Source organism: Citrobacter sp. U14242, from assembly GCF_046555775.1.
Taxonomy (GTDB): Bacteria; Pseudomonadota; Gammaproteobacteria; order Enterobacterales; family Enterobacteriaceae; genus Citrobacter.
On the sequence record NZ_JBKGLW010000008.1, the window covers coordinates 1 to 57,671 of the forward strand.

At 51.6% G+C, this 57,671-nt stretch carries 51 protein-coding genes and 1 tRNA gene; 24 read left to right on the forward strand and 28 right to left on the reverse strand.

The window, feature by feature from the left end; translation table 11 throughout:
- Window positions 1-161 (reverse strand): transposase (locus ACLJXE_RS14170; protein ID WP_410751341.1); only part of this gene is annotated, 161 nt, incomplete at its 3' end.
- 4 nt (window positions 162-165) lie between these two features.
- Here ACLJXE_RS14170 and ACLJXE_RS14175 point away from each other — a divergent pair.
- Window positions 166-783: a tyrosine-type recombinase/integrase gene (locus tag ACLJXE_RS14175; RefSeq protein WP_410751342.1), complete on the forward strand. Its 618-nt coding sequence runs from the start codon at window positions 166-168 to the stop codon at window positions 781-783.
- 3 nt (window positions 784-786) lie between these two features.
- On the opposite strand, the gene ACLJXE_RS14180 is transcribed toward ACLJXE_RS14175, so the two are convergent.
- Window positions 787-874 (reverse strand) — tRNA-Ser (locus tag ACLJXE_RS14180).
- Between the two features lie 143 nt (window positions 875-1,017).
- A complete protein-coding gene (locus tag ACLJXE_RS14185) occupies window positions 1,018-2,646 on the reverse strand; it encodes an ABC transporter substrate-binding protein (protein WP_410751218.1) in 1,629 nt (542 codons plus the stop codon).
- Window positions 2,647-2,917: 271 nt separating this feature from the next.
- Here ACLJXE_RS14185 and yccA point away from each other — a divergent pair, with 271 nt between their 5' ends.
- Both yccA and tusE read left to right on the forward strand, forming a co-directional pair.
- Window positions 2,918-3,577, forward strand: coding sequence for an FtsH protease modulator YccA (gene yccA / locus ACLJXE_RS14190; protein WP_043015806.1), 660 nt, complete (start codon window positions 2,918-2,920; stop codon window positions 3,575-3,577).
- Window positions 3,578-3,665: 88 nt separating this feature from the next.
- The gene (tusE, locus tag ACLJXE_RS14195) at window positions 3,666-3,995 is read left to right on the forward strand and encodes a sulfurtransferase TusE (RefSeq protein WP_286628181.1); all 330 of its coding nucleotides are present in this window, start codon (window positions 3,666-3,668) and stop codon (window positions 3,993-3,995) included.
- On the opposite strand, the gene yccX is transcribed toward tusE, so the two are convergent.
- Complete coding sequence (yccX, locus tag ACLJXE_RS14200; RefSeq protein WP_410751219.1) at window positions 3,992-4,273, reverse strand: acylphosphatase; 282 nt, start codon at window positions 4,271-4,273, stop codon at window positions 3,992-3,994. The genes tusE and yccX overlap by 4 nt on opposite strands.
- 94 nt (window positions 4,274-4,367) lie before the next feature.
- On the opposite strand from yccX, the gene rlmI reads away from it, so the two are divergent.
- On the forward strand, window positions 4,368-5,558 hold the full coding sequence (gene rlmI / locus ACLJXE_RS14205) for a 23S rRNA (cytosine(1962)-C(5))-methyltransferase RlmI (protein ID WP_286628183.1): 1,191 nt from the start codon (window positions 4,368-4,370) through the stop codon (window positions 5,556-5,558).
- 57 nt (window positions 5,559-5,615) lie between these two features.
- Entirely contained in the window at window positions 5,616-5,933 is a 318-nt protein-coding gene (gene hspQ / locus ACLJXE_RS14210) for a heat shock protein HspQ (protein ID WP_005123508.1), read from the forward strand.
- Window positions 5,934-6,007: 74 nt separating this feature from the next.
- On the opposite strand, the gene ACLJXE_RS14215 is transcribed toward hspQ, so the two are convergent.
- Entirely contained in the window at window positions 6,008-6,421 is a 414-nt protein-coding gene (locus ACLJXE_RS14215) for a CoA-binding protein (protein WP_006685217.1), read from the reverse strand.
- Window positions 6,422-6,593: 172 nt separating this feature from the next.
- Between ACLJXE_RS14215 and csgI the strand changes: the two genes are divergently transcribed.
- A complete protein-coding gene (gene csgI, locus ACLJXE_RS14220; protein WP_271442099.1) occupies window positions 6,594-7,256 on the forward strand; it encodes a curli synthesis inhibitor in 663 nt (220 codons plus the stop codon).
- Window positions 7,257-7,349: 93 nt separating this feature from the next.
- Window positions 7,350-7,808, forward strand: coding sequence for a methylglyoxal synthase (mgsA, locus tag ACLJXE_RS14225; protein WP_137382855.1), 459 nt, complete (start codon window positions 7,350-7,352; stop codon window positions 7,806-7,808).
- Between the two features lie 32 nt (window positions 7,809-7,840).
- Here mgsA and helD read toward each other — a convergent pair whose 3' ends face one another.
- Window positions 7,841-9,895 carry a DNA helicase IV gene (gene helD, locus ACLJXE_RS14230; protein ID WP_410751220.1) on the reverse strand — a complete coding sequence of 685 codons (2,055 nt, stop codon included), beginning with the start codon at window positions 9,893-9,895 and terminating at the stop codon, window positions 7,841-7,843.
- A gap of 125 nt (window positions 9,896-10,020) precedes the next feature.
- On the opposite strand from helD, the gene ACLJXE_RS14235 reads away from it, so the two are divergent.
- Entirely contained in the window at window positions 10,021-10,467 is a 447-nt protein-coding gene (locus tag ACLJXE_RS14235; RefSeq protein WP_005123514.1) for a YccF domain-containing protein, read from the forward strand.
- 18 nt (window positions 10,468-10,485) lie between these two features.
- On the forward strand, window positions 10,486-12,639 hold the full coding sequence (gene yccS, locus ACLJXE_RS14240) for a YccS family putative transporter (RefSeq protein ID WP_410751221.1): 2,154 nt from the start codon (window positions 10,486-10,488) through the stop codon (window positions 12,637-12,639).
- Here yccS and ACLJXE_RS14245 read toward each other — a convergent pair.
- The gene (locus ACLJXE_RS14245; protein WP_410751222.1) at window positions 12,617-13,231 is read right to left on the reverse strand and encodes a TfoX/Sxy family DNA transformation protein; all 615 of its coding nucleotides are present in this window, start codon (window positions 13,229-13,231) and stop codon (window positions 12,617-12,619) included. The genes yccS and ACLJXE_RS14245 overlap by 23 nt on opposite strands.
- 216 nt (window positions 13,232-13,447) lie before the next feature.
- Between ACLJXE_RS14245 and sulA the strand changes: the two genes are divergently transcribed.
- Both sulA and ompA read left to right on the forward strand, forming a co-directional pair.
- Window positions 13,448-13,957: an SOS-induced cell division inhibitor SulA gene (gene sulA / locus ACLJXE_RS14250; protein WP_286628187.1), complete on the forward strand. Its 510-nt coding sequence runs from the start codon at window positions 13,448-13,450 to the stop codon at window positions 13,955-13,957.
- A 355-nt stretch (window positions 13,958-14,312) separates the two neighbouring features.
- Entirely contained in the window at window positions 14,313-15,362 is a 1,050-nt protein-coding gene (gene ompA / locus ACLJXE_RS14255; RefSeq protein ID WP_048212110.1) for a porin OmpA, read from the forward strand.
- Window positions 15,363-15,459: 97 nt separating this feature from the next.
- Here ompA and matP read toward each other — a convergent pair whose 3' ends face one another.
- Entirely contained in the window at window positions 15,460-15,912 is a 453-nt protein-coding gene (matP, locus tag ACLJXE_RS14260; RefSeq protein WP_005123520.1) for a macrodomain Ter protein MatP, read from the reverse strand.
- A gap of 185 nt (window positions 15,913-16,097) precedes the next feature.
- Between matP and ACLJXE_RS14265 the strand changes: the two genes are divergently transcribed.
- Together ACLJXE_RS14265 and fabA are read left to right on the forward strand one after the other, a co-directional pair.
- On the forward strand, window positions 16,098-17,858 hold the full coding sequence (locus tag ACLJXE_RS14265) for an AAA family ATPase (RefSeq protein ID WP_410751223.1): 1,761 nt from the start codon (window positions 16,098-16,100) through the stop codon (window positions 17,856-17,858).
- Between the two features lie 68 nt (window positions 17,859-17,926).
- Window positions 17,927-18,445 (forward strand): bifunctional 3-hydroxydecanoyl-ACP dehydratase/trans-2-decenoyl-ACP isomerase, encoded by a 519-nt coding sequence (gene fabA, locus ACLJXE_RS14270; protein WP_003035875.1) that lies wholly within the window; start codon window positions 17,927-17,929, stop codon window positions 18,443-18,445.
- Between the two features lie 121 nt (window positions 18,446-18,566).
- Here fabA and rmf read toward each other — a convergent pair whose 3' ends face one another.
- The 6 genes from rmf to rlmKL all read right to left on the reverse strand — a co-directional run bounded on the left by rmf (window position 18,567) and on the right by rlmKL (window position 26,492).
- Window positions 18,567-18,734, reverse strand: a complete 168-nt coding sequence (gene rmf, locus ACLJXE_RS14275) for a ribosome modulation factor (RefSeq protein ID WP_003035871.1) — start codon at window positions 18,732-18,734, stop codon at window positions 18,567-18,569.
- 256 nt (window positions 18,735-18,990) lie between these two features.
- Window positions 18,991-19,554: a membrane integrity-associated transporter subunit PqiC gene (gene pqiC / locus ACLJXE_RS14280; RefSeq protein ID WP_040231826.1), complete on the reverse strand. Its 564-nt coding sequence runs from the start codon at window positions 19,552-19,554 to the stop codon at window positions 18,991-18,993.
- Window positions 19,551-21,191 (reverse strand): intermembrane transport protein PqiB, encoded by a 1,641-nt coding sequence (pqiB, locus tag ACLJXE_RS14285; RefSeq protein WP_410751224.1) that lies wholly within the window; start codon window positions 21,189-21,191, stop codon window positions 19,551-19,553. Before pqiB ends, pqiC begins: the two co-directional genes overlap by 4 nt.
- Window positions 21,192-21,195: 4 nt before the next feature.
- A complete protein-coding gene (pqiA, locus tag ACLJXE_RS14290; protein WP_286628190.1) occupies window positions 21,196-22,449 on the reverse strand; it encodes a membrane integrity-associated transporter subunit PqiA in 1,254 nt (417 codons plus the stop codon).
- Window positions 22,450-22,463: 14 nt separating this feature from the next.
- Complete coding sequence (locus ACLJXE_RS14295; protein WP_410751225.1) at window positions 22,464-24,371, reverse strand: ABC transporter ATP-binding protein; 1,908 nt, start codon at window positions 24,369-24,371, stop codon at window positions 22,464-22,466.
- 12 nt (window positions 24,372-24,383) lie between these two features.
- Complete coding sequence (gene rlmKL, locus ACLJXE_RS14300) at window positions 24,384-26,492, reverse strand: bifunctional 23S rRNA (guanine(2069)-N(7))-methyltransferase RlmK/23S rRNA (guanine(2445)-N(2))-methyltransferase RlmL (RefSeq protein ID WP_410751226.1); 2,109 nt, start codon at window positions 26,490-26,492, stop codon at window positions 24,384-24,386.
- 98 nt (window positions 26,493-26,590) lie between these two features.
- Here rlmKL and ACLJXE_RS14305 point away from each other — a divergent pair, with 98 nt between their 5' ends.
- Window positions 26,591-27,697 (forward strand): YcbX family protein, encoded by a 1,107-nt coding sequence (locus ACLJXE_RS14305; RefSeq protein WP_286628193.1) that lies wholly within the window; start codon window positions 26,591-26,593, stop codon window positions 27,695-27,697.
- Here the strand turns inward: ACLJXE_RS14305 and zapC are convergent.
- Window positions 27,694-28,236 (reverse strand): cell division protein ZapC, encoded by a 543-nt coding sequence (gene zapC, locus ACLJXE_RS14310; RefSeq protein ID WP_286628194.1) that lies wholly within the window; start codon window positions 28,234-28,236, stop codon window positions 27,694-27,696. The two genes, ACLJXE_RS14305 and zapC, sit on opposite strands and share 4 nt — an antisense overlap.
- A gap of 166 nt (window positions 28,237-28,402) precedes the next feature.
- On the reverse strand, window positions 28,403-29,413 hold the full coding sequence (gene pyrD, locus ACLJXE_RS14315; protein WP_410751227.1) for a quinone-dependent dihydroorotate dehydrogenase: 1,011 nt from the start codon (window positions 29,411-29,413) through the stop codon (window positions 28,403-28,405).
- 243 nt (window positions 29,414-29,656) lie between these two features.
- On the opposite strand from pyrD, the gene ssuE reads away from it, so the two are divergent.
- The 5 genes from ssuE to ssuB are packed head-to-tail and all read left to right on the forward strand — an operon-like array spanning window position 29,657 to window position 33,908.
- Entirely contained in the window at window positions 29,657-30,232 is a 576-nt protein-coding gene (gene ssuE, locus ACLJXE_RS14320; RefSeq protein ID WP_410751228.1) for an NADPH-dependent FMN reductase, read from the forward strand.
- The gene (locus ACLJXE_RS14325) at window positions 30,225-31,199 is read left to right on the forward strand and encodes a sulfonate ABC transporter substrate-binding protein (RefSeq protein ID WP_410751229.1); all 975 of its coding nucleotides are present in this window, start codon (window positions 30,225-30,227) and stop codon (window positions 31,197-31,199) included. The genes ssuE and ACLJXE_RS14325 overlap by 8 nt, the downstream gene beginning before the upstream one ends.
- Window positions 31,196-32,341 (forward strand): FMNH2-dependent alkanesulfonate monooxygenase, encoded by a 1,146-nt coding sequence (gene ssuD / locus ACLJXE_RS14330; protein WP_410751230.1) that lies wholly within the window; start codon window positions 31,196-31,198, stop codon window positions 32,339-32,341. Before ACLJXE_RS14325 ends, ssuD begins: the two co-directional genes overlap by 4 nt.
- 11 nt (window positions 32,342-32,352) lie before the next feature.
- The gene (ssuC, locus tag ACLJXE_RS14335; protein ID WP_410751343.1) at window positions 32,353-33,144 is read left to right on the forward strand and encodes an aliphatic sulfonate ABC transporter permease SsuC; all 792 of its coding nucleotides are present in this window, start codon (window positions 32,353-32,355) and stop codon (window positions 33,142-33,144) included.
- Window positions 33,141-33,908 (forward strand): aliphatic sulfonates ABC transporter ATP-binding protein, encoded by a 768-nt coding sequence (gene ssuB, locus ACLJXE_RS14340; RefSeq protein ID WP_410751231.1) that lies wholly within the window; start codon window positions 33,141-33,143, stop codon window positions 33,906-33,908. The genes ssuC and ssuB overlap by 4 nt, the downstream gene beginning before the upstream one ends.
- Before the next feature lie 45 nt (window positions 33,909-33,953).
- Here ssuB and pepN read toward each other — a convergent pair whose 3' ends face one another.
- Complete coding sequence (gene pepN / locus ACLJXE_RS14345) at window positions 33,954-36,566, reverse strand: aminopeptidase N (RefSeq protein WP_410751232.1); 2,613 nt, start codon at window positions 36,564-36,566, stop codon at window positions 33,954-33,956.
- Between the two features lie 265 nt (window positions 36,567-36,831).
- Between pepN and pncB the strand changes: the two genes are divergently transcribed.
- From pncB to aspC, 4 genes are all read left to right on the forward strand, one after another.
- A complete protein-coding gene (gene pncB / locus ACLJXE_RS14350) occupies window positions 36,832-38,034 on the forward strand; it encodes a nicotinate phosphoribosyltransferase (RefSeq protein ID WP_286628201.1) in 1,203 nt (400 codons plus the stop codon).
- Window positions 38,035-38,199: 165 nt separating this feature from the next.
- Window positions 38,200-39,600, forward strand: coding sequence for an asparagine--tRNA ligase (asnS, locus tag ACLJXE_RS14355; RefSeq protein ID WP_202039013.1), 1,401 nt, complete (start codon window positions 38,200-38,202; stop codon window positions 39,598-39,600).
- A gap of 612 nt (window positions 39,601-40,212) precedes the next feature.
- Window positions 40,213-41,289 carry a porin OmpF gene (gene ompF, locus ACLJXE_RS14360; protein ID WP_286628202.1) on the forward strand — a complete coding sequence of 359 codons (1,077 nt, stop codon included), beginning with the start codon at window positions 40,213-40,215 and terminating at the stop codon, window positions 41,287-41,289.
- A gap of 183 nt (window positions 41,290-41,472) precedes the next feature.
- Window positions 41,473-42,663, forward strand: coding sequence for an aspartate transaminase (gene aspC / locus ACLJXE_RS14365; protein WP_286628203.1), 1,191 nt, complete (start codon window positions 41,473-41,475; stop codon window positions 42,661-42,663).
- 87 nt (window positions 42,664-42,750) lie between these two features.
- Here the strand turns inward: aspC and ACLJXE_RS14370 are convergent, their stop codons facing one another.
- The 8 genes from ACLJXE_RS14370 to cmoM form a co-directional block, all read right to left on the reverse strand.
- Window positions 42,751-43,398 carry an MBL fold metallo-hydrolase gene (locus ACLJXE_RS14370; protein WP_286628204.1) on the reverse strand — a complete coding sequence of 216 codons (648 nt, stop codon included), beginning with the start codon at window positions 43,396-43,398 and terminating at the stop codon, window positions 42,751-42,753.
- A gap of 28 nt (window positions 43,399-43,426) precedes the next feature.
- On the reverse strand, window positions 43,427-43,975 hold the full coding sequence (locus ACLJXE_RS14375) for a YcbK family protein (RefSeq protein WP_003831948.1): 549 nt from the start codon (window positions 43,973-43,975) through the stop codon (window positions 43,427-43,429).
- Window positions 43,976-44,151: 176 nt separating this feature from the next.
- On the reverse strand, window positions 44,152-45,903 hold the full coding sequence (gene ldtD / locus ACLJXE_RS14380; RefSeq protein ID WP_410751233.1) for a L,D-transpeptidase: 1,752 nt from the start codon (window positions 45,901-45,903) through the stop codon (window positions 44,152-44,154).
- 226 nt (window positions 45,904-46,129) lie between these two features.
- Window positions 46,130-47,385 (reverse strand): IS3 family transposase gene (locus ACLJXE_RS14385; RefSeq protein ID WP_410751234.1). Its coding sequence is split into 2 segments (ribosomal slippage): window positions 46,130-47,034 and window positions 47,034-47,385, totalling 1,257 coding nucleotides; the frame shifts between segments, so codons are not numbered across the junction.
- Between the two features lie 91 nt (window positions 47,386-47,476).
- Complete coding sequence (gene mukB, locus ACLJXE_RS14390) at window positions 47,477-51,937, reverse strand: chromosome partition protein MukB (protein WP_410751235.1); 4,461 nt, start codon at window positions 51,935-51,937, stop codon at window positions 47,477-47,479.
- The gene (mukE, locus tag ACLJXE_RS14395) at window positions 51,937-52,641 is read right to left on the reverse strand and encodes a chromosome partition protein MukE (RefSeq protein WP_286628207.1); all 705 of its coding nucleotides are present in this window, start codon (window positions 52,639-52,641) and stop codon (window positions 51,937-51,939) included. The genes mukB and mukE overlap by 1 nt, the downstream gene beginning before the upstream one ends.
- Window positions 52,622-53,944 (reverse strand): chromosome partition protein MukF, encoded by a 1,323-nt coding sequence (gene mukF / locus ACLJXE_RS14400; RefSeq protein WP_048212134.1) that lies wholly within the window; start codon window positions 53,942-53,944, stop codon window positions 52,622-52,624. Before mukF ends, mukE begins: the two co-directional genes overlap by 20 nt.
- 3 nt (window positions 53,945-53,947) lie before the next feature.
- Window positions 53,948-54,727, reverse strand: coding sequence for a tRNA uridine 5-oxyacetic acid(34) methyltransferase CmoM (gene cmoM / locus ACLJXE_RS14405; protein ID WP_410751236.1), 780 nt, complete (start codon window positions 54,725-54,727; stop codon window positions 53,948-53,950).
- 135 nt (window positions 54,728-54,862) lie between these two features.
- Here cmoM and elyC point away from each other — a divergent pair, with 135 nt between their 5' ends.
- Window positions 54,863-55,642: an envelope biogenesis factor ElyC gene (elyC, locus tag ACLJXE_RS14410; RefSeq protein WP_410751237.1), complete on the forward strand. Its 780-nt coding sequence runs from the start codon at window positions 54,863-54,865 to the stop codon at window positions 55,640-55,642.
- On the opposite strand, the gene ACLJXE_RS14415 is transcribed toward elyC, so the two are convergent.
- From ACLJXE_RS14415 to ycaR, 3 genes are all read right to left on the reverse strand, one after another.
- Complete coding sequence (locus ACLJXE_RS14415; RefSeq protein WP_137382824.1) at window positions 55,619-56,512, reverse strand: YcbJ family phosphotransferase; 894 nt, start codon at window positions 56,510-56,512, stop codon at window positions 55,619-55,621. The two genes, elyC and ACLJXE_RS14415, sit on opposite strands and share 24 nt — an antisense overlap.
- A 217-nt stretch (window positions 56,513-56,729) precedes the next feature.
- The gene (gene kdsB, locus ACLJXE_RS14420; RefSeq protein WP_286628210.1) at window positions 56,730-57,476 is read right to left on the reverse strand and encodes a 3-deoxy-manno-octulosonate cytidylyltransferase; all 747 of its coding nucleotides are present in this window, start codon (window positions 57,474-57,476) and stop codon (window positions 56,730-56,732) included.
- Window positions 57,473-57,655: a protein YcaR gene (gene ycaR, locus ACLJXE_RS14425; RefSeq protein ID WP_003035793.1), complete on the reverse strand. Its 183-nt coding sequence runs from the start codon at window positions 57,653-57,655 to the stop codon at window positions 57,473-57,475. Before ycaR ends, kdsB begins: the two co-directional genes overlap by 4 nt.
- Between the last annotated feature and the right edge of the window lie 16 nt (window positions 57,656-57,671).

Genomic DNA, 57,671 nt, shown 5'->3' on the forward strand with positions numbered 1-57,671 from the left:
CGCAGTTCCGTCACGCCCAGACCGGCAAATTTTTTCTTCCAGTTGTAAAAGGTGGCCTCAGAAATACCCATCTTTCTGCAGACTTCCCCGATGCGGGTGCCGGTTTCGGCCTGTTTCAGCGCAAATGCAATCTGTTCTTCGGTATAACGGGTCTTTTTCATGGCGATGTGCCTCCCGGTGAGATGGAAGAAAGACCGGATACTTCAGTTTAGACTGGCACTGTTTTCAGGGAGGAGATCACGACAAGCTGACGTACTCGAGCTACGTTGGATGCAAATATCTGATAAAGGGATTTTTATCCAACAGGGCAAAACCGGGAAAAAACAGATAAAGGTCTGGACACCTCGCCTGCAGGAAGCACTGGAAACGGCACAGGCAGCATGCCCGAAGCTTTCACCTGACGCATTGGTTCTCTATAACAGCGATCGCGGGCAGTTCATCCGCAAGACATTCAATAATCGCTGGCTAAAGGCTGTGCGGGCTGCACAGAGTGAACTTAACCGGCAACTGGATTACACATTCCACGACATTAAAGCAAAAGCTATCTCAGATTTTGAAGGTAGCAGCATGGATAAGCAGATATTTAGCGGATACAAGACTGAAAGCCAGGTGCTTATTTATGACAGAAAGGTACAAATTAGCCCGACGCTTGATCGCCCGGTAATAGGCAAGAAGTGTTTTTTTATACAATTGGGTGGTGACTATATTCTTTTCGAATATTCTTTCTTAATTCTTCTGCCCAAAAAACAAAGGGGTCAGCATTTAGCTAACCCCTTTGTTTAGATTTGGCGGAAGCGTAGAGATTCGAACTCTAGAACCCTTTCGGGTCGCCGGTTTTCAAGACCGGTGCCTTCAACCGCTCGGCCACGCTTCCAATGAGGCGCACTATAAACATCCCGAACGGACCTGTAAAGCACCAATGTGTTCGTTTGCCTGAAAAACAGCCAAAATGTTGTTAATCGACTTAAATAACAACAAATTGACCGTTTATTCAGCACAAATCCGGGTGGCTGCTGTTTAATGTTTTTTGATGTACATATCTTTGGTGAAGTAATTCCCCCGGTTATCCGGTGCAAATCCGCCTACCCACGGCTTCACCAGGTGTGTGCGGACATAGTGGTAAACCGGAATCGCGGGGACATCCTCGCCTAATACGTCTTCCGCCTGCTGGTAATACTTCCCGCGTTCTGCCAGTGAGTTTGCTTTCGCAGCATGACTCATCGCTTCATCGTAGGGGGGATTGCTGTACCTGGTGGTGTTCTCACTATCACCGGTGCGGAAAATGTTCAGGAAGCTCGACGCGTCATCATAGTCGGCTATCCATGCATAGCGCACGATGTCAAAATTGCCGGTGTGCATGGTGTCCAACAGGGTTTTCCACTCCTGGTTCTGCAGCTTCACCTCAACGCCCAGATTTTTCTTCCACATTGACGAGGCAGCAATCGCGATTCGCTGGTGCGTTTCGAAAGTGTTGTAGAGCAGATTTAAGGTAAGCGGATGCTCAGGACCGTAGCCCGCTTCTGCCAGCAGTTTTTTGGCTTCAGCAATACGTTTGTCGAGTGGCCATGATGCGTAGTCCGGCGCGTGTAATTTTACCCCACCAATTTCAGGCTGACTGATAACCCACGCCGCACGCTGTCCTTGTCCCATCACCTTTTGGGCAATGATGTCTTTATCCAGCGCCATATTCAGCGCCCGACGCACGCGCGGATCGTTAAACGGCGCACGCGTGGTATTAAACTGATAATAATAGGTTGAAAGCTGAGGTGAAACATGGAGTTCATCACCCATCGTCTTTTTCAATTGCGCGAACTGATTGACCGGAACACTAAAAACAATATCGATTTCCCCGGCTTTGTAACGGTTAACGTCTGCAGCCTCTGAACTGATGGGCAAATACGTCACTTTATTAATGACCGTATGCTGATCGTCCCAGTAATACGGGTTACGCACGGCAACAATCCGCTCGTTGACGACCCACTGCGACAGCTTATACGCACCACTGCTGACAAAGTGCTCCGGACGAGTCCACTTATCGCCAAAGCGGCCAATCAGCACTTTATCCAGCGGGACCAGTGATGGGTGCGCCAGCATAGCCAGAAACGCCGCCGTGGGTTGCGTCAGGGTAATTTCCAGCGTGGTATCATTCAGTGCTTTTACCCCCAGCTCGGCAGGCGCTTTTTTCCCCTGCGCAATATCGGCAGCATTCGCAACATGCATATTGCCAAGGTAAGAGGCATACGGTGAAGCTGTTTGCGGTGAAACCAGACGCTGCCAGCTCCAGACAACATCCTGAGCGGTAATCGCAGAGCCATCAGACCAGGTAATGCCCGGACGTAAATGAAAGGTCCAGACGGTGTTGTCTTTATTCTCCCAGGATGCCGCGAGGCGAGGCTCTATAGACCCGTCCTGATTGACGGCAACCAGTCCATCGAACATATCGCTGATTAAATTAAACTCAACGTTGCTTTCAACTTTATGCGGATCCAGTGAGGCTGGCTCACTGCCGTTATTTCTGACCAGTTCCTGTTGAGCGGCCAGTTCTGTGCCCGCGGGAACAGTCGCAGCGCTCGCCACACCGTTGATAGACATCAAACAGGCAGCCAACAGCGTAAATGTAAATACCTTCGATTTATGTTGAGTCATTCCCTTTACCTTATTGCTCTGTTTTATGTTGACACCGCTGTCACTCTTAAAGGCATGTAGGGAATAACGCAATATTTTTCAGTCACCTATCAGATATCGATCTGACATTTTTGTATAAACAGTGGTAACATCTAATCCAGATGCTTTTGCTGAAATAATATGCTTAAGCCTGGCGGGTTAAAATGCGTAAAGATGGGTAAAACCGCTGGGTCGTAACCGGTGATTTTATTATCCTCCATCATTAATTACATCTGTCATAAGAGAGTGACTCATGGATCGTATTATTAGTTCTTCGCGCGATCGTACATCGCTACTCAGCACGCACAAGGTGCTGCGTAATACCTATTTCCTGCTCAGCCTGACGCTGGCATTTTCTGCGATCACCGCAACAGCCAGTACAGTGCTGATGCTGCCGTCTCCGGGTCTGATTCTGACGCTGGTGGGTATGTATGGTCTGATGTTCCTGACCTACAAAACGGCAGATAAACCAGTTGGTATTCTGTCTGCTTTCGCTTTCACCGGTTTCCTGGGTTACATCCTGGGACCGATTCTGAACACTTACCTGTCTGCAGGTATGGGTGATGTTATCGCTATGGCGCTGGGTGGCACGGCGCTGGTCTTCTTCAGCTGCTCTGCCTATGTGCTGACCACGCGTAAAGACATGTCCTTCCTCGGCGGTATGCTGATGGCAGGTATCGTGGTAGTGCTGATTGGTATGGTTGCGAATATTTTCCTGCAACTGCCAGCGCTGCATCTGGCGATTAGCGCGGTGTTTATCCTGATTTCTTCAGGTGCCATCCTGTTTGAAACCAGCAACATCATCCGTGGTGGTGAAACCAACTACATCCGTGCAACGGTCAGCCTTTATGTATCGCTGTACAACATCTTCGTCAGCCTGCTGAGCATTCTGGGCTTCGCCAGCCGCGATTAAAATGACGACGTGCATTACCCAGCCCCGCTTATGCGGGGCTTTCTTTTTTGGTAAACTGCCGTCAGTTTGACTAACGCAGTGAAGAATTATGTTGATCTTTGAAGGTAAAGAAATCAGTACTGATAGCGAAGGCTATTTAAAAGACACAACCGAATGGAGCGAGCCGCTGGCAGTTGCCATTGCTGAAAACGAAGGAATTACGCTGTCAACTGAACACTGGGAAGTGGTGCGCTTTGTACGCGAGTTTTATCTGGAATTTAATACCTCTCCCGCTATTCGTATGCTGGTCAAAGCGATGGCCAATAAGTTTGGTGAAGAAAAAGGCAATAGCCGTTATCTCTATCGCCTGTTTCCAAAAGGTCCAGCTAAGCAGGCAACTAAAATTGCCGGTCTGCCAAAACCGGTCAAATGTATTTAATAGCGGATACTAAATCCCGTTAACTCTTCGCCAGGCCGATGCGGTTCGCTGAGAACTCTGTCTACCCTGGCGCTACGCGGGCCCCCGGCTTTTAACCACTTCATCAGTTGTTTTACCTGCTCGCTGTCACCGCAAGCCACAACCTCTACACTGCCGTCATCCCTATTTTTCGCATAGCCAGTTAACCCCAGACGTTGCGCTTCATGCTGAGTGGTATAGCGAAACCCCACCCCCTGTACCCGCCCATGAACCCAGGCAATTATGCAGATTTTCGACATTATGGTTCTCCTTATCATCGCGGTGCGCGTTGCAAATACACGTAAAACTCAGGACAATGGCGCCCATTTCTTTGAATCGACAGAACAGTAAATTATGAGTGTACGTTTAGTGTTAGCCAAAGGGCGCGAAAAATCATTACTTCGTCGCCATCCGTGGGTATTTTCCGGTGCCGTCGCACGTATGGAAGGTAAAGCCAACCTCGGTGAAACCATCGATATTGTTGACCATCAGGGTAAATGGTTAGCACGCGGAGCCTGGTCTCCTGCCTCGCAGATCCGTGCACGTGTCTGGACGTTCGACAAGTCTGAATCCATCGATATTGATTTCTTTACCCGCCGTCTGCAACAAGCCCAGAAATGGCGAGACTGGCTGGCGAAAAAGGACGGGCTGGACAGCTATCGACTGATTGCCGGGGAGTCTGATGGCCTGCCGGGCGTCACTATTGACCGTTTCGGTAACTTTCTGGTGCTGCAACTACTCAGCGCAGGTGCCGAGTATCAACGTGCCGCATTGATTAGCGCCCTGCAGGTTGTCTTCCCGGAGTGCGCGATTTATGACCGTAGCGATGTCGCCGTGCGTAAAAAAGAAGGCATGGAACTGACTCAGGGACCCGTCACGGGTGAACTGCCGCCAGCTCTGCTGCCGATTGAAGAGCACGGGATGAAACTACTGGTTGATATTCAGCACGGCCATAAAACCGGTTATTACCTCGATCAGCGTGACAGCCGCCTGGCCACGCGTCGTTATGTGGAAAATCAGCGCGTACTGAACTGTTTCTCCTATACCGGTGGATTCGCCGTCTCTGCATTAATGGGTGGCTGCCGCCAGGTCGTCAGCGTTGATACGTCCCAGGAAGCGCTCGATATCGCCCGTCAGAACGTAGAGCTGAACAAGCTGGATCTGAGCAAAGCCGAGTTTGTGCGTGATGATGTGTTCAAGTTGCTGCGCGCCTATCGCGATCGTGGTGAGAAATTTGATGTTATCGTGATGGACCCACCGAAGTTTGTCGAAAACAAAAGCCAGTTGATGGGTGCCTGCCGTGGCTATAAAGACATCAATATGCTGGCAATTCAGTTACTGAATCCGGGGGGCGTACTGCTGACATTCTCCTGCTCCGGATTGATGACCACCGATTTATTTCAGAAAATCATCGCCGATGCCGCAATAGATGCCGGGCGTGATGTACAATTTATAGAGCAGTTCCGTCAGGCCGCCGATCATCCGGTGATCGCTACCTACCCGGAAGGGCTGTATCTGAAAGGGTTTGCCTGTCGCATCATGTAACTTGAAAAGTGGAATATTACCCTTACATAGAGGGTATCTATTTCCCGGGAGGTGACTATGATTGCCAGCAAATTCGGTATCGGCCAGCAGGTCCGCCATTCCCTGTTAGGTTACCTCGGAGTGGTCGTGGATATCGACCCGGAATATTCGCTTGATGACCCGTCACCTGATGAGTTGGCGGTAAACGACGAACTTCGCGCCGCTCCCTGGTATCACGTGGTGATGGAAGACGATAATGGCCTGCCAGTACATACGTATCTGGCTGAAGCACAGTTGAGTAGTGAGCTACAAGAAGAACATCCAGAGCAACCGTCGATGGATGAACTGGCACGGACAATCCGTAAACAGCTCCAGGCTCCACGCCTGCGCAACTGACAACATTTCTCCGGCCTACGGCAAACACCGTTGTAGGCCGGATATACCATGTACCATCCGGCAACAGTACAACCTTACTTCGCCAGTCCCAGTCTGGGGATTTCAATCGCCGGGCAACGATCCATCACTACCGCCAGGCCCGCATCGCGCGCCAGCACGGCAGCCTGCTCATTAATCACGCCAAGCTGCATCCACAAAGTCTTCGCACCAATAGCAATAGCTTCCTGTGCGACTCCCCATGCGGCTTCTGAGTTTCTAAAGACATCCACCATATCCACTTTCTCTGGTACGTCTGCCAGCGTCGCATAACCCTGCTGCCCCAGCAGCGTCTTCCCGGCAACCTTAGGAGACACGGGGATAACGTGATAACCCTGATCGAGTAAATACTTCATTACCCGATAGCTCGGGCGATCGGGTTTATCGCTTGCTCCTACCAGCGCAATCGTACGAGTAGATGTCAAAATGCCAGCAATATCGGTCTCTTTCATCGTCTTCCTCCAGGCTGTTTTGCAAAGTGTACGACAAACCTGACGTCGCAACCATTCATCCCATACTGGCGCATGAGAGCTAAACTGAAAAATATGTCTATATGTTAGTAAACATGATTGTCGAAAAATTTAGATACATCTTATGCAGAAATTTTCTGGACAGGAGAACCCTATGAAAACCGGCATTGTGACAGCCCTGATTGCTCTGCTTTTGCCGGTAACCGTTTGTGCGACCTCTTTGCGCCTGTCTAATGATATTGACCTTCTGGTGCTGGACGGAAAAAAGGTGTCCAGCTCTTTACTGCGCGGTGCCGACAGTATTGAGCTGGAGAATGGTCGGCATCAACTTGTCTTTCGCGTTGAGAAAACGATTCGTCTCTCCAGCCATGAAGAGCGTCTGTATATTTCTCCTCCGCTGGTCATCAGTTTTGATACTCAGTTAGTTAGTCAGGTCAATTTTCATCTCCCCCGTCTGAACAACGAACGTGACGCGACGCATTTCGATGACGCTCCCCGTGTGGAACTATTAGATGGCGATTCCATGCCCATTCCAGTCAAGCTGGATATTTTGTCGATTACCTCATCGGCAAAAATCGTGGATTACGAACTCGAGACTGAACGCTATAACAAATCGTCTAAGCATGCTTCACTCCCACAATTTGCCACTATGATGGCAGATGACAGCGCATTGCTCTCGGGCGTCTCTGAACTGGATCGGGTGCCGCCACAGTCGCAAACACTCACCGAACAGCGTTTGAAATACTGGTTTGGGCAGGCCGATGCGCAAACGCGAAGCAATTTTCTGCAATGGGCAGAGAAACAACCGCCCTCGTGACATTTATGTTCACCTACGCTTTTTTTTTGTCTTTCTCTTGCAGCGTCAAGAGCTTCCAGTACTCTGTAGTAAGGTTAACTTGGGAGCTGTACTATGGAATTGACGACTCGCACATTACCAGCGCGCAAACATATTGCGCTGGTTGCACATGATCACTGTAAACAGATGCTGATGAGCTGGGTGGAACGCCACCAGCCATTGTTAGAAAAGCATGTCCTCTATGCGACAGGCACGACAGGAAATCTCATTCAACGCGCGACCGGCATGGATGTCAACGCCATGCTCAGCGGTCCAATGGGCGGCGATCAGCAGGTCGGTGCGCTGATCTCTGAAGGGAAAATTGATGTGCTGATTTTCTTCTGGGATCCACTCAACGCCGTGCCTCATGATCCGGATGTTAAAGCCCTTCTGCGCCTGGCCACTGTTTGGAATATTCCGGTTGCCACCAACGTATCTACCGCCGATTTTATTATCCAGTCACCAAACTTCAGCGATGCGACGGACATACTGATCCCGGATTACGCCCGTTATCTGGCAGAGCGCCTCAAATAATCGCCAGACAGGCGGCGGCCGCCGCCTGTTCTTCAGGGTTTTCTCGCTACCGGGACATCCAGTTGTTTTAGTTGATCCACAAAACAGGATGGCGCGTCTTTATTAAACAGCAACCACACCCGATGCCGGGCACGTGTAAGTGCCACGTAGAGCAACCTTCTCTCTTCTGCATCCGGAAAATCCTCGACCATTGGCAGTAGTGCTTCTTCCATAATCGACTCACGGGCCGGGGCCGGAAAACCATCGTTGCCGTCATGAAGCCCAACGACAATGACATAATCCGCCTGCTGTCCTTTACTGGCATGAATCGTCATAAAATCCAGCTGTAGTTTGGGCCAGCGGGTCGCTGCTTTCTCAAGACTGGCAGGTTTAAGGTGGTGATATCGCGCCAGCACCAGTATGCGTTCTTCTGCTTTCGCAAAGCCGGATAGCTTATCCAACAGCGCATCCAGCTGACTTTCATCGAGCAGAGTGACGGCTTTCCTGTCGCCAGCGGCCAGGCTATTGAGCGGTTTCTTAAGCTGATGCGGGTTTTGCTGGATAAACCGATTGGCTATCTCGCCAATACGGCTATTAAAACGGTATGTCGTATCCAGATCGCAGCGATCGCCCTCACCAAAGTGTTGCCGGAAGGCGGTAGTCAACGAAAGTTGTGCGCCACTGAAACGGTAAATGGCCTGCCAGTCATCCCCCACGGCAAATAGCGTGGTCTGTGAGTTTTGCTTGCGCAATGCGGCTAACAGGGCGGCGCGCTGTGGGGAGATATCCTGAAATTCATCAACCAGAATATGCTTCCAGGGGCTGATAAAGCGCCCTTTCTCCAGAATGACAATCGCCTGATGGATCAGTCCAGAAAAATCGACGGCATTCTCTTCTTTCAGAGCACTCTTCCAGGCCTTGAGCAACGGCGCCATCAGCTTTATACGTTTGCTGAACAGGTCGCGGATCGCCTCCGGCGCATTGGCGATCATCTCCGCCTGTGCACCACCATGCATACGCATCAGGCTAACCCAGCGATCCAGTCGTGAGGCCAGGCGACGCTGTAATTTTTCATCGTCCCAAAAATTGCCTTCTGGCACGGACCACTGCATCTCTTCTTCCAGCCACTGTCGCCAACCTTTAGCCTGTGCTTTTTTCTCGCTGCACTGCTGACGCCATGCGCCGAGAAACAGCTTATTTCTGGCAGCAGTATCATTTTCGAGTTTGCTGACTGTCGGGACTTTTTTGCTACCCTGTTGAATAATATGCAACGCCAGTGAATGAAACGTCCGCGCGGTGATGTCTTGCGTATGCAGCCGTTCACGAATGCGCTCATCCATCTCCTGTGCGGCTTTGCGGCCAAACGCCAGCAGCAAGATTTGTTCAGCAGCCGCTTCTCCCCGCGCCAGCAACCAGCCCGCACGCGCAACCAGAACGGATGTTTTGCCACTTCCTGCCCCCGCAAGCACCAATAGCGACTGCTCACCATTCACCACCGCACGAGCCTGGGCTGGATTTAGCGGCGAAGATTCGATCTGCTGAAAGAACTCGGCGTGCTCTGCCAGCATTACGTCGGTATAGGCCTGGTTATGTTGCAAACGACACGCTTCAATGTCCTGCAGCCACGCCTGGCACTGATGCAACGCCTCACGACAATGATCAAATTCTTCTAGCCGGTTGACCGGCAGGGGCAACGCGTCAAAAGCACGGCGGATCTGTTGTTGCAATCCGGATGTTTGGCTCCGCGTCAGCCATCTGTTTTCCCCTGTACGAGCGGCAATCGCATCCAGCTGTTCCTGTAGCACCCCTGCTGCAACGTCGCTCATCTCCTGGCTCCACTGCTGCCAGAGCATGCTCAGATGATGGTGGAAACGCTGGGTTTCCGCCCATTCAGTGCCGTGAAGGCGTACAACTTTATCATCAGAAAGCACAAATTCCAGCTCGCCCCATACCAGTCCCCTTTTACAATGGATAGCCAGTAACTGATTGAATGGAATAAGATACTCATGACGGTCGCCGGAAACTTTAATGCCGGCATTGAGAATAACAGCCCGATCGTAAGGGTGTTGCGCCAGACGCTTTCCCAGAGAAGTTGCTTTCAGTTCCATAAGACTTACGCGGATCCACACGAAGAGGTTTGCTTATCAGTGTAACCGCCAGAGAAAACGTGCTCCAGCCCAAAAAAACGTTACAATTGCCAAACTCACAGAAAACCAGAGTCAACCGAGGGTTTATGCGTACTGTTCTGAATATTTTAAATTTTGTGCTTGGGGGATTCGCCACCACCTTAGCCTGGTTGCTGGCGACGTTAGTCAGTATCGTGCTTATCTTCACACTCCCCTTGACCCGCTCCTGCTGGGAAATCACTCGCTTGTCGTTGTTCCCCTACGGTAATGAAGCGATTCACGTTGATGAACTCAACCCGGCGGGTAAAAACGTGCTTCTGAATACCGGCGGTACGCTACTCAACATTTTCTGGCTGATTTTCTTCGGCTGGTGGCTGTGCCTGATGCATATTGTTTCCGGTATTGCCCAGTGCATTACGATTATTGGTATTCCGGTAGGTATTGCGAACTTTAAAATCGCCGCAATTGCACTCTGGCCCGTTGGTCGTCGCGTGGTTTCAGTCGAAGTTGCCCGTGCCGCACGCGAAGCCAACGCGCGTCGTCGCTTTGAATAATCGGAACTGATGGCCTTTATGTTAAGTCCACTGCTTAAACGCTATACCTGGAACAGCACCTGGCTGTACTACGTGCGAATTTTTATCGCACTTTGCGGCACTACGGCGCTACCGTGGTGGCTGGGTGACGTCAAACTGACCATCCCACTAACGCTGGGCATGGTTGCTGCCGCGCTGACCGATCTGGACGATCGGCTCGCGGGTCGTCTGCGCAATTTGATCATTACACTGATCTGCTTTTTTATTGCCTCGGCCTCCGTCGAATTGCTCTTCCCCTGGCCGTGGCTTTTCGCAATTGGATTAACGCTTTCCACCAGCGGCTTTATTTTGCTCGGAGGCTTAGGGCAGCGTTACGCGACCATCGCTTTTGGTGCATTACTGATCGCCATTTACACCATGCTGGGTACATCGCTGTACGATCAATGGTATCAGCAGCCGATCCTGCTGCTTGCAGGCGCCATCTGGTATAACCTTCTGACGCTTATCGGCCATCTTCTGTTCCCGATTCGTCCACTGCAGGACAATCTGGCACGCAGCTACGAACAGCTGGCGCACTACCTGGAGCTGAAATCCCGCCTTTTTGATCCCGACATCGAAGATGAAAGCCAGGCCCCCTTGTATGACTTAGCGCTGGCCAATGGGCAACTGATGGCGACGTTGAACCAAACAAAAATATCATTACTGACCCGTCTGCGCGGTGACCGTGGACAGCGAGGAACCCGCCGTACACTGCATTACTATTTTGTCGCGCAGGATATTCACGAACGCGCAAGTTCCTCACATATTCAGTACCAGACGCTACGCGACCATTTCCGTCACAGCGATGTAATGTTTCGTTTCCAGCGATTAATGTCGATGCAGGGACAAGCCTGTACGCAGCTGTCTCGCTGCATTTTGCTACGCACCCCTTACCAGCACGATCCACACTTTGAGCGAGTCTTTACACATATAGATGCCGCCCTTGAGCGCATGCGTGCAAGCGGTGCCCCTGCAGATCTGCTCAATACGCTGGGATTCTTACTGTCAAACCTGCGGGCTATCGATGCACAACTGGCCACCATTGAGTCTGAACAGGCTCAGGTACTCTCACGCAATGAGTCAGAAAATCAGCTTGCCGATGACAGTCCGCATGGATTCAGTGATATCTGGCTGCGTCTGAGTCGCAATTTTACGCCGGAGTCGGCGCTGTTTCGCCACGCGGTTCGCATGTCGCTGGTGCTCTGCGTCGGGTACGCCATTATCCAGATAACGGGTATGAACCATGGCTACTGGATCCTGCTGACCAGCCTGTTTGTCTGCCAGCCCAACTACAACGCCACACGCCATCGTCTGGCGTTGAGGATTATCGGCACATTAGTCGGGATAGCGATTGGATTGCCCATCCTGTGGTTCGTCCCATCGCTGGAAGGGCAATTAATACTGCTTGTGATCACCGGCGTGCTCTTTTTCGCTTTCCGCAATGTTCAGTACGCGCATGCCACAATGTTTATCACATTGCTGGTATTGCTGTGCTTTAACCTGCTTGGAGAAGGGTTTGAAGTCGCACTACCGCGCGTCATCGATACGCTGATCGGTTGTGCCATCGCATGGGCGGCCGTCAGTTTCATCTGGCCAGACTGGCGCTTTCGCAACCTGCCACGAGTGATTGAACGGGCGACCGATGCAAACTGTCGTTACCTTGACGCCATTCTCGAACAATATCATCAGGGGCGAGACAATCGTCTGGCATACCGTATTGCGCGTCGCGATGCGCATAATCGTGACGCAGAGCTGGCATCCGTGGTGTCGAATATGTCGAGTGAACCGGATGTCACCGCCCAAACGCGCGAAACAGCATTCCGCTTGCTGTGCCTCAACCATACCTTTACCAGTTATATCTCGGCGCTGGGCGCACACCGTGAACAGTTAACCAACCCGGACGTTCTGGCATTACTGGACGATGCCGTTTGCTATGTTGATGATGCACTTCATCATCAACCCGCTGACGAGCAGCGCGTATACCAGGCGCTTGAAGGACTGAAGCAACGGATTCAGCATCTTGAACCACGCCCGGACAGCAAAGAACCGCTGGTCGTACAGCAAGTTGGCCTGTTGATAGCGCTACTACCAGAAATCAGACGATTACAGCAGCAAATTGCCGCATTGCCGTCTAGTATACCGGTTCAGGCGTAAGAGAACTCACCCACTCCACAAGCTCCTGGCGACGAATCGCCGGGAGCGCCGCCTCATGAATGCCCCCAATCGCGCCTTCAAGGGCATAGAGTATTTTCACCGTCAGGGCGGGATTAACCTGTCGCAGTTTCAACCAGCACATTTTTGCCCCCAACATGCGTAATGTGCTTTCATCTTTTATACCTGCTTCATTCAGCAGGGTTTCCAGATGAAATGTCATGTTCGGCAGTCCACGCAGGCAATGCTGTGCAAAACGACTTTGCTTTTCTTTTAACGCCGCATCCAGTGAATACCGTGATAGCGACACCAGTTGTTGCTGGTTTTGCCACAGCGTATCGTTCACCTGATAATAATTGAGCACCACCGGACGTCCACGTTTTATAAATGTCAGCCAGACAGGGGGCTGTTTTACACAGTACTGCGCGCTCTGTTCACAGGCCCGAAGATATAACTCACCATTGGCGACCATAGCGAATACCGTGTCCTCGACTGTCAGGCTATAACCACCAAACAGCGATCGATAACGAATCGTCCCCAATGACGCCAGATATTCTTGTGATTTATAGATCCTTGCATAAGAAAGTTTTTTCATAAAAGTCCTTTTAAATCATAACGTAATAAAATGATTTGCAGTAGCGGATCCGTTAATGACGAAAATAGGCAACTTATTCGCAAGGGGCAAGATGAATTTTGTTTTTACCGTAACAACAACCAAAAACTGCGAACCTGTTTCAGAAAATAAGGTTGATCTTTGGTGACAGCAGGGTTACTGTATATCCATACAGTAACTCACAGGGCTGGATTGATTATGTACACTTCAGGCTACGCAAATCGTTCTTCGTCGTTCTCTTCCACATCAAGCAAAGTTGCGCGCGTGTCGTCAGAACACACTACCGCTGGGCTTATCAGTGAAGTGGTCTATCGCGAGGACCAGCCCATGATGACGCAACTCCTGCTGCTTCCTCTGCTTCAGCAATTAGGTCAGCAGTCGCGCTGGCAGCTCTGGCTGACGCCGCAACAAAAACTGAGCCGCGAGTGGGTGCAGTCGGCCGGACTCCCATTGACGAAAGTCATGCAAATCAGCCAACTCTCTCCCTGCCATACGCTGGAATCAATGGTCCGTGCGCTGCGCACTGGGAATTACAGTGTGGTCATCGGCTGGCTGACGGAAGAATTAACAGAAGATGAACATGCAGAACTGGTGAAAGCGGCAGATGAGGGAAACGCAATGGGATTTATCATGCGTCCTGTACGCGCTCAGACACTTGCGGGGAGACACCATTCCGGGCTAAAAATTCACTCGAATTTGTATCATTGAGTAAAATTAGGAATTATCCTGGAATTTTTTTTCACCCTAAAATTCGGCTTTGAGCTTTAACACATTTTCTTTGAGAACGCCTGTGTGAAGCGGTTTCCGCGACAGTAGCTGTACAATTAATCATCCATAAATGTTAAATATTGTGTATACAAGCCTTTTTTTTTCATATGCCTGACGGAGTTCACACTTGTAAGTTTTCGAGTACGTTGTAGACTTTACATCGCCAGGGGTGCTCGGCTTAAGCCGCAGATATCGGTAGAGTAACTATTGAACTGGTCCCCGGGTGAAGGATTTAACCGTGTTATCTCTCTGGAGATATTCATGGCGAATTTTGGATGATAACGAGGCGCATAAAATGAAAAAGACAGCTATCGCAATTGCAGTGGCACTGGCTGGTTTCGCTACCGTGGCGCAGGCCGCTCCGAAAGATAACACCTGGTATACTGGTGCTAAACTGGGTTGGTCCCAGTTCCATGACATCGGCAACAATCAGATCAACAACAACGGACCGACCCACGAAAGCCAACTGGGTGCTGGTGCGTTCGGTGGTTACCAGGTTAACCCGTACGTTGGTTTTGAAATGGGTTACGACTGGTTAGGTCGTATGCCGTACAAAGGCAACACTGAAAATGGCGCATTCAAAGCTCAGGGCGTTCAGCTGACCGCTAAACTGGGTTACCCAATCACTGACGATCTGGACGTTTATACCCGTCTGGGTGGTATGGTTTGGCGTGCAGATGCTAAAAACAACGACGGCTTCAAAGACCACGACACTGGTGTATCCCCAGTATTCGCTGGTGGCGTAGAGTATGCAATTACTCCTGAAATCGCTACCCGTCTGGAATACCAGTGGACTAACAACATCGGTGACGCGAACACCGTTGGTGGTCGTCCAGACAACGGTCTGTTGAGCGTTGGTGTTTCTTACCGTTTCGGCCAGCAGGAAGAAGCAGCTCCAGTAGTTGCTCCGGCTCCGGCTCCGGCTCCAGAAGTACAGACCAAACACTTCACTCTGAAGTCTGACGTTCTGTTCAACTTCAACAAAGCGACTCTGAAACCAGAAGGCCAGCAGGCTCTGGATCAGATGTACAGCCAGCTGAGCAACCTGGATCCGAAAGACGGTTCCGTCGTTGTTCTGGGCTTCACTGACCGCATCGGTTCTGACGCTTACAACCAGGGTCTGTCTGAGAAACGTGCTCAGTCTGTTGTTGATTACCTGATCTCTAAAGGTATCCCATCTGACAAAATCTCCGCACGTGGCATGGGCGAATCCAACCCTGTTACTGGCAACACCTGTGACAACGTGAAAGCTCGCGCTGCGCTGATCGACTGCTTGGCTCCGGATCGTCGTGTTGAGATCGAAGTTAAAGGTATCAAAGACGTTGTAACTCAGCCTCAGGCTTAAGTTATCGTCTTATAAAAAAACCCCGCCTGGCGGGGTTTTTTTTACCTACATATCATTCAAAAGCACAGGTACACTCTATATTGAAGTTACCCGTACCCTACTCTTTACCCAGTAACGCCTGTAGATCCTGCTTCAATGTCGACATCTTGTTCGCATACTTTTCTTTATGTTCCGCATCTTCAATCAACTGCACAATCGTTTCTGAGAGCGTTTTACCTCGTCGTTGCGCAAGCCCGGCTAAACGCTGCCAGACCATAAACTCCAGATCGATCGATTTCTTACGCGTATGTTGATGTTCTGCATTAAAGTGCCGCTTACGCCTCGCCCGGATCGTTTGCTTCATACGATTGAGCAGTGCTGGGTTCATGTATTCTTCAATCCAGGCATTGACCCGAACCGGTTCATTTTCGAGGGTTAGCAACAAATCAACGGCTTCTTTGGCAGCGCTGGCTTCCACATAGCGGGTAATCAACTCCCCCTCACGATGCTTCTTCACCAGATACTTCCATTTCCATCCGCTTTCAAGATTTTCAAGTTGTTGATATTTCATTGCGATCTCAATGTTACCGTGTAACTCTTATCAGAATATCAGCTTTTTGGGCATCTGAAGAAAAGAATATCCAGCCTGTGAACTGTCGCGCGTCATCACATCCGTTTCGCGGCGCTTTCCACGTGTGCAGTGCTGATGGTTACGGTATAATCTCGTTTTTTACAACAGACTAAAAAACATCAACTTTGACCATTACGAAACTTGCATGGCGTGATCTGGTTCCTGATACCGACAGCTATCAGGAAATATTTGCACAGCCGCACGTCACTGACGACACCGACACCTTACTCAGTGATACTCAGCCACGTTTACAATTCGCGCTAGAGCAGCTTCTTCAGCACTGGGCTACGTCCTCGTTTATGCTGGTAAAAGCGCCCGAAGAGCTGGAGTATCTCAATCTTATTGCAACAGCTGCACGTACCTTGCATACGGATGCCGATAGGTTAACCGGGGGACATTACGATGTATCCGGCCACACTATTCGTTACCGCACAGCGGAGAAAGCAGACGACAACTTTGCGACGTTAACTCAGGTGGTTAATGCTGACTGGGTTGAGGCCGAACAACTGTTTGGCTGTCTGCGCCAGTTCAATGGCGAAATTACTCTGCAACCGGGACTGGTCCATCAGGCCAACGGCGGTGTGCTGGTTATCTCATTGCGCACGCTTCTGGCTCAGCCGTTGTTGTGGATGCGCCTGAAAGCCATTGTCAGCCACGAGCGTTTTGACTGGGTGGCCTTTGACGAGTCTCGCCCCCTGCCCGTCTCCGTCCCTTCTATGCCGCTTAAACTGAAAGTGGTGCTGGTCGGCGAACGTGAATCGCTGGCAGACTTCCAGGAAATGGAACCAGAACTGGCAGAACAGGCTATCTACAGCGAATTTGAAGATAACTTGCAGATAGTGGATGCCGAAACCATGACACAGTGGTGTCAGTGGGTAACGCATACTGCCCGACGCAACAATCTGCCCTATCCTGCTGCTGATGCATGGCAGGTTCTCATCCGCGAAGCCGTTCGCTATACCGGCGAACAGGACACGCTGCCACTTAATCCGCTATGGATCACTCGCCAGCTCAAAGAAGTGTCCCCTCTTTGCGACAGTGATACCTGCACTGCGGAACAATTGAGCCTGATGCTTGCACAGCGTGAATGGCGAGAAGGGTTCCTCTCCGAACGGATGCAGGATGAAATCCTGCAAGAGCAGATCCTCATTGAAACGGAAGGCGAGCGTGTTGGGCAAATAAACGCCCTGTCGGTGATCGAATTTCCAGGCCATCCCCGCGCGTTTGGTGAACCTTCGCGTATCAGTTGCGTCGTGCATATTGGCGACGGCGAATTTACCGATATTGAACGCAAAGCCGAGTTAGGCGGAAATATTCATGCCAAGGGTATGATGATTATGCAGGCGTTCCTGATGTCGGAACTCCAGCTTGAACAGCAAATACCGTTCTCTGCCTCTCTAACTTTCGAGCAATCGTACAGTGAAGTAGACGGTGACAGCGCCTCTATGGCAGAACTGTGTGCGCTGATCAGCGCCCTCGCTGACGTTCCCGTCAATCAAAGCATCGCGATAACCGGTTCTGTCGATCAGTTTGGTCGTGCTCAACCTGTCGGCGGTCTGAATGAGAAAATTGAAGGCTTCTTTGCCATCTGCCAGCAGCGTGAATTAACGGGGACTCAGGGAGTGATTATCCCTACAGCCAACGTCAGACATCTGAGCCTGCCACCCGCACTGCTGCAGGCTGTTGAAGAAGAAAAATTCACTATCTGGGCAGTAGACGACGTGACCGATGCGCTGCCACTGCTATTAAATTTGGTGTGGGATGGCGAAGGTCAGACGACGCTGATGCAAACTATCCAGGAGCGTATTGCTGCGGCAACGCAACAGGAAGGCCGTCACCGTTTTCCATGGCCGCTACGTTGGCTGAATTGGATTATTCCGAACTGATCGGACTTGTTCAGCGTACACGTGTTAGCTATCCTGCGTGCTTCAATAAAATAAGGCTTACAGAGAACATGGTAGATAAACGCGAATCCTATACAAAAGAAGACCTTCTTGCCTCTGGTCGCGGTGAGCTGTTTGGTGCTAAAGGCCCACAACTGCCTGCACCAAGCATGCTGATGATGGACCGTGTCATCAAGATGACCGAAACCGGCGGCAACTTTGACAAAGGTTATGTGGAAGCTGAACTGGACATCAACCCGGACCTGTGGTTCTTCGGATGCCATTTTATCGGTGATCCGGTGATGCCAGGCTGCCTGGGTCTGGATGCCATGTGGCAGCTGGTTGGATTCTATCTCGGCTGGTTGGGCGGCGAAGGTAAAGGCCGTGCTCTGGGCGTGGGCGAAGTGAAATTCACAGGTCAGGTTCTGCCGACCGCGAAGAAAGTCACTTACCGCATTCACTTCAAACGCATCGTTAACCGCCGCCTGATCATGGGCCTGGCTGATGGTGAAGTGCTGGTTGATGGTCGTCTGATCTACACCGCAAATGATCTGAAAGTGGGTCTGTTCCAGGACACCTCAGCGTTCTAATCGCTGGCATCTGTAGGTCTGGTAGTGCGACATGGCCGAATGGCCGGGTACGTTAATTTGCCAGTCTACAAAAGGCGAAACCTCCGCTTTGCGGAGGTTTCTTTTATCTAAAGAGACAGAATCAGGCCATTAAAACCCTATCCCCCATGGCTTCTCGCCAGCCTCCCAGCCAGTATGACCTCTGATTCAGCGTCTGATAGGGACACATTTCTTTTGAGCGTCCGGCAATGCCGGCCTGATATCCACGTTGATGTGCCCGTTCCAGGCGATCTCGTTTTTGTCTCTTCATGCCTCGTTTCCCTCATTTTTAGGTCTGGTGGAAAAGAAAACAGTGATTACTAAGTGTGCAATCACACTAAACGAATACCCCTAAACATCAGACTCGTCAATGCGCAAAATTCACGCCAGTGTCATATTTGTGAGCTAGCTGGTAAATCATTTGTACAAAAATTCTCTGTCAGAACAGCGACCTCAACCGCTAAAAAAATAAAAAAAACCGCCTCTGGCGCTGAGCCTGAGGCGGCATAATTTACAATTATTTAAGCTTATGGAATGCGTTTCAGCTCTTGTGCGATTGCCGTCGCTTCCTGACTCCAGGCGCTGGCCAGAACTTTCACCATTTCATCGTAGCCATCCTGCGTCTGTACAACTTCGATATGGAACGGACGCTTGATTAATTGCCCCTGGTGATTCAGCAACCATTCACCGCTGACAATCACTTTCCCATCGTAGCGTCCGTGAAAGCCTGTCACCGTTACGTTAAGCGTATCCTGAGTGCTTCCCAACGGCTGAGATGCAACCACCCAGCCAGGAAGTTGCATACTGAGATTTGCGACAAGGGTATTACGCAATTGCTGATCCAGTGGGCTGGCCCAGAGATTGTTATTCGCTATCACATACTTCACGTCGCTGGTCTGGTACACCACACCATTCCCTGCCAGATAATCAGGTACTGCAACCTGTTCAACCCACAGCAGGCGGTTGCCCTGATTAGCTGAACTTTGTCCCCCCCCTTGCGCAATGGGGAGCTGATAATAGCTTTTATTCTCTCCGCTGGAGCTGCATGACGTCAGCCAGACCGCCATCATCACCACTAGCCACTTTTTCATTGTTTCGCCCTCTTCGGCTCTGGATCTTTTTTGTCCTTCGCTTCAAACACCAGCGCGTTGCTCTTGTCGTTCAGCGTTTTCAGAACCGGCTGCAGTTCACGCAGTACCTGATCAAGACGCTGCATATCCGCCACCATCTTGTTGTAGGCCGCAGAACCTGGCTGGAAGCCCTGCATGCTACGATTCAGTTCACGCAACGTATTCTGCATATCCGCAGGAAGCTGCTGCATCGACTGGCTACCGGTTATCTTATTCATGTTATCCAGCGTAGTTTGCAGATGCTTCATCGTACGTTGGCTTTCCGACAGCGTATTGGTTGCCTGCTCGATCATCGGGTTCAGCGGTAGACTATTAATCTTATCCAACGCTTCCATCAGACGCTGCTGAATCTGCGCCAGACCGCCGCTCACTGTCGGAATAATTTGATAACCATTAAACTCGCGTACCCCTGTAATTGGCGGCTCCTTCGGGTAAAAGTCGAGATCGACATACAGCGCACCGGTCACCAGGTTCCCCGTCTTCAATGACCCTCTCAGTCCACGTTTGAGCAACTCAGCAAGATGAGCCCCCACATCGGTGTCTTCACCCAACTGCGCTTTCAGCCGTTCAGGTTCGATACGCACCAGAACAGGAATGCGATAATCGTTGTTAAATACCTGGCGCATATTTGGCGCGAAGAAAGGCACTTTACTTACTGTACCCAGGCGTATACCACGGAACTCCAACGGCGCCCCCGGCTGCAGACCACGAATTGAATCCTTGAAGAACATCAGGTAATCAATGTGATCGGTATACAAGGAATCCTGAATACTTTTTTGATCGTCATACAGCTTAAAAGAGGAGTGCTGTTCAACCGGTTGGCCTTGTTCCAGACCTTCCGGTACGTCAAAGCTTACTCCGCCGCCAAACAGCGTGGTGAGCGAGCCCATTTCCACTCGCATACCTGCCGAAGTGAGATCGACGGCAATACCGCTGTCCTTCCAGAAACGGACATTACTGGTTACCAGTCGATCGTTTGGCGCATTGATGAAAAGCTGGTAACTGATCGTGCGCTTTTGTGCATCAAACGTGCTGGTCTCAACCGAGCCCACGCGATATCCACGGAACAGAACCGGGTCACCCGGGCTCAATTGCCCTGCTTTTTTACTGTCCAGGATCACGCGGATCCCTTTCGCATCAGGCGGCGCCAGCGGTGGAGAATCGAGCAATTGGTAATTTTCCAGCTTGCTGCCTTTATTACCGGGTTGCAGCTCAATATATGCCCCGGACAACAGCGTTCCCAAGCCACTGATGCCTTCACGACCTACTTGCGGCTTCACAACCCAAAAAACAGAATCTTTATGCAGCAGCTTTTCCATACCGGAATTGAGGCGTGCTTTAATTTCCACATGGGTCAAATCATCCGTCAGGGTAGCGCTTTCAACCACGCCGACATCCACACTACGGCTTTTAATCGTCGTTTTGCCCCCTTCAATACCTTCGGCATTGGTCGTAATCAACGTGACTTCCGGCCCCTGATGGCTGTAGTGGTAAAACAGAACCCATGCGCCAATGAGTGCAGTGACGATCGGGAATATCCACACAGGCGACCAGTTTTTTACCTTCTGCACTTTGGCTTCCCCACTTTTAGATTCCATGCTGTCAGGACTCCTCATGGCCTGGTTCTGGTTCACGGTCCCACGACAGACGTGGATCAAACGTCATCGCAGAAAACATTGTCATAATGACGACTAAAGCAAACATCAAAGCACCCATTGCAGGATAAATGTTCATCAACCCTCCCATACGCACCAGCGCTGAGAGTACCGCAATAACAAAAACGTCGATCATTGACCAGCGACCAACAAATTCCACCACCTCATAAATCAGGTGCATACGTTCGCTGTCGCGTTTGCCATGTCCTTTGGCATCCCAACATAGCCAGGCGATAGCGATCATTTTCAACGTCGGCACCAGAATACTGGCGATAAAGATAACCGCAGCCACGGGATAAGAGCCTTCACTCCAGATTAAAACTACGCCCTCAAGAATGGTTGACGGCAGTTTTGACCCGAGCAAATCGGTGATCATAATCGGCAGAATATTGGCGGGAAGATAAAGCATGATCGACGTGAACAGTAATGCCAGTGTCCATTGCAAACTGTTTTTACGACGCACATAGCCTTTCGTTTGACAGCGCGGACACACCCGCTCATCAGCCGGAAGAATAGCCGTGCAGCAGGAGCAGGAACGCAATCCTTGCCGGATGCCAGGTACACCTGGCTTTAAGGCCTGCTTGATAGCCGGCATCGGCGCAATATCATCCCAAAGCCAGCGACGATCGACACACTGGAATGCGCGTAACTGGAGAAGGCAAAAGAAGCACCACGGGATGAAACTACTGCCCACACCGATATCGCCATAGGCCATTAGCTTAACAAAACTGACCAGCACGCCGGCGAGGAAGATTTCTGCCATTCCCCAGCTTTTTAACTGGAACAAGACGCGCGCTAACCGCGCTTTGAGACGCCCCGGCATCTCAACCCGATTCACCAGCAGCAAAATAGTCAGCAGGCAAAAAGCGGGAACCAGTTGCACGAAGAGCAAAAAGAAAGTGCCGAGACTGGCATAGTCTTCCGAAAAAAGAACGCTGGGGATTTCCAGCAACGTCACCTCGCTGCTCACCCCGGCGACATTCATATTCACAAAGGGAAACAGGTTGGACAAAAGCAGCATAAAAAGTGCCGCTAAAACATAGGCGGTGGGACGCTGTCTTGGTGCGTCCCATTCAACAGTTAACGTAGTGCCACATCGTGGGCATGCCGCTTTCTGACCATGCTCAAGGCGAGGAAGCGCCACCAGCATGTCACACTGCGAGCACAAAATATGCTTCGCGGCATGGTGATGTTCGCACATATGTGCTCCTTTAATTATGCGCCATTCTTTAAAGACTCAAGATACTCCCAGCGCTCAAAGGCTTGCTCAAGTTCTTGTTCAGCTTCGTTCAGATTAGCTAATACCTGCTGCGTTTGCTCATGCGGTTGACTGAAAAATGAGGCATCAGCCACCTGAGCTTGTAATGTTTCCAGCTTTGCTTCCAACGCTTCCAGCAACGCAGGAAGCTGCTCCAGTTCGCGCTGTAGTTTATAGCTTAGTTTGCTTGTGCCGCGTTTTACAATTTCTGCTTTAGGAGCAACAGTTTCCTCAGTTTTTTTCTCAACAGGTTGTTTAAACGCCACATACTGTGTTTGTTGGCCGCGCGCGTCATGATAACCGCCCACATAACGACCAATCTTACCGCCGCCTTCAAAAATCCAGCACTCAGTCACAGTATTGTCAACAAACTGACGGTCGTGGCTTACCAACAATACGGTCCCCTGATAACCGTCAATCAACTCTTCGAGCAGTTCCAGCGTTTCGACGTCGAGATCGTTGGTAGGTTCATCGAGAATCAAGAGGTTGCTGGGTTTCAGGAAAAGACGCGCCAGCAGCAGACGATTGCGTTCCCCGCCAGACAATGCACGTACCGGCGTCATCGCGCGTTTCGGATGGAACAGGAAGTCCTGAAGATAGCCCAGTACATGGCGCGGCTTACCGTTCACCATCACCTCTTGCTTACCTTCAGCAAGGTTATCCATCACGGTTTTATCCGGATCCAGTTCAGCACGGTGCTGGTCGAAATAGGCAACTTCCAGCTTTGTCCCGACGTGGATGCGGCCACTGTCAGCCTGCAATTGTCCCAGCATCAGCTTAAGCAACGTCGTTTTGCCGCAGCCGTTAGGTCCAATTAAGGCAATTTTGTCGCTGCGCTGCACCTGGGCAGAGAAATCTTTTACCAGTTGCTTCCCGTCAACCTGGTAATCAACATTCTCCATTTCGAAGACAATCTTGCCTGAGCGGCTTGCCTCTTCAACCTGCATCTTCGCGGTACCCATCACTTCACGACGCTCACCGCGCTCCCGACGCATGGCCTTCAGCGCACGCACACGACCTTCATTGCGGGTACGACGCGCCTTGATACCCTGACGGATCCAGACTTCTTCCTGCGCCAGTTTGCGGTCAAATTCCGCATTCTGTAACTCTTCAACCCGCAACGCTTCTTCTTTATCCAGTAAGTACTGATCGTAGTTCCCTGGATATGACACCAGCTTGCCGCGATCGAGGTCGACAATACGTGTCGACATATTGCGAATAAATGAACGGTCGTGCGAAATGAAAATGATCGTGCCGTTGAAAGATTTCAGGAACCCTTCCAGCCAGTCGATGGTTTCAATATCCAGGTGGTTTGTCGGTTCATCCAACAGCAGCACGCGTGGGTTGCTCACTAACGCCCGACCCAGCGCCGCTTTACGCAACCAACCACCAGACAACGAGGACAGCAAAGCATTCGGATCCAGCCCCAGTTGCGCCAGCACTTCATTAATACGACTTTCGAGCTGCCACAGATTGTGGTGATCGAGCATTTCCTGAACACGCGCCATCTCATTGAGGTTTCTGTCGCTGGGATCGGTCATCACCAGACGAGAAATATCGTGATAGCGCTTCAGGTACTCGGCTTGTTCTTCAATGCCTTCCGCAACAAAATCATATACGCTGCCTTCGACATTCCGCGGCGGATCCTGTTGTAGACGAGCAACAACCAGATCCTGCTCATAAATAATACGTCCGTCGTCAAGAGCCTGCTCACGGTTCAGGATCTTCATCAACGTCGATTTGCCCGCACCGTTACGGCCTACCAGACAGACGCGTTCGTTATCCTCGATATGCAATTCTGCATTATCAAGAAGTGGAGCATCGCTGAACGACAGCCATGCGCCATGCATACTGATCAATGACATCTATTTTTCCTTTCAGGCTGCGGTAATCAGCCAGCAGTTGTGGATCTGACGGTTACGGGCAAAGTCCTGGGAAAGCGTTTTTTGGGTAATTTCTTGTGCTTTCAATCCCAGTTCAGCCAGACCGTCGAGATCCATACGGAACCCACGTTTGTTGTTGGAGAACATAATCGTGCCGTCTTTGCGTAGCAGACGTTTCAGATCTTTCATCAGCGCCAGATGATCGCGCTGCACATCAAACGAGTCTTCCATACGCTTAGAGTTAGAGAAGGTCGGTGGATCAATGAAGATCAGATCAAACTGTTCATTGGCATCACGCAACCAGCCCAGGCAGTCGGCCTGAATCAAGCGGTGCGCACGTCCGCTTAGCCCGTTCAGTCGCAGGTTACGTTCCGCCCACTCAAGATAAGTGCGTGACATATCGACTGTTGTAGTGCTGCGGGCACCGCCGAGTCCGGCATGTACGCTCGCGCTACCGGTATAGGAGAACAGGTTAAGGAAGTCTTTCCCTTTGCTCATCTGCCCCAACATGCGGCGTGCAATACGGTGATCAAGGAACAGGCCGGTATCCAGATAATCGGTCAGGTTTACCCACAGGCGTGCGTTATACTCGCTCACCTCAATGAACTCTCCCTTCTCGTTCATCTTCTGGTATTGGTTCTTCCCTTTCTGACGCTCACGGGTTTTCAGCACCAGTTTGTTCGGCGCAATATCCAGTACCGACAGCGTTGCAGCAATAATATCGAACAGGCGCTGACGTGCTTTCTGCGCATCAACCGTCTTCGGCGGCGCATATTCCTGAACCACAATCCAGTCGCCATAGCGGTCAACCGCAACGTTATATTCCGGCAGGTCAGCATCGTACAGGCGATAGCATTCAATCCCTTCCTGGCGCGCCCATTTTTCCAGCTTCTTAATATTCTTACGCAGGCGGTTGGCATAATCTTCCGCCACCGTTGCAGGCTTACTGTCTGCGGTCGTTTCTGCAACGTGATAGTTTTTCTGTACGCAGTCCAGCGGGCCGTTTTTCGCTTTAAACTGCTTATCAGCACGTAATTGCAGGCTGCTGAGCAAATCAGGAGAGGCGCTGAACAGCGACAGATTCCAGCCGCCAAACTGGTTTTTCATCGTACGTCCCAGCAGACTGTGCAGGGCAATCAGCGCGGGTTCGCTATCCAGACGTTCACCGTACGGCGGGTTGCTGATAACCGTACCGTAAGGTCCTTTCGGCAACGGATTGCTCAGTTTGGCAACATCTTTGACTTCAAACGTCATCAGATCGGCAATACCGGCACGGCGGGCGTTACTGCGCGCTTTTTCAATCACGCGGGCATCGCTATCTGAGCCATAGAAGTGCGAGGAATAGTCCGCCAACCCTTTGCGCGCACGCACCTGTGCTTCAGCTTTCACTTCTTGCCAGACGGCTTCATCATGCTGCGCCCAGCCACTGAACCCCCAGTACCCACGGTGCAGACCAGGCGCGCGATCGGTTGCCCACATGGCGGCTTCAATCAGCAACGTACCGGAACCACACATCGGATCGAGCAGCGGCGTACCCGGCTGCCAGCCTGAACGCATCACAATGGCGGCCGCCAGCGTCTCTTTAATCGGTGCCTGACCCGCACGATCACGATAACCACGCTGATGCAGGCCGTCGCCGCTCAGATCGAGTGCGATGCTGGCTGTATCTTTGTTCAGCCAAACGTTAATGCGCAGATCGGGTGATTCACGATCTACGTTCGGACGCGGCAGGTTTTTACGGGTAAAGGCATCGACAATCGCATCCTTTACTTTCAGTGCACCGTACTGGCTATTACGAATCGTCTCGTTCAGCCCGCTAAAATGCACGGCAAAGGTGGCACCAGGATTAAATATCTCTGTCCAGTCGATTGCCTGAACACCGAGGTACAGATCAAGATCGCTATAGACCTTGCACTCTCCCATCGGCAGGATAATGCGCGAGGCCAGGCGGCTCCACATCAGGCTCTGGTAAACAAGCCGTGTGTCGCCCTTAAAATGGACCCCACCCTGAACGACCTGACACTCCAATGCGCCGAGGTTTTCCAGTTCAGTTTTTAACAGCTCTTCCAGCCCGCGGGCCGTACTGGCAAACAGAGAATTCATAATGTCACTTTTACTCCGAGAAAATTGCTGCGCATTATAGCTAATATGGGCTGTATGTCATAAAGTTGAAGGCTTATTTTCATGCGAGAGGCTGTACAGTGGTCACGTTAACCCGACTTTTTATCCATCCGGTTAAATCAATGCGCGGCATTGGGTTAACGCACGCCCTGGCAGATATCAGCGGCCTTGCCTTTGATCGCATATTTATGATCACTGAACCTGACGGAACGTTCATCACCGCCCGACAGTTCCCGCAAATGGTCCGTTTTACCCCATCGCCATTCCATGACGGCCTACATCTTACCGCACCAGATGGCAGCAGTGCGTTAGTGCGCTTTGCCGACTTCGCCACGCAGGATGCGCCAACAGAAGTGTGGGGAAACCATTTTACCGCGCGGGTAGCACCAGCGGATATCAATCGATGGCTCAGCGGTTTCTTTTCCCGTGATGTGCAGTTGCGTTGGGTTGGCCCGCAACTGACGCGCCGGGTAAAACGGCATGATGGCGTGCCGTTATCTTTTGCCGATGGATTTCCCTATCTCCTGACAAACGAGGCCTCTCTGCGCGATCTGCAGCAGCGCTGCCCGGCCAGCATCAAAATGGAACAGTTTCGCCCCAACCTGGTGGTTACAGGGGCTAGCGCCTGGGAAGAAGATACCTGGAAAGTGATACGCATCGGCGACGTTATCTTTGACGTGGCTAAACCCTGTAGTCGCTGTATTTTCACTACCGTTAGCCCGGAGAAAGGCCAGAAACATCCATCTGGCGAGCCACTGGCAACGCTGCAAACCTTCCGTACTGCGCCAGACAACGGTGATGTCGATTTCGGCCAAAATCTCATCGCCCGTAATAGCGGTGTAATTCGTGTGGGTGATGAAGTCGAAATACTGGCAACCGGACCCGCCCGGCTGTACGGCGCGGCGGAATCTGATGATACCGCTTTGCAACAACAACCCGATGCAGAAGTGATGATTGACTGGCAGGGTCAAACGTTTCGCGGAAATAATCAGCAGGTATTGTTGGAACAGCTGGAAAATCAGGGGATCCGTGTTCCCTACTCGTGTCGTGCGGGAATTTGTGGATGCTGCCGGATTCGGCTGGTAGAAGGCGAAGTCAGCCCACTGAAAAAATCAGCGATTGGCGATGACGGAACGATTCTTTGCTGCAGTTGTGTACCCAAAACGGCAATCAGGCTGGAAAGTTAGACCGCCTGCTCAAGGCTGAAACTGTCGACAATCGCCTGCGGTTTCAGTCTGTCATTCATGATTTTAATCGCATCACCAAGTTGCATGGTGCGACCGGCAATGACCACTCCCGGCTGTGCCAGCAGACACAAGGCAGCATTTTCACCCGGCTCAACCACTAACAGATTTACCTGTTCTTCAGTATCGCTCAAATAAACACAGGCGGCGTCACCTACCATTGGCGACCAGTTCACGCCGTGGGCAACAAAGTGCCAGCTTTTTGGCATTTGCGGTTTAAGATACCGAATAGCCACCAACGCATTTAGCACCAGTTCCGCTTTTTGTTCTTTAGCTAAATCCAGGTAACGGCATTTTTCTTCGAAGGAGAAATAAAGCGCAGCGTCATCGACACAAAAACCAGACGGAGAAAATGCATCAGGCGTGAGCATTTTACGCGCAAAACGCGAGCGGAATAACATGCCATTGGCTAAATCGAGCATCATGCGATCGTGCTCTTCATCATAATACCAGCGCCAGTTATCGTCGGGTTTAATTCGCATCAGTTTCTCTCCTTTCCTTAATCATCGCCATTGCGACACTATCCTTTTGCCGCTTCGTTTATTGCCCTAATAATAAAAGCTCAGAATGTTTAAATAAGCAACAGTAAAGGAATATAAAACAACCAGGGCTAGAAATAAAGCCCTGGTTGTCGGATTAAGGCATGGATCAGATATTGCTGACGATTTCTTTAATCAACGGCGGACCTTTAAAAATAAATCCCGAATAAATCTGAACCAGTGAAGCACCGGCAGCCATTTTTTCCCGCGCGGCAATCACCGAGTCGATCCCACCAACACCAATAATCGGCAACTGCCCTTTTAATTCCTGAGACAACTGACGAATAATTTCTGTACTTTTTAATTGCAATGGTCGGCCGCTCAAACCACCCATTTGGTCACAATTCTTCATTCCCTGAACAAGGGAACGATCAAGGGTGGTATTTGTGGCAATAACGCCATCAATATTATGACGAACCAAACTGTCGGCAACCTGGATCAGTTCCTCCACAGAAAGATCCGGCGCGATCTTTACCGCCACCGGCACATATTTATGGTGGATCGCCTGGAGATCGTTTTGCTTATTTTTAATAGCCGCCAGCAGATCATCCAGAGCCTCGCCATATTGTAGCGTACGCAACCCTGGAGTATTTGGTGAAGAGATATTAATCGCAATATAACCAGCATAAGCATAGACTTTTTCCATACAAATCAGATAGTCATCTTTGCCATTCTCTACCGGGGTGTCTTTATTCTTACCAATATTAATCCCCAGAATACCGTCAAAATGCGATTTTTTAACGTTCTCGACCAGGTTATCAACACCCAGGTTATTAAACCCCATGCGGTTGATCAAACCTTCTGCATCGACCAGACGGAACAGACGCGGCTTATCGTTACCCGGCTGCGGACGCGGCGTCACAGTACCGATTTCAATTGAACCGAATCCCATCGCCCCAAGTGCATCAATGCACTCCCCGTCTTTATCCAGTCCGGCAGCAAGACCGAGCGGATTTTTAAACGTCAGCCCCATACAGGTAACCGGTTTTGCGGGTACTTTCTGGCGGACAAGCGCTTCAAGCGGTGTACCCGTAATGCGACGTAATTGCTGGAATGTTAATTCATGAGCGCGCTCTGGATCGAGCTGAAAAAGGGCTTTACGAACGAAGGGGTAGTACATGAACTCTCCTGGATTCCCGGTGTGCAAACCGGGGGCGTATTATGTGCGATCGCGAACAAAAAGGGAATTGACCTGCGGCAATAAAAAGCAAACGTTTTCTTTCCGCTCCTCGTTTTATGCAATTTTCAGCTTTTCTATCCCGCATAAATCATTTCGATAAACAAAACCTCTCTGCCAGACTGCACAAATTGTTATCAATGTTAAATAAAAACGAACAATTGGTTATAAGGAGAGATTGTAAATATGCGCGTTATCACTCTGGCGGGCAGCCCACGCTTCCCCTCTCGCTCCGGCGCCTTACTGGAATATGCGCGAGAAAAACTGAACGGGCAGGAAATCGAGGTTTACCACTGGAATTTGCACAATTTTGCGCCCGATGATCTGATCTATGCGCGATTCGACAGCCCGGCGCTGAAGACGTTTATCGAACAACTGCAGGCCGCCGACGGACTGATTGTCGCCACGCCGGTCTACAAAGCGGCCTATTCCGGCGCATTGAAAACCTTGCTCGATCTGCTCCCTGAACGCGCGCTGGAGGGCAAAGTCGTGTTGCCGCTGGCGACCGGCGGCACCGTGGCGCATTTGCTGGCCGTCGATTACGCCCTGAAACCCGTCCTCAGCGCACTGAAAGCCCAGGAGATCCTGCACGGTGTTTTTGCCGATGATTCGCAGGTCATCGATTATCAGCATAAGCCGCAGTTTACGCCCAACCTGCAACTGCGCCTGGACAGTGCGCTTGATACCTTCTGGCAGGCTTTGCAACGCCGCGATGTCCAGCTTTTGTCCTTGAACGCTCTGCGAGGTGCCGCCCATGCTTAATTTACTTAAACGCCATACGCCATGGCTGGCGCTGACTGGGCTGCTGTCTTTATCGACGCTGGTTCACGCCGCAGATACCGCGCCAGATGCCCTGCGCATTGGTTATCAGAAAGGGAGCATCAGCATGGTGTTGGCAAAAAGCCATCAGTTGCTGGAAAAACGCTACCCACAGACAAAAATCTCATGGATTGAGTTTCCTGCCGGACCACAAATGCTGGAGGCGCTAAATATCGGCAGCATCGATCTGGGCAGCACCGGTGATATCCCGCCGATTTTTGCCCAGGCCGCCGGGGCCGATCTGGTCTACGTAGGCGTCGAGCCGCCCAAACCGAAAGCTGAAGTGGTTCTGGTGCCGAAAAATAGCCCAATCCAGAGCGTCGCAGAGCTTAAAGGACATAAAGTCGCCTTCCAGAAAGGTTCCAGCGCCCACAATTTACTGCTCCGCGCCCTGCAGCAGGCTGGGTTGAATTTTACCGATATCCAGGCCACGTATCTGACACCCGCCGATGCGCGTGCCGCTTTCCAACAAGGAAATGTGGATGCATGGGCAATTTGGGACCCGTACTACTCCGCCGCGTTACTGCAAGGTGACGTACGCGTTTTGAAAGATGGTACCGACCTCAAACAGACCGGTTCGTTTTACCTCGCCGCGCGCCCTTATGCCGAGAAAAACGGCGCTTTTATTCATGGCGTATTAGACACCTTTAGCCAGGCCGATGCCTTAACCCTCAGTCAACGTCAGCAAAGTATCACCCTGCTGGCTAAAACCATGGGGCTGCCTGAACCGGTCATAGCATCTTATCTGGACCATCGCCCGCCAACCACTATTACCCCTGTAAGCGCCTCTGTTGCCGCACTGCAGCAACAAACCGCCGATCTGTTTTATGACAACCGGTTGTTGCCGAAAAAAATCGATATTCGCCAGCGTATCTGGCAGCCCACTCAGCAGGCAGGAGCAAAATTATGAGTCTGAACATGTTCTGGTTTTTACCCACGCACGGTGACGGCCATTATCTGGGAACAGAAGAAGGTTCACGCCCGGTCGATCACAGTTATCTGCAACAAATCGCGCAAACAGCCGATCGTCTGGGGTTTACCGGGGTGCTGATCCCGACCGGTCGCTCCTGCGAAGATGCCTGGCTGGTCGCCGCCTCAATGATCCCGGTCACCCAGCGGTTAAAATTTTTGGTCGCGCTACGTCCCAGCGTAACCTCACCCACGGTTGCGGCACGCCAGGCGGCGACGCTCGACAGACTGTCCAACGGTCGCGCGCTGTTTAACCTGGTAACCGGCAGCGATCCGCAGGAGCTGGCGGGCGATGGCGTGTTCCTCGATCACACAGAACGTTATGAAGCCTCCGCTGAATTCACTCAGGTATGGCGGCGCTTGCTGCAAGGCGAAACCGTGGATTTCAACGGTAAACACGTCCACGTCCGTGGGGCAAAACTCTTTTTCCCGCCTGTGCAACGGCCCCACCCTCCGCTGTACTTCGGCGGTTCTTCCGACGTGGCGCAGGATCTTGCCGCCGAGCAGGTTGATCTCTATCTGACCTGGGGCGAGCCACCTGAACAGGTCAAAGAGAAGATTGAACAGGTGCGGGCTAAAGCGGCGGCGCTCGGGCGCAAGATCCGATTTGGTATTCGCCTGCACGTGATTGTACGCGAAACCACCGCAGAGGCGTGGCAGGCGGCGGATCGCCTGATTGCCCATCTGGATGACGACACCATTGCCAAAGCTCAGGCCGCCTTCGCAAGAACCGACTCTGTGGGTCAACAGCGAATGGCGGCGCTGCACAACGGCAGACGCGATCAACTGGAAATTAGCCCGAACCTGTGGGCTGGTGTAGGGCTGGTACGCGGCGGAGCCGGTACGGCGCTGGTAGGAGATGGTCCAACGGTAGCGGCGCGTATTAACGAGTATGCCACGCTGGGTATCGACAGCTTTGTGCTGTCCGGGTATCCGCACCTTGAAGAAGCGTACAAGGTCGGTGAACTGGTGTTTCCGCATCTGGATGTCGCTATACCAGAAATTCCGCAGCCGCAGCGCCTGCACCAACAAAGCGAAGCAGTGGCGAACGAATTTATCCCGCGCAAAGTAGCGCAAAGCTGAGGAGCCCGATGATGGCAACGCCGAAAAACAGGTGGTTACTGCGCCTTGCTCCGTGGTTTTTACCACTCGCTCTGGTGGCGATCTGGCAGCTCGCGTCATCAATGGGCTGGCTATCCACCCGCATTCTGCCCTCCCCGCAAGGTGTGGTGGAAGCCTTCTGGACACTTTCCGCCAGCGGCGAGCTTTGGCAGCATCTGGCGATCAGTTCCTGGCGGGCTGCGATCGGCTTTTCCATCGGCGGATCGATTGGCCTGACACTGGGATTGATAAGCGGCCTGTCACGCTGGGGCGAACGCTTGCTGGACACCTCAGTGCAAATGCTACGTAACATCCCACATCTGGCACTAATCCCGCTGGTAATTTTGTGGTTCGGTATTGATGAATCCGCCAAGATCTTTCTTGTTGCGCTGGGGACGTTGTTCCCGATTTACATCAACACATGGCATGGGATCCGCAATATCGATCGTGGGCTGGTGGAGATGGCACGCAGCTATGGGTTATCCGGTATTTCGCTGTTTATCCATGTGATCCTGCCCGGTGCCCTGCCCGCGATCATGGTTGGCGTGCGTTTTGCCCTCGGGCTGATGTGGTTGACACTTATCGTCGCGGAAACCATTTCTGCTAATGCTGGCATCGGCTATCTGGCAATGAATGCCCGCGAGTTTTTGCAAACGGATGTAGTGGTAGTGGCCATCATTCTCTACGCCCTGCTCGGTAAGCTTGCCGACGTCAGCGCGCAATTACTGGAACGTATCTGGCTACGCTGGAACCCGGCTTACCATGCGAAGGAGGCCACCGTATGAATACTGCACGTATCAATCAGGGAACACCGCTGCTGCTTAGCGGCGTGACAAAACGCTACGGCGCCAATACGGTGCTCAATCAGTTAGATTTGCACATTCCGGCAGGCCAATTTGTGGCCGTGGTCGGTCGCAGCGGCGGCGGAAAAAGCACATTGCTTCGTCTGCTGGCCGGTCTGGAATCGCCCAACGCAGGGGAATTACTCGCCGGAACCACACCGCTGGTGGATATTCAGGATGATACGCGGATGATGTTCCAGGATGCGCGCCTGCTGCCGTGGAAATCGGTTATCGATAACGTAGGTCTGGGTCTGAAAAGCAACTGGCAAGATGCTGCCCGTGATGCGCTAACTTCCGTTGGGCTGGAAAACCGGGCGCAGGAATGGCCTGCCGCCCTTTCCGGTGGTCAGAAACAACGCGTGGCGCTGGCACGCGCACTGATTCATCGTCCCGGACTGCTGTTGCTGGATGAACCACTCGGCGCGCTGGATGCACTCACCCGCCTGGAAATGCAGGATTTGATTGTCACTTTGTGGCAAGAGCACGGTTTTACCGTACTGCTGGTCACTCATGATGTCAGCGAAGCCGTGGCGATGGCCGATCGCGTGTTGTTGATTGAGGACGGGAAAATCGGTCTGGACTTGACGGTAGATATCCCGCGTCCACGACGGATGGGTTCAGTGCGCCTGGCGGAACTCGAAGCGGAAGTGTTGAATCGGGTGATGCAGAGAGGATATACCGAGCAGGCAGTACGTCGACACGGTTGATAATGCCGGATGGTGACGCAATTGCATCATCATCCGGCAACATTATCAGGCTAATGCTTTGGTTATCTTCTCGAACAGATCGCCGGAGAGATTCTCCAGACCTTTCAGTTGTTCCAATGCTGCCCGCATCTTCGCCTGACGTTTTGCATCATAGCGTTTTAGGCGGATCAGCGGCTCAATCAAACGAGATGCCACCTGAGGATTTCGGCTGTTCAGTTCGGTCAACATGTCGACCAGGAACTGATAGCCGCTACCATCTTCCGCATGGAATGCTGCCGGGTTACTACCCGCAAAGGCACCAATCAGAGAACGAATGCGGTTCGGGTTGCTCATACTGAAGGAGCGATGCTTCAACAGGCCACGTACCGTCTCCAGCACGTTATCTGCCGGGCTGGTAGATTGCAGGATAAACCATTTATCCATCACCAGACCGTCATGGTGCCACTTATCGTCATACTCCTGCATCAGCGCATCACGACATGGCAGTTGCGCCGCAACAGCGGCAGACAGCGCCGCCAGCGCATCGGTCATGTTATTCGCTTCACGGTACTGCTTGCTCACCAGTGTGTCCGCCAGATGCGTTTCGCCAAAGGCGAGGAAGCGCAGGCAGGCATTGCGCAGCGTACGTTTGCCGATATCAGCGTGTTCGACACGGTACTCATCAAGATGATTAGCGTTATAAATAGCCAGGAATTCATCTGCCAGTTCAGCAGCCAGCGTGCGGGTTAAAGCTTCACGTACCTCAGCGATCGCCACCGGATCGATAATCTCAAACAGCTCAGCAATTTCGTTGACGGAAGGCAGCGTCAGGATCTCTGCCGCCAGTGCCGGATCGATTTTCTCATCGAGCAGAATCGCCCGGAATGCGTCAGCAACGTGTACCGGTAGTGACAGCGGCTGTCCCTGCTGATGTCGGGCAACATTCAGCTTAATATAGGTCGCCAACAGGCTCTGAGCTGCATCCCAACGAGAGAAATCGTTACGCGCGTGACGCATCAGGAAGGTCAGTTGCTGATCGCTCCATTTATATTCCAGTTTCACCGGCGCAGAGAACTCACACAGCAGTGCCGGAACCGGCTGGAAGTAGACGTTATCGAAAACAAACGTCTGCTCGGCCTGGGTAACATTGAGGATGGCGTTCACCGGATGCCCGCCTTTTTGCAACGGGATCACTTTGCCTTCGTTGTCATACAACTCAAGGGCAAAAGGAATATGCAAGGGCTGCTTTTCAGCCTGATCCGGCGTGGCTGGCGTACGCTGGCTGATAGTCAGCGTATATTGTTCCGTTGTCGGATTATAGTCATCACGCACAGTCAGTATCGGCGTACCGGACTGGCTGTACCAGCGGCGGAAATGAGACAGATCGACGTTGGAAGCGTCTTCCATCGCCTGTACGAAATCGTCACAGGTCGCGGCGCTACCGTCATGACGTTCGAAATAGAGCTGCATCCCTTTCTGGAAGTTAGCCTCACCCAGCAGGGTGTGGATCATACGAATCACTTCTGCACCCTTTTCGTACACGGTCAGGGTGTAGAAGTTGTTCATTTCAATGACCATATCCGGGCGAATTGGATGCGCCATCGGGCTGGCGTCTTCAGCAAACTGCAAGCCACGCATGGTACGCACGTTGCTAATACGGTTTACCGCGCGAGAGCCAAGATCGGAGCTGAACTCCTGATCGCGGAACACGGTTAAGCCTTCTTTCAGGCTCAACTGGAACCAGTCGCGACAGGTAACACGGTTGCCGGTCCAGTTATGGAAATATTCATGGCCAATGACCCGCTCAATATCGAGATAGTCTTTGTCGGTCGCCGTATCGGTACGCGCCAGCACATACTTGGAGTTAAAGATATTCAGACCTTTATTCTCCATCGCGCCCATATTAAAGAAATCCACCGCGACAATCATATAGATGTCGAGGTCATACTCCAGGCCAAAACGCTCTTCATCCCATTTCATGGAATTTTTCAGCGATGTCATTGCCCACGGAGCACGGTCCAGGTTGCCGCGGTCAACGTACAATTCCAGCGCGACTTCACGCCCGGAGCGGGTGGTAAAGGTGTCGCTCAGGACATCGAAATCACCGGCTACCAGCGCGAACAGATAACACGGTTTCGGGAATGGATCCTGCCACTGCACCCAGTGACGACCGTTATCCAGTTCGCCCTGCGCCACGCGGTTACCATTGGAAAGCAGGAACGGGTATTTGGTTTTATCGGCGATAATTTTGGTGGTAAAGCGCGCCAGCACGTCCGGGCGGTCAAGATACCAGGTAATATGGCGAAACCCTTCCGCTTCGCACTGCGTACAGAGCGCATCGCCGGACTGATACAGCCCTTCCAGTGCGGTGTTAGCCGCTGGGCTGATTTCATTAACGATACGCAGCGTAAAACGTTCCGGCAGGTGGCTGATGACCAGAGCACCCTCTTCTTCTTTATACTCTGTCCACGGTTCGTCGTTCACGTGGATTGACACCAGGGCCAGATCCTCGCCATTCAGGCGTAGGGGAGCATCAGACGCACCTTGACGGACAGCCTGGCTCACGGCAGTGACCACGGTTTTTTCAGCATCCAGGTCAAAGGTCAAGTCAATATCAGTAATCTGGTAATCCGGCGCACGGTAGTCGTGGCGGTATTTGGCTTGTGGCTGTTGTGTCATAAAAAACCTTTAGCATCTTGGGTAGAGTCTCGGGTTCAGTCTATTCCTGTTGCGTAAATCGCGCTACGCAGAATGTTCATCTTTTCAGGTACAAACACCCTTTTTGCTACATTTGTATAACACGAGGCACGAATTGCCCTCGACCAGAAAGACAGCTTATGGTGTGATCGGGGTTCAATAAATCGCTAAACAGGGTATACTCCAGCGGTTTTCTTAGTTGTTTATTGTACTAAACGCTCCCGTGAGAGGATGCTACTGCGCACCTATGACACAATTCGCTTCTCCTGTTCTGCACTCGCTGCTGGATACAGACGCTTATAAGTTGCATATGCAGCAAGCCGTTTTTCACCACTACTATGATGTACAAGTAGCGGCTGAATTTCGTTGCCGTGGCGATGACCTGCTCGGTATTTATGCCGATTCTATTCGCGAGCAGGTGAATGCTATGCAGCACCTGCAACTGCAGGAGGACGAGTACCAGTGGCTCTCCGGCCTGCCTTTCTTTAAAGCTGATTACCTCACCTGGTTACGTGATTTCCGCTACAACCCGCAACAGGTGTGCGTCACCAATGATAACGGTAAGCTGAGCATCCGCTTAACCGGCCCGTGGCGTGAAGTCATCATGTGGGAAGTCCCGCTGCTGGCGGTAATAAGCGAACTGGTACACCGTTACCGTTCACCAGAATCTGGCGTGCCGCAGGCACTGACTGAGCTGGAAAACAAGTTAGCAGAATTCACTACATTAACGAAAGATGTCGATATGTCCCGCTTCCATCTGATGGATTTCGGCACGCGTCGTCGTTTTTCACGCGAAGTGCAGCAAGCTATTGTTAATCGTCTGAAGCAGGAACCGTGGTTTGTTGGCACCAGCAACTACGATCTCGCCCGCCGCCTGTCATTAACCCCAATGGGGACGCAGGCGCATGAATGGTTCCAGGCACACCAGCAAATCAGCCCTGAGCTTGCGACCAGTCAGCGCGTTGCCCTGGCCGCCTGGCTGAACGAATATCCCGACCAACTCGGCATCGCCCTGACCGATTGCATCACTATGGACGCGTTTTTGCGTGACTTTGGCGCTGAGTTTGCAACCCGCTATCAGGGTTTGCGCCACGACTCTGGCGATCCGGTGGAATGGGGTGAGAAAGCCATCGCTCATTATGAAAAACTGGGTATTGACCCGCAAAGCAAAACGCTGGTGTTCTCAGATAACCTCGATCTGAATAAAGCGATTGAGCTCTATCGCCACTTCTCTTCTCGCGTGCAGCTGAGCTTTGGTATCGGGACACGCCTGACGTGTAATATCCCCCAGGTGAAGCCGCTAAATATCGTTATCAAACTGGTCGAATGTAACGGTAAGCCGGTAGCCAAGTTGTCAGATAGTCCAGGCAAAACCATTTGCCACGATAAAGCATTTGTTCGTGCGCTGCGTAAAGCCTTCGATCTTCCGCATATTAAAAAAGCCAGCTAGTCTTCCCAGGGAGCCACTTTGGCTCCCTTTTCACGTTTATTTCCGAAATCTTTCACTCCAGCTACGAATTCTGCTTGTCTGATTGCAGATGCCAGGTAACATAGGTATCCCCCCATTACGGGTGGACATGTGTTTATATATCCGACTATTAACAGAGAGAATATTATGAGCGTTGTGCCTGTAGCCGACGTACTCCAGGGCCGCGTAGCCGTTGACAGCGAAGTCACCGTGCGCGGATGGGTGCGTACCCGCCGAGATTCAAAAGCTGGCATCTCCTTCCTCGCCGTTTATGACGGTTCCTGCTTTGATCCTGTACAGGCCGTCATCAATAATTCTCTGCCCAATTACAATCAGGACGTATTACGCCTGACGACGGGTTGTTCGGTTATCGTAACGGGTAAAGTCGTTGCGTCACCAGGACAAGGACAGAGCTTTGAGATTCAGGCCACCGAGGTTGAAGTGACCGGCTGGGTTGAAGATCCTGATACCTATCCCATGGCTGCGAAGCGTCACAGTATTGAGTACCTGCGTGAAGTCGCACACATGCGTCCGCGTACCAATATGATTGGTGCGGTTGCGCGAGTACGCCATACGTTGGCGCAAGCGCTGCATCGCTTCTTCCATGAGCAGGGTTTCTTTTGGGTTTCCACCCCACTGATCACTGCTTCCGATACCGAAGGTGCCGGTGAAATGTTCCGCGTTTCGACGCTGGATCTGGAAAACCTGCCGCGCAACGATCAGGGTAAAGTCGATTTCGATAAAGACTTCTTTGGTAAAGAAGCCTTCCTGACGGTTTCCGGTCAGTTGAACGGTGAAACCTACGCTTGTGCCCTGTCCAAAATCTACACCTTTGGACCGACTTTCCGTGCGGAAAACTCCAACACCAGTCGTCACCTGGCAGAGTTCTGGATGCTTGAGCCGGAAGTCGCTTTTGCCGATCTGAACGATGTTGCAGGTCTGGCTGAAGCGATGCTGAAATACGCGTTCAAAGCCGTACTGGAAGAACGTGCAGATGATATGAAGTTCTTCGCCGAACGTGTCGACAAAGACGCGGTTTCACGCCTGGAACGTTTCATTGATGCCGACTTCGCGCAGGTGGATTACACCGATGCCGTCAGCATTCTTGAAAAATGCGGCAAACAGTTCGAAAACCCGGTTTACTGGGGTGTCGATCTGTCTTCTGAGCATGAACGCTATCTTGCCGAAGAACACTTTAAAGCGCCGGTGGTTGTTAAAAACTATCCGAAAGATATTAAGGCGTTTTATATGCGCCTTAACGACGACGGTAAAACCGTTGCGGCAATGGACGTACTGGCACCGGGAATCGGTGAAATCATCGGTGGTTCTCAGCGTGAAGAACGTCTGGACGTGCTGGATGCCCGTATGCTGGAGATGGGTCTGAACAAAGAAGATTACTGGTGGTATCGCGATCTGCGTCGCTACGGTACCGTTCCGCATTCCGGTTTTGGTTTGGGCTTTGAGCGTCTGATTGCTTATGTCACCGGCGTACAGAACGTCCGCGATGTGATTCCGTTCCCGCGTACACCGCGTAACGCCAGCTTCTGACGTTATCGTTTTAATCTTAAAGGCCAGCACTGCTGGCCTTTTTACGTTTAGTACATGCTGCATTTGTCGCCTTAGATGGACTCTCATCCGGCCCTAAACTCAACGCTTAAATTCCCCCTTCCTGTTACGCAATGTTTCACTGCAACATTTAAGAACAAAAAATAATCACTATTTTTATTGTGGATTAGCACTTCATGATCAAATAGAACATTTATTACCCATTCGTGCGGCATTCTGGACGTCCAAAATACGCATTTGTAAAAATGGTTCTTTTTTGCGGGGTGAGATAAAAATGTCGTTAGAAAAATTAAGCATAAGAAAATCATATAAATAGATAAAACTGAGCAAAATTCAATCGCAGGGACAGCTGAAATTTGAAGTCGTTCACAAAGTTGCATAAAAATAACATCTTGTTACACATTTTTTCTTTTTGAAACCAAATCTTTATATTTGTAGCACTTTGAGGGTAGCGAAACGGTAGTTTGAATGGAAAGATGCCTGCAGACACATAAAGACACCAAACTCTCATCAATAGTTCCGTAAATTTTTATTGACGGAATTTATTGGCGGCAGTGGCAGGTGTCATATAAAAACCGATGAGGGTAATAAATAATGATGAAGCGCAATATTCTTGCAGTGGTTATCCCTGCTCTGCTGGTAGCCGGGGCAGCTAACGCTGCAGAAGTTTATAACAAAGATGGCAATAAAGTAGATATCTACGGTAAAGCTGTAGGTCTGCACTATTTTTCCAAGCACAACGGTGACAACGCCTACGCCGCTAATGGCGATCAGACTTACGCCCGTCTTGGTTTCAAAGGGGAAACTCAGATTAACGACCAACTGACCGGTTACGGCCAGTGGGAATACCAGTTCAGCGGCAATAACTCTGAAGGCGGTGACGACTCTCAGAAAGGTAACAAAACCCGTCTGGCGTTTGCTGGTCTGAAATTCGGTGACGCAGGCTCCTTCGATTACGGTCGTAACTACGGCGTCGTATACGATGCACTGGGTTATACCGATATGCTGCCAGAATTCGGTGGCGATACTGCAGCTTCCGACCAGTTCTTCTCTCAGCGTAACGGTGGCCTCGCGACTTACCGTAACTCCAACTTCTTCGGTCTGGTTGAAGGCCTGAACTTCGCTGTTCAGTACCTGGGTAAAAACGAGCGTGATGACGTTCGTCGCTCTAATGGTGACGGCGTTGGCGGTTCTGTAAGCTACGAATTCGAAGGCTTCGGTATCGTCGGTGCATACGGCGCGGCTGACCGTACCGATGCCCAGCAAAACCCGCTTCTGCGCGGCCATGGCGACAAAGCTGAGCAGTGGGCTACCGGTGTGAAATACGATGCTAACAACATCTACCTGGCAGCGAACTACAGCGAAACCCGCAACGCAACCCGTATCTCTAACGGTTATGCGAACAAAACTGAAGACGTACTGTTAGTTGCTCAGTATCAGTTCGACTTCGGTCTGCGTCCGTCCATCGCCTATACCAAATCTAAAGGTAAGGATATCGAAGGTATCGGTGACGTAGATCTGGTGAACTACTTCGAAGTGGGTGCGACTTACTACTTCAACAAAAACATGTCCACCTATGTTGATTACATCATCAACCAGATCGATTCTGACAACAAACTGGGCGTAGGCTCTGACGACACCGTTGCAGTGGGTATCGTTTACCAGTTCTAATAGCAGACCTCTTTGCTAAATGCCTAAAAAACAGGACTTCGGTCCTGTTTTTTTATATCCGCCAGCGGATTCTTGCGTCTTCAAAAAACACCCCTGCTTTTCGTCACTAACGGTTGGCATTTTGTAAATCTACCGTTAACCTGATAGCGGACTTCCCTTCTGTAACCACAATGGAACCTCGTCATGTTTGAGAACATTACCGCCGCTCCTGCCGACCCCATTTTGGGCCTGGCTGATTTGTTTCGTGCCGATGACCGCCCGGGGAAAATAAACCTCGGAATCGGTGTATATAAAGATGAGACAGGCAAAACGCCGGTATTGACCAGCGTAAAAAAAGCCGAGCAATATATTCTGGAAAATGAAACCACCAAAAACTATCTTGGCATTGACGGTATTCCAGAGTTTGGCCGCTGCACTCAGGAATTACTGTTTGGTAAAGAAAGTGCACTGATTAATGACAAACGCGCGCGTACAGCACAGACCCCTGGTGGTACGGGTGCCCTGCGTGTGGCCGCTGATTTCCTGGCAAAAAACACCAACGCAAAACGCGTGTGGGTCAGCAACCCAAGCTGGCCGAACCATAAGAGCGTATTTAACTCTGCTGGTCTGGAAGTGCGTGAATATAACTATTACGATGCGGCAAACCATTCACTGGACTTTGATGCGCTGCTGGCAAGCCTGGCTGAAGCACAAGCCGGCGACGTCGTATTATTCCACGGATGCTGCCATAATCCGACTGGTATTGACCCGACGCTGGAGCAATGGCAAACGCTGGCGCAGCTGTCTGTCGAAAAAGGTTGGTTACCACTGTTCGACTTCGCCTACCAGGGCTTTGCTCGTGGTCTGGAAGAAGATGCAGAAGGCCTGCGCGCATTCGCCGCGCTGCATAAAGAGCTGATTGTCGCCAGCTCCTATTCCAAAAACTTTGGTCTGTACAATGAGCGTGTCGGCGCCTGTACGCTGGTCGCTGCCAATGCAGAAACCGTTGACCGTGCCTTTAGCCAGATGAAATCAGTAATTCGTGCGAACTACTCCAACCCACCGGCACACGGTGCCTCAGTGGTCGCGACAATTCTGAGCAACGATGCGCTACGTGCTATCTGGGAACAGGAACTGACAGACATGCGCCAACGTATTCAGCGCATGCGTCTGCTGTTCGTCAACACGTTGCAGGAGAAAGGCGCAAACCGCGATTTCAGCTTTATCATCAAACAGAACGGTATGTTCTCATTCAGCGGCCTGACGAAAGAACAAGTTCTGCGTCTGCGTGAAGAGTTTGGTGTTTATGCTGTTGCTTCCGGACGCGTAAACGTAGCAGGAATGACGCCAGACAACATGGCGCCGTTATGCGAAGCGATTGTCGCTGTTTTGTAAGCGCACCTGAAAAGAGAAAGCCCGCACACTAGCGGGCTTTTTTTTGCCAGACGAAGGCTGGCGTCTTCTCCGGCCTACAGACTGGTTTTACCAAACCGGCATTTCATCCTGCAGGAACGGGTTATGCAACCGCTCGTAGCCCAGCGTAGAGACAGGTCCGTGACCCGGAATAAACGTCACGTCATCACCCAGCGGTAAGAGTTTACGTTTGATCGCGTCAATCAGTTGGCTGTGATCCCCACGCGGGAAATCACTGCGCCCGACGCCACCTTTGAAAATCACGTCGCCGGAAATCAGTAACTTTGATTGTTCATCGAAGAAAACGACATGCCCTGGCGTGTGACCCGGGCAATGTAACACCTGTAGGGTTACGTTGCCGACGCTAATCCGATCGCCTTCGTTTAACCAGCGATCAGGCGTCAGTGGTTCACAGTCACCCAATCCAAACATACGACTTTGCGCAGGCAGCCCCTGCAGCCAGAACTCATCTTCTTTTTCTGGCCCAATAACCGGTACACCGTAATGCTGTGCCAGTTCTGCTGCCGCCCCAACATGGTCAAGATGACCGTGGGTAAGCAGGATCTGCATGAGCGTCAGACCGCTGGCATCCACTTCCTGTTTGATTTTCTCGGCATCACCGCCGGGATCGACCAGTGCGGCCAGACGCGTCTGCTCACACCAGATTAGCGAGCAGTTCTGGGCGAATGCAGTGACCGGAATAATACGATAGTTCATACAGCTCCTGTTTCATTAAGCTTACGGATCACCAGTGCCGTGCAGGACCGGTGTCAATATGCACAAAGTTACTGCTGGGGTAGTATCCTACACCACCTGCGCGCATAGATAACGCAGCTTTGCGAATATTACTTAATGCGATGCCTTCAATATGGAAATCCATTGCCTGTCCTTTCGTGTGGTAGCTTTTCTTTGCCACACCACGACTACGTGCACGGAGTTCGTTATTGGTATCGATGGAGCGATAGCCGGAGATCAGTTGTACGGGTTTACGCGTACCCAGCAGTCCCTGCAGACGGAAGAGTTGATCAAACAATCCCGGGTCGATGGATTTCACTTTATTCGCCCGAAAGTCACGGAAAAAGTGATTAAGTTTTGCTAATTCGTCCTGAATATAGCCCCTGCCATCAAAAAACTCTGCTTTAATTGACTCACCGGTATGCAGGTTATTCAACGTCAATATACGCGGACGTGGGGTGGAGAGTGTTGCAAACGCAGGCGTAGGCAGGATGGCAGCGCCGAGGGCAATGCCACCAAGCGCCAGCAATTTGCGGCGATTAGCGTCAAATTTGTCCATGGTATTAAGGTCTACAGGTCAATGTTATCGTATGTATGCTCTAGCGCACGCGGGAAACCTTATCTGGCTAAGTAGTCCACGTCAAGGCTCCCAAACCCAGGAAATACGGGGCTTACAGCCATCCTGCCCCGTTTTCGTCATAACTTACGACAATCATTTTCCTCGAACTGCTTCATTTATCTGATTAATTGCTCAGCTTTCGACATGATTTGTGCGCTGGATCGCGCTGTCTGATCGTAATTGTAAATATCTGTTCGATACTGCGTACGTCCATCGCTTCCCACAAAGGCGGTCAGATAGTACAGGTTGACCGGAATATTCTGGCGAATATTTACATATCGCGTATCCCCTTGCTTCAGGGCATCCGAGATGCGTGTATCATTCCAGCCAGCATCCTGCAGCAGCATATTCGCCAGTTCCGAGGCCTTATTCACGCGCACACAGCCAGAACTTAGCGCCCGTGTATCCTTCTGGAACAAATTATGGTTTGGCGTATCGTGCAGATAAATGGCGTCAGAACTCGGCATGTTGAATTTATAGCGACCCAGCGAATTACGCGCGCCCGGTGCCTGCTGGAAGCGGAATGGCAGATTCGACGCGGTGATTGTGGCCCAGTCAACCTGCCACGGATCTATCGTCTCTTTGCTGTTCCAGCCGCGCATTACAGTATACCCGTGACGCTCAAGGTACCCCGGATCGTTCCACAATTTAGGCAGTATATCCTTACGCGCCAGCGTCGGTGGCACGTTCCACGGTGGGTTTACAACCACGTTATTCAACGCACTACTCATCATCGGCGTTTTACGATCGGGACGTCCGACGATAACACGGGAAGCCAGCACCTGATTGCCATTCTGGTAATACACCAACGAGTACGCGGGAATATTCACCATGATGCCGGTAGACAACTCACTCGGCAGCAGGCGCAAACGCTGAATATTAAGCGCCAGCACGCCTGCGCGCTGAGCAGGCGTGACATTCAGCCAGTCACGTGTTGCAGGACCAATCGTGCCATCGGCCCCAAGCCCCTGCCATGTCTGAAAACGTTTCACCGCGTCAACAAGTTCGCGATCGTAGGCGCTGCGCCCTTCTTTGGCAGACGTGCTGACACCGGCATTCAGCATCCCGGTGCGGCGCAGAATTTCGCGCAGCGCCGGGATATCATTACTCCACTCACCGGGGCGCAGCGTCGTGGTACTGGTTAATCGTGGCCAGGGTCGCGAATCCCCCACCAGCTTCAGCAACGACTCATGCATCGCAGCATACTGTGGATGCTGAGGTGTAAGGCTGGTGATAAATGAAGTTAGCTGACCATTGTCCAGCGCCACTTGCCATTGATTAACAACGGAGAGCGGTGGCGTTACCAGTGCATAAGGCTTATCGCTATAGAGCCAGCGGCTACCTTTGACGGGGATATTGGCAATGAAGTGGAGATAGCCCATCATCGCATCAGAAAGAACGGTATCACGTGCCAGGCCAGTGACTGCCGGGTCAGTCAGTAACGCGACCCAGGCGTTAAACTGCGGCTGAAAACCGGCAATAGCCACCTCGGCTAACTGTTGTTGAAAGGCTTTTACCGCATCACGATTTTCCCACATCGGTTTCATTTCGCGTGCGGCATACAGCAATTCCAGCTGGCTCAGATAGACCGGCGTATAGCCTGCTGGTAGTTGAGATTGCAATTCAGCGCGGACTTTGTCCACAGATGTGCCATTGGGCAGAGGCTGAATTCCCGCCATCACACCCGTCGCGTAAGATTGTACCTGCGGTTGAGATAACGCTGTAGGTTGTTCGCTGACGGCAGCAGAGCTGTCGCCAGGAATCATTTCAGGCTCATCAGCCTGCGCATTGAACAGTGGAGCGAATGTTACGGCCAGGCACAAACTGATTGCCGACAGCCGACGACCACACATTTTATTAAGCAACATCCCTTGCCCCCTGTTTTCTTTATCATACTTAAATAGCCAGACCGCCTGTATTATCCCGACTGTTTCGGGGCGGGCCTGTAAAACGCCAATACACTCTGAAGTATGACGAGCAAGCCCGGTGACGCGTCAGGCTTACCTTCAGTATATAAACATCAAATCGTTTTTGCCTAACCTAATGTAAAGAAGTCTAAAGAAATTACATCAGGTATCATGTGCATATCGGTGACTAGTCCTGATATAAGTTGACAGTTTTCTGTCTGTAAAACGCCTGATGAACATCATCGGGCGTTTTGTATTTCAGGGCCAGGTGCGGCCGCTCATGGTTATAGATTGCCACGGATTCTTTTACCATTTCCCGCGCCTGCGCCAGGTCTGCAGGGCGCGAGAGTAAAAATTCATTTTTCAGGATCCCGTTTACCCGCTCAGCCAGCGCATTCTGGTAGCAGTCATAACCATCGGTCATTGAACAGGTTATTCCGTTTCTTTCATGAACTGACTGATAAAGTACCGAACAGTATTGCAGTCCTCTGTCAGAGTGATGTACCAGCGGACCTGTCGTTTTTCTCCGCCTCAGCGCCTGTCTGAACGCTTTTACCACGTTTTCTGTCTGCAGGTTTTCCCCGACATGGTAACCCATGATTTTTCTGGAACAGGCATCCGTGACCAGACTCAGATAAGCTGTACCGCTGCGCAGAGGAAGGTAAGTAATATCGGCGACCCAGACCTGTTCTGGCTCAAGGGCAGTAACCTGTTCACGACCGGGTTTCAGCAGATTAGGATGCCGGTAAAAGCGATGATGGCTGTTAGTGGTTTTGTGATATGCCCGTTTCACTGGCACCAGAAGCCGGTATTCATCCAGCAGGTTAAACAGACGGTCTCGTCCGATATTCAGCCGTTTATCGGCCTGAGTATTCAGCAGATAGTGCAGTTTACGCGTGCCGATTCGCGGCTGACGACACCTGACGCGGGCAACAAAATCAAGAATCTGAGCATGATTTTCCTGTCGTTTTCTGCGCCTTGTGTTGTCCTGATACCATGCCTGTCTGCTGTGCCCCAGGAACTGGCACACGCGTGTAACGGTTATTTTTGGGGCCGGACTTTGCGCGAGGACTTGCCGGGCCGCTTTTTTACGAGACTCACCCCGTAATCATTTTTCAGGACATTGATAACCGACTCAAAAAACTCAGCTTTCTGGTTTGCCAGCTCAAGCTGTTCTTCAAGTTCCCTGATTCTTTGCTCGGGTGTAAGTGGGACAGTCGTCTGAGCCACAGGCAGTTTCCTCTTCACCAGGTCAGGAAGTCCGGGGCTCCAGTCAAGGTGGCCATATTTACGCAGCCAGACAAGAACGGTGGAACGCCCCTGAATGCCATACCGCTGCTGGGCCTGCCTGTAGGCCATCTCGCCTTTTTCAACCTGCTCAACAACAGCTATTTTAAAGGATAGAGGATAATCGCGTTGGGTGCGTTTGAACTCAGTCATCATCACGTTCTCCGTATTTAAGTCAGGAACGTGTCAACGCTATTCAGGACGGGTCACGGAAAAGAAAAAGGCGGCTTTAGCGCCGCCTTTTTACTTAGCTTGCCTGCGAAGAGGCATCATCTATCCCGGGCAACGGCTCAGGTAACTGAGGGGCAAAACCACGCAGCCCCACCACATGAACGTGTTCGGTATTCTGGAAGACTTTACGCACCAGTTTGTAGGTTGTGCCTTTCTCCGGGCTAATGTTTTCCGGCGCTGCAATAATCAGCTGCATCTGCAAACGCTCGCACAGTTCAAACAGGGTTGCGATGGAGCGGGCATCAAGTCGTGCGGCTTCATCAAGGAACAACAGGCGGCATGGCGAGATATCTTTCCCACGCAGTCTGCGACCTTCATCTTCCCAGCTTTGTACAACCATCACGAGGATCGACATCCCGGTACCAATCGCTTCCCCCGTGGACAACGCGCCCGATTCGGCACGTAACCAACCGTCAGAACCACGGTTAACCTCAACTTCCATTTCCAGGTAGTTGCGGTAATCCAGCAGTTCTTCACCAATGGTTTGTGGCGTACGCTGCCCCATGTCGATCTGCGGATTCAGGCGCTGATACAGCTTCGCCAGTGCTTCCGAGAAGGTCAGACGGTTGCTGTTAAACAGATCCTGGTGCTGCTCGTGCTGCTCGGACAGGACATCCAACAAAGTAGCGTGCGTTTCTCGCACGTTTACGTTCAGACGAACGCTGTTTACCTGACCAAACGACACGCTTTGCAGACCCTGGTTCAACATACGAATACGGTTCTGCTCACGCTGGATAGTCTTACGGATGATGTTCGCCACGCTTCGCGAGCTGATAGCCAGCTTCTGCTCACGCGAGGTTAACTCTTCCGTCAGACGGCTCAATTCAATCTCCATCTGCTCGATGGCTTCAACCGGATCGTCTGTGCGAATAATATCCTGGCGAATACGTTCACGCAGATGCTGGTAGACCGCCACGAAGAACTGGATTTTACGTTCTGGTCGCTTGGGATCTTCAGACATGCGCAGCACATCGCGCAGATGCTCGTTATCCGCCACCGCCAGACGCAGTGCACCGAGCGCCTTATCCGACATCGAACGCAGCTCATCACCGGAAAGATAAGCCAGCTCACGACGGTGCAGACGACGCTCAACGCCGTTATCTTTTACCATCCGCATCACAGCACACCAGCCGGCTTTCGCGGTCACCACCTGCTCACGCATTTCATGGTAATCGCGCTCAAGCTTGCGCAATCTGCGAGTCAGGTTTTCCATCTCGGCTTCGCAGAAGGTTAGCGCTTTTTCCAGTTGATTACGGCGAGCGCGGTTATTACTGAGCTGCGCATGCAGTTCATCACGACGAATACGCGCACGTTCTTCTGCGCCGCTATCAGCACGAACGCCGATATCCTGCAGTTCGCGTTGTAAATCGTTCAGCAGCTCTTTCTTGGTGTCATAAGAGCTTTTCAGCGAGGCCATAACCTGATTGTACTGGCTCAACTGCGCGGCATGGCTGCGCAAAGCTTCACGAGCACGGGTACGTTCAGCTTCGGCGTGTTCCAGACGCTCACGCAGTTTCTCATTCAGATCGCTGTTACCGCTGAGCATTTCGGCGGAGTCGGAATAACTAAAATGCGCCCGACGCTGAACGACTTCAGTTAGTGCAAAGGCCTGCTGACGCGCATCACGCTGCATCTGCTGAGAATACGCGTAGTCTTCTTTCAGTTGCTCAAACTGCTCTGGGTCATTTTGCAGAACGGAAACCATCGGTTCCAGTTTGGCCAGCTGATTACCATGTTGTTGAATAAAACGCGCCGCTTCCTGAGCTTCATCCAGGCGTTCGCGAATTTCGTCCACGCGATCGGCTAATGTGTCATCCGCCAGCAAATTTAAACGCGGCAGCAGACGGTTCAGTGCAGAAACACCTTCTTTCGCTTGTTCAAACTGCGTACGGCTTTGCTGGTTATCATTTTCATGGTTGGTGAGCGCACGTTCGAGTTCAACGCGACGGCTGTTCAACTGACGAATTTCAGCTTCTGGATCGGCCTCAAACGCTACCGACAGATGGCTGCCGATAAAGCGACTAAATGCCTGATGCAGACGCTGTGTTTTCTGTACGTCAAATGAAAGCGTCGCAAAACGTTCAGACAGCCCCTCACGCTCAGCGTGCAGCGTTTCGATACGGCTTTCACGCGCGGCACGACCAAAAATCGGCACCGTTGGGAAGCGGGAGTAACGCCACTGGCGCTCGGCGGTTTTCACCACCACCGCTTTTTCAAGTTCATCGACGCTGAAGACGCTGTCATCAAACGACTGCGGGTCCCCTTCGATGAAGTAGAGATCTTCAGGGCAATCCGTCAGCCCTTCAAGTTGCTCAGTAATTAGCGACAGATCCGGCACCACGATAGCATGTCGCGAAGGGCCATACAGTGCAGAGAAGTACGGCGCATCTTCGAGGCTAACATCGTCATAGATTTCAGACAGCAGCACGCCGCCGAAACGCTCTGCCAGTGCGTTCAGACGCTGATCTTCCGCCCCGCCCGGCTGGCTTAGACGTTCAATCTCTTCATCAACTGCATTTTTACGCGCGCCGACTTCATCGCGTTCAACAATGGCCTCACGCTCACGTTCCAGCAACTGTTGCAGATACTCCGTTACATCCTGGCTGGACGTAAATTCTTCACCGCACTGTTCGCTCAGTTGGTTGAGGCTATTTTGCGCAGCCAGCCAGACCGGAGCTCGTTGCATCAAATGCTGAATGCGGGATTGCAGCTGTTCCTGTTCCTGACGCAGCGCCATTCGCTGTTCGCTGGCAGACGATACGCTATCTGACAAGGCGGCAATACGCGCTTCCAGCTCCTGATGCAGAGCCTCAAGCTCATCGATATCGAAATGCTTACCCTGACGCTTACAAAATTCAGCCAGCAGACGCTCGGCTTCCTGCTGTTCGCGCAGACGCTGTTCCAGCTCGCTCAGACGCATGCGCAATGGCTGAACTTGTTCCGCCAGATGACGCTGTTCAACGCCTTCGCGCAGCAGCTCACGTGCGACGCCCCAGGCATCACCACGCGCCAATGGACCATTAATAGCCGCCACCAGCTGATAAGCCTGCTCGAACTGGCTGTGCGCAGTTTGCGCCACGCTCATTTTTTGTTCCAGCGTCAGCAACTTCTCGGTCGCTTCCTGCTCTTTGGCCTGGAAGGTTTCCAGCCATTCAGCGGCACTGTCTGCGGTAAGATCCGGTAAATGGCAAAGCGCTTTGGCTCGGCTCAGTGCCTGAATCGCCTGAGTATACTGGATGGCTCGCGTTTGCTGGACGTCCAGCGCTTGCTGGTAATCGGCCAACTGGCTTTTCAGCTCATCCACTTCCAGCTCGGCGGCTTCCGCACGGGCTTCATTTTCATCCTGACGATCGGCAGCTTCTGCCACGACTTCATTTTGTTCTTCGAGGCGAATCTGCAACTCTTCAAGATCCGCTTCGTAACGTTCAATCTTTTCCTGCTGACGCAGCGCAGTTTGCACCAGATTGAGGTGATCGCTTGCCGCCTGATAATCAGCTTCAAGATCGCCTTCCGCACCGTTATGCTCACCCAGCTCGCGCGCCATATCCACGTGCTTATACTGCTCAGCCGCTAACTGCTGGCGCGAAGTGTACAGTTCACGACGATATTCCAGCGCTTTGTCGAGATGAATACGACGTTCATTAGCGTGGCGCATATAATCTGCTGCCACATAGTTAGTCGCTTCGCTGATCAAATGCTTAAACAGGTCACGATCTGACTGGGTGACGCGAATGGCTTCCAGCGTCATGCGGTTTTCACGCAACGCCGCTTCCATATCCTGGAACGCTTTACGCACACCGCTGTTTTCTGGCAGCAGGTAATCGCGCAGTGAGCGAGTAATGGCGCTGGAGATACCGCCGTACAATGAGGCTTCAATCAGGCGATAGAATTTACTACGGTCGGACGCAGAGCGCAGACGACGGGCAATGATGCCCAAATCGAACATCAACGAGTGATAATCGGTGATTGAGTTAAATTGCTTAAACTGCACACCTTCCATCTCATCAAGCTTCTCTTTCAGCTCCGCGAGAGACAGAACGCGAGCCTGGCGTTCGTTCAGGGTTTCCGTAACCAGTTGGGTTGGTTGCACCGACATCGGCAACCCCTGAATCGCAAACGGCTTGATGTCCACTTTACGATCGCGCCCGGCAACCTGCTGCAGACGCACGCCAACGACCACACGCTGATGCCGCGAGTTGAGCACATCAAGCATCGAGTAACAGACACCTGCTTTCAGCTTTCCGTGCAGACCTTTATCGCGTGAGCCGCTGGTTGCACCAGCTTCGGTGGTATTACGAAAATGCAGCAGGGTTAAATCCGGGATAAGCGCTGTAACGAATGCCGCCATGGTAGTGGATTTACCCGCCCCGTTCCCACCCGACAGCGTGGTAACCAGCTCATCAAGGTCAAACGTACGAGCAAAAAAACCATTCCAGTTAATCAGCGTAAGTGAGCGAAATTTACCGCGTTCAATCATTATTCTTCCTCTCCACTGTCCGGCTGATTATCTTCTGGCTCATCATTGAGCTGCAGGCGGTTCTCGACCGACATCGCCTCACCATCACGAATTAAGCGACGCTGCGCTTCGCGTGGATCGTCGCCGCTGCGCACATCCGCGCCAAAACGGAACACGGACTCCGTAATACGGAATTTGCTGCTGTCATGGCCCATAAACCACACCATGCCTAAACGGCGCAGGCGGTTAAGTGAAGAACGCACCTTTTCCTGTAGTTTCTGGCGGTCAACGTCTGAACCGGTTGAACGGTTGTTCACTAGCTTCAGCAATTTGGCTTCATCAGCCAGCGTTAGCAGCTCGTCGTACAGTTCTTGCTGGGTAAAGATCCCTTCATTCGCCAGACGTTCCGGGCTGAGATAGAGATAGCAAAGAATTTTACCGACCATCATGTCCAGTTCAGACAAGACCGAGCGCGGAATAAGCGTGGTTGAACGCGGGCGTAGATAGAAGAACCCCTCCGGTGCACGAATCAATTCCACGTTATAGCGGCTGTAAAACTCTTCAAAATATTCCTGAAAATCCATCAGGAAGGCATGATTATCCAGTTCATCCAGGCCGATATGGCGACCCGAACGTAAGGCGCTATCCAGCGCCGGAAATAACGGATTCGCCAGCGCCTGCGCCAGCTTGACCGGCATCACTTGTTCAATATTTGTCAATGACATGCGCCTGTACCTTGGCTCCGTAATCATTAATCGGCTGCCATTTGGCTGGCAGTCCGGTGAAGTCTGCTTGCGCTACGCCAAGACGTACCGCCTGATCGATAACAATACGCGCAACGTCGAAGTGACGCGCACGTGGGTATTGCGCCAGATACTCGCGCACGACCAATCCGAGATCCAGTGGCGTTTGTCTGGATTTATAGATAGCCAACTGTTCTTCGATAATTGCCGCCAGCTGTTCGCGGATCTCATTAAATTCTTCATATTCAAGATCGGCAGGCAACTCACCGGTGACTTCTTCATCACGCAGTACCATCTCTTCGTCACGCATATCCAGCAGACGATCGGCATTGGCATAGGTCAACGCCCACGGATCGTCAAAATAGCTCTGGACAGACTGACGTAAACGCTGTGCAAAGACGCGATTTTTGTCCATATCAATAGCGGTACGGATAAACTTGTGCACGTGTCGATCGTAGCCGATCCACAAATCGATGGATTGCTGACCCCAACTGATAATACGGTCGAGCTTGCTTTGCAGGTCGAACACCAGCCTGTCGACGAAATGCAAATCGTCATGTGCCATCGTCGCATCCTGAATGCGTAACAGGTTCGCCTGGAGCTTATCGCCTGCGGCTTCCAGCGTATCCTGCAGCTCACGCAGCGTACCAGACGTTTCAGACAACAGCATTTCACAGCTGGAAATTGCCGCCCGCCAGTCTTTGTTCAGCAACTGGGCGATATCGTCTTTTACCTGCTGCTGCTGCTCATCCATAATGCGCTGAGTCAAATCGATACTGTCGAAAATTTCCGCTACCGAATACTTCAATGGCGCATAGACGTTGCGGTGCCAGTGAAATTCATCACCACCTTCCGCGGCGGCATCTGCCGCGCGCTTCAGCTCACCAGCAACAATCGACAACTGCATCGACAAACGCAATGTAGAGAATTCGCGCTGGCGGATATAGTAATCCGTGATGCCAATCCCCAGCGGCGTTAAACGATAAATAGCGTTACCTTCCGCCTGCTCGCTGGTAAAGCGGTTCAGCAGACGTTGACGTACCATGTCGTTAATCGCGTTATTGGCGCGAACACCGATGGTTTCGCTGGTTTGCTCAAACGCATCACTCACATGGCGGAACGCATCCACCAGTTCGCCTTCGCTCATCTCACCGTCAAGTCGCTCACCGTTCAGCGTGGCGACCGCCAGCAGGAACGAAAGTCTGTCTACCGGCAGAGAGATGGAGAAGTCATTTTTTCTGGCCCAGGCAACCAGTTCGGGGACTGTCTGGGAAAATTCACTCATAGGTTATCCTTGCATCTGCGGTTTGCGCGCGGTGACATGAATATAGCGGCCAAGGCTAATATACGGCTCCTGGCGGCAATAGCGCGTTTCTAACTCAAGTAACATTTCATAACCGTCACGCTGTTGATGCTTATCTCGCAGATAATCATGAAACACGCGTACGCCTGTCTTACCGGTTATCTGCCAACCGATCTCTTCCAGCCACTGATAAACCTGTCCGGGTTCACGCGGATAGTCTGGTGAAAGCGTACGTTTTTTACGTTTTGGCATCCCAACCTGCACATAGTCAAAATTCCCTGCGACCATGTTGTGCATCAGCAGACCGTTAGCATTGTAGAACATTAACGATAACGCGCCGCCGGGACGTAATACCGACCACAGGGTTTGCAGCACGCAAACCGGTTCGGCCACCCATTCCAGCACAGCATGAAACAATATCAGATCAACCGGGCTTTCCAAATGCGCAGCAACATCCTGAGCGGCGCATTGTATGAAATGCATGTTTCCGCTCACACCTTTTGCCTCTGCTGCCTGTTGCGCACGGGTGATCATCTCACCGGACAGGTCGCATAATGTCACGAAGTGACCGCGCTCCGCCATTTTGATGGCCGTTTGCCCTTCGCCCCCCCCGGCATCCAGAATATGTAATTTCTGTTCACCGAGCGTGGGCAGTAAGCGATCCAAATCCTGCCAAAGAATAGCCTGTCTTAATTGACCTTTGGTGGTGCCGTAAATGTTACGGGAAAACTTCTCTGCAATGTCATCAAAATTGCGATCCCGCATCGGGCTCTCCACTGGCTGGCTTTAGGGCGACTAAGTAAAACCGCTATTTTGTCACACCCACGCCGAGAATGAACCTTCCTGGTGTAATATCGCTGCAGATCCCCTGCTGTATGGTTAAAAAAGGAACCAAAAAGGATGCTTTTTACGCTGAAGAAAGTGATTGGCGGTATGATGCTGCCACTTCCGTTGATGCTGATTGTGATGGGCATCGGCCTGGGATTGATCTGGTTTAGCCGCTTTCAGAAAACGGGGAAAGTGTGTATCAGCCTGAGTTGGCTCGCACTGTTACTGCTTAGCCTGCAACCTGTCGCCGATCGCCTGCTGAAACCGCTTGAGGACAGTTATCCTACCTGGCAGGATACGCAAAAAGTGCACTATATCGTGGTGCTGGGTGGGGGGTACACCTGGAATCCGCAGTGGGCACCGAGTTCTAACCTCATCAGTAATAGTCTTCCGCGTCTGAATGAAGGTATTCGTTTGTGGCGGGCGAATCCCGGATCAAAGCTGATTTTTACCGGCGCTGCCGCGAAAACCAATAACGTCAGCACGGCCGAAGTCGGTGCTCGCGTGGCGCAGTCGCTGGGCGTTCCCCGCAGCGAGATCATTACGCTGGATAAACCCAAAGATACCGAAGAAGAAGCGACTGCAGTAAAACAGGCTATTGGCGATGCGCCGTTCCTGCTGGTGACATCCGCATCGCACTTGCCGCGTGCGATGATTTTCTTCCAGCAGGCTGGACTGCATCCTTTGCCAGCCCCCGCTAATCAACTGGCCATCGATTCACCGCTCAATCCGTGGGAGCGAGCAATTCCTTCACCTGTCTGGCTGATGCATAGCGATCGTGTTGGTTACGAAACGTTAGGGCGCATCTGGCAGTGGCTGAAGGGATCGTCAGGCGAGCCACGGCAGCAATGATTTTGTTGCAAGATCAAAATTGGAACGACTGAAACGCCCGGTATTGACCAGCTGCGCAACTTCATCCCACAACACATATAGCCAGCGCCGCCAGATAAATGATTCTGCCACCGGCGCGCGTTGTAAATATTGCCACAACAGGCTTTCCGCCAGCGCATTGTCCATCAAGCGGAACAATTCATACTCTCTCGGCGCCCACAGCATTAAGCCAGGTCCCACCATTGCCAGAAGTTGATCGCTACGGGCATCTTTGAGCATACTGCGTAAACTGAAATTACCGTGGATCAGAACGCAATTATCATTAAAGCCTTCAAACAAGGCGGGTAAGCATTCCCGGGTACGAAACAAAATCCGCTTGTCCTGCATCGTCAGTCCGGTGTTGTTGAACTGGTTTAACGTGCTCCATAGCACTTCAACACGCTGCCGATACCAGGATGGCCAGAGGTTCTCTTGCGTATTGTCCACCGCCCCCACACAGCCACGACTGTCCTGACGGTGCCACGATAACAAGCCTTCCACGATCTGATCTTTTAAATGCTCCCAGCGTTCCGGGGTTCGGGCAGGCGCTTCTACCGGCACACCGCGTAAACGCTCAAGCAACAGGACATCAGGGCCGGGATGCTCTTCGTGCGTTAAGACCCCATAAATGACTGGCATACGTACCGTCCCGCTGCGTGCCAGCATAGTGGTTTTCCATGCTAACTGCTGCGCCATCCCCGGTGTGGTGAAACTTCTCGCCATCAGTGGCATCGGATTTCCCTGGCTGTCATACAGTGACCACAGGGCCGTATCCACTTTTTCATTTACGCATTCAATACGACTGAGTTTTTCACCCAGCAGATGGCTGAGTTCGGCACGCAACTGTTCCATTTCAGATTGCCCTCATAAATGCTACTGCTTTCATAATGAGCGTCGTGCAGACAGATGTCACCCGGATGAGATCAATTGATGAAAAGAAAAGTGGAGGAAAAGCGTAACGATACGATACGCCTCCCAAAAATACGCGTCATACTTCAAGCTGCAGGTGAGTAAAGCCTCCTGCAACTTAAATTATTCAGCGTATCTTGATGGAGAATCGTGAGAAAAACTAACGCATCTCAGCGCGAACACGCTCAAGATCTTCAGCGGTATCAACCCCTGTGCCAGGAACTTCCTTAGCAACGGCGACGTGAATTTTTTCGCCGTACCACAGCACACGCAGTTGCTCCAGCATTTCAATATGCTCAAGCGGACTCGGTTGCCAGTTTACATAGCGGCGAATAAATCCGGCGCGATAACCGTAAATGCCCAGGTGACGCAGGAAGGTATTGCCCACCGTTTCGAGGCTTTTGGCAAAACGGTCGCGATCCCATGGGATCGTCGCACGGGAAAAATAGAGTGCATAGCCTTCGGCATCCAGCACAACTTTTACCGCATTCGGATTAAACGCTTCTTCCGCACTATGAATGGGGGCTGCCAGCGTCGCCATTCCAACCTGACGTTGCGCCAGATTTTCTGCCACCTGACGAATAATGACCGCAGGGATCATCGGCTCATCACCCTGTACGTTCACGATAACAGTATCATCGCTAAAACCACATTTCTCGACAACTTCCGCCAGGCGCTCCGTACCAGACTGGTGATCGGCACGTGTCATGCACACTTCGCCACCCACCGCTTCTACCGCACGAGCGACATCTTCATGATCGGTGGCAACAATAATACGCTCAGCGCCAGATTCACGCGCACGCTCCAGCACATGCACAATCATGGGCTTGCCGTTGATATCCAGCAGCGGCTTACCCGGCAAACGTGTGGACGCATAACGCGCAGGAATAATGACCACAAAACTCATGATTTACTCTCATCAGCAGTCAGAACGCGGGCTTCGGTTTCCAGCAAAACGGGAATACCATCGCGCAGTGGGAAAGCAAGGTTATCCAGTTTACAAATCAGTTCCTGTTTTTCCTGGTTAAACCAGAGTTTTCCATTGCATACCGGGCAGGCAATGATTTCAAGCAGACGATGATCCATAGTTCCTCCAGATGGA

What these genes read in the sequence shown, in the direction of transcription:
- ACLJXE_RS14175 (WP_410751342.1), top strand. Translation starts at nt 166, where the DNA reads ATGTGCCTCCCGGTGAGATGGAAGAAAGACCGGATACTTCAGTTTAGA.
- ACLJXE_RS14185 (WP_410751218.1), bottom strand. Translation starts at nt 2,646, where the DNA reads ATGACTCAACATAAATCGAAGGTATTTACATTTACGCTGTTGGCTGCC.
- yccA (WP_043015806.1), top strand. Translation starts at nt 2,918, where the DNA reads ATGGATCGTATTATTAGTTCTTCGCGCGATCGTACATCGCTACTCAGC.
- tusE (WP_286628181.1), top strand. Translation starts at nt 3,666, where the DNA reads ATGTTGATCTTTGAAGGTAAAGAAATCAGTACTGATAGCGAAGGCTAT.
- yccX (WP_410751219.1), bottom strand. Translation starts at nt 4,273, where the DNA reads ATGTCGAAAATCTGCATAATTGCCTGGGTTCATGGGCGGGTACAGGGG.
- rlmI (WP_286628183.1), top strand. Translation starts at nt 4,368, where the DNA reads ATGAGTGTACGTTTAGTGTTAGCCAAAGGGCGCGAAAAATCATTACTT.
- hspQ (WP_005123508.1), top strand. Translation starts at nt 5,616, where the DNA reads ATGATTGCCAGCAAATTCGGTATCGGCCAGCAGGTCCGCCATTCCCTG.
- ACLJXE_RS14215 (WP_006685217.1), bottom strand. Translation starts at nt 6,421, where the DNA reads ATGAAAGAGACCGATATTGCTGGCATTTTGACATCTACTCGTACGATT.
- csgI (WP_271442099.1), top strand. Translation starts at nt 6,594, where the DNA reads ATGAAAACCGGCATTGTGACAGCCCTGATTGCTCTGCTTTTGCCGGTA.
- mgsA (WP_137382855.1), top strand. Translation starts at nt 7,350, where the DNA reads ATGGAATTGACGACTCGCACATTACCAGCGCGCAAACATATTGCGCTG.
- helD (WP_410751220.1), bottom strand. Translation starts at nt 9,895, where the DNA reads ATGGAACTGAAAGCAACTTCTCTGGGAAAGCGTCTGGCGCAACACCCT.
- ACLJXE_RS14235 (WP_005123514.1), top strand. Translation starts at nt 10,021, where the DNA reads ATGCGTACTGTTCTGAATATTTTAAATTTTGTGCTTGGGGGATTCGCC.
- yccS (WP_410751221.1), top strand. Translation starts at nt 10,486, where the DNA reads ATGTTAAGTCCACTGCTTAAACGCTATACCTGGAACAGCACCTGGCTG.
- ACLJXE_RS14245 (WP_410751222.1), bottom strand. Translation starts at nt 13,231, where the DNA reads ATGAAAAAACTTTCTTATGCAAGGATCTATAAATCACAAGAATATCTG.
- sulA (WP_286628187.1), top strand. Translation starts at nt 13,448, where the DNA reads ATGTACACTTCAGGCTACGCAAATCGTTCTTCGTCGTTCTCTTCCACA.
- ompA (WP_048212110.1), top strand. Translation starts at nt 14,313, where the DNA reads ATGAAAAAGACAGCTATCGCAATTGCAGTGGCACTGGCTGGTTTCGCT.
- matP (WP_005123520.1), bottom strand. Translation starts at nt 15,912, where the DNA reads ATGAAATATCAACAACTTGAAAATCTTGAAAGCGGATGGAAATGGAAG.
- fabA (WP_003035875.1), top strand. Translation starts at nt 17,927, where the DNA reads ATGGTAGATAAACGCGAATCCTATACAAAAGAAGACCTTCTTGCCTCT.
- rmf (WP_003035871.1), bottom strand. Translation starts at nt 18,734, where the DNA reads ATGAAGAGACAAAAACGAGATCGCCTGGAACGGGCACATCAACGTGGA.
- pqiC (WP_040231826.1), bottom strand. Translation starts at nt 19,554, where the DNA reads ATGAAAAAGTGGCTAGTGGTGATGATGGCGGTCTGGCTGACGTCATGC.
- pqiB (WP_410751224.1), bottom strand. Translation starts at nt 21,191, where the DNA reads ATGGAATCTAAAAGTGGGGAAGCCAAAGTGCAGAAGGTAAAAAACTGG.
- pqiA (WP_286628190.1), bottom strand. Translation starts at nt 22,449, where the DNA reads ATGTGCGAACATCACCATGCCGCGAAGCATATTTTGTGCTCGCAGTGT.
- ACLJXE_RS14295 (WP_410751225.1), bottom strand. Translation starts at nt 24,371, where the DNA reads ATGTCATTGATCAGTATGCATGGCGCATGGCTGTCGTTCAGCGATGCT.
- rlmKL (WP_410751226.1), bottom strand. Translation starts at nt 26,492, where the DNA reads ATGAATTCTCTGTTTGCCAGTACGGCCCGCGGGCTGGAAGAGCTGTTA.
- zapC (WP_286628194.1), bottom strand. Translation starts at nt 28,236, where the DNA reads ATGCGAATTAAACCCGACGATAACTGGCGCTGGTATTATGATGAAGAG.
- pyrD (WP_410751227.1), bottom strand. Translation starts at nt 29,413, where the DNA reads ATGTACTACCCCTTCGTTCGTAAAGCCCTTTTTCAGCTCGATCCAGAG.
- ssuE (WP_410751228.1), top strand. Translation starts at nt 29,657, where the DNA reads ATGCGCGTTATCACTCTGGCGGGCAGCCCACGCTTCCCCTCTCGCTCC.
- ACLJXE_RS14325 (WP_410751229.1), top strand. Translation starts at nt 30,225, where the DNA reads ATGCTTAATTTACTTAAACGCCATACGCCATGGCTGGCGCTGACTGGG.
- ssuD (WP_410751230.1), top strand. Translation starts at nt 31,196, where the DNA reads ATGAGTCTGAACATGTTCTGGTTTTTACCCACGCACGGTGACGGCCAT.
- ssuC (WP_410751343.1), top strand. Translation starts at nt 32,353, where the DNA reads ATGGCAACGCCGAAAAACAGGTGGTTACTGCGCCTTGCTCCGTGGTTT.
- ssuB (WP_410751231.1), top strand. Translation starts at nt 33,141, where the DNA reads ATGAATACTGCACGTATCAATCAGGGAACACCGCTGCTGCTTAGCGGC.
- pepN (WP_410751232.1), bottom strand. Translation starts at nt 36,566, where the DNA reads ATGACACAACAGCCACAAGCCAAATACCGCCACGACTACCGTGCGCCG.
- pncB (WP_286628201.1), top strand. Translation starts at nt 36,832, where the DNA reads ATGACACAATTCGCTTCTCCTGTTCTGCACTCGCTGCTGGATACAGAC.
- asnS (WP_202039013.1), top strand. Translation starts at nt 38,200, where the DNA reads ATGAGCGTTGTGCCTGTAGCCGACGTACTCCAGGGCCGCGTAGCCGTT.
- ompF (WP_286628202.1), top strand. Translation starts at nt 40,213, where the DNA reads ATGATGAAGCGCAATATTCTTGCAGTGGTTATCCCTGCTCTGCTGGTA.
- aspC (WP_286628203.1), top strand. Translation starts at nt 41,473, where the DNA reads ATGTTTGAGAACATTACCGCCGCTCCTGCCGACCCCATTTTGGGCCTG.
- ACLJXE_RS14370 (WP_286628204.1), bottom strand. Translation starts at nt 43,398, where the DNA reads ATGAACTATCGTATTATTCCGGTCACTGCATTCGCCCAGAACTGCTCG.
- ACLJXE_RS14375 (WP_003831948.1), bottom strand. Translation starts at nt 43,975, where the DNA reads ATGGACAAATTTGACGCTAATCGCCGCAAATTGCTGGCGCTTGGTGGC.
- ldtD (WP_410751233.1), bottom strand. Translation starts at nt 45,903, where the DNA reads ATGTTGCTTAATAAAATGTGTGGTCGTCGGCTGTCGGCAATCAGTTTG.
- mukB (WP_410751235.1), bottom strand. Translation starts at nt 51,937, where the DNA reads ATGATTGAACGCGGTAAATTTCGCTCACTTACGCTGATTAACTGGAAT.
- mukE (WP_286628207.1), bottom strand. Translation starts at nt 52,641, where the DNA reads ATGTCATTGACAAATATTGAACAAGTGATGCCGGTCAAGCTGGCGCAG.
- mukF (WP_048212134.1), bottom strand. Translation starts at nt 53,944, where the DNA reads ATGAGTGAATTTTCCCAGACAGTCCCCGAACTGGTTGCCTGGGCCAGA.
- cmoM (WP_410751236.1), bottom strand. Translation starts at nt 54,727, where the DNA reads ATGCGGGATCGCAATTTTGATGACATTGCAGAGAAGTTTTCCCGTAAC.
- elyC (WP_410751237.1), top strand. Translation starts at nt 54,863, where the DNA reads ATGCTTTTTACGCTGAAGAAAGTGATTGGCGGTATGATGCTGCCACTT.
- ACLJXE_RS14415 (WP_137382824.1), bottom strand. Translation starts at nt 56,512, where the DNA reads ATGGAACAGTTGCGTGCCGAACTCAGCCATCTGCTGGGTGAAAAACTC.
- kdsB (WP_286628210.1), bottom strand. Translation starts at nt 57,476, where the DNA reads ATGAGTTTTGTGGTCATTATTCCTGCGCGTTATGCGTCCACACGTTTG.
- ycaR (WP_003035793.1), bottom strand. Translation starts at nt 57,655, where the DNA reads ATGGATCATCGTCTGCTTGAAATCATTGCCTGCCCGGTATGCAATGGA.